The sequence below is a fragment of the Nonomuraea longispora genome, assembly GCF_004348345.1.
GTDB classification, from domain to species: domain Bacteria; phylum Actinomycetota; class Actinomycetes; order Streptosporangiales; family Streptosporangiaceae; genus Nonomuraea; species Nonomuraea longispora.
In genome coordinates, this window is the sequence record NZ_SMJZ01000018.1 from 1 (window position 1) to 56,819 (window position 56,819).

Below are 56,819 nucleotides of genomic sequence, written 5' to 3' on the forward strand. Positions count from 1 at the left end.
GGGCGGGGTGGCGGTCGACGCCACCTGCCCGCCGCCCTCATCGCCGCCCTTATCTCCGCCCTTCTCTCCGGGCCCGGCGTCCGACCCCGACCTGCGCAGCAGCCGCATCATGACGGTCTTGGCCGTCGGCCGCCGCTGCGGGTCCTTGGCCAGGCACTGCTCGACCACCTCGCGCAGCGGCCCGTCGAGCGCGCCGAGGTCGGGCTGCTCGTGCAGCACGCGCTGCATCACGGTGTGCGTGCCGTCGGCCCCGAACGGCGCCCGCCCGCAGGAGGCGAAGACCATCGTGGCCGCCCAGGAGAACATGTCGGACGCGGGCCCCACCGGCCGGCCCAGGATCTGCTCCGGGCTCATGTACGCCGGCGTGCCGATCTGCGTGCTGCTCGTCATCTGCACCGGGTCCAGCGTGCGCGCGATGCCGAAGTCGATCACACGGGGCCCGTCGGAGGCCATGATGACGTTGCCCGGCTTGAAGTCGCGGTGCACGACCTGGCCCTCGTGGATGGCGGCCAGCGCCGTGGCCGTGCTGATGGCCAGGCGGTCGAGCGCCGGGCCGCCCCGCGGGCCCTCGTCGCGGACGACGCGGTCCAGTGAGAGCCCCTCGACGTATTCGCTCATGATGTACGGCCGCCCGTGCTCGACGCCGGTGCTCAGCACGTCGGCGGTGCAGAACGACGCCACCCGCTGGGCGACCTGCGCCTCGCGCAGGAACCGTTCGGCGTTCTCCTCGTCGCCCGACTGGTCGGGCCGCAGCCATTTGATGGCCACGTATGCGTTCATGGGCGTCCTGGCGAGGTAGACGATGCCTTGTCCGCCTTCGCCCAACCTGCCGAGCAGCGGAAGGCCGCTCAGACGCTCGGGATCGCCGGGCACCAGGGGCATGAAGGATGGCATGCGGTAATTGTGTCCCTACGCAGGGGATCAACAGAACCTTACTCACCAGTATGGTTGGGCTGGACTTCTCAGTCGTCGGGGACCGCGGTGGCCGACCACGCCGCGACAGCCAGCGTCGCCCCCGTCAGCAGCAGCACCCCCGAGACCCCGCTCACCGCGGCCGCGGCCCCGGACACCGCCGGGATCAGCGTCTGGGCCAGCCGGTTGCCCGCGATCCGCAGGGACAGCACCGTGCCCTGGGTGCCGGACGGTGTCAGCCGGGTGACCCACACCATCGTCATGGGCTGGCCGAGACCGGCGGCGAAGCCGTACACGGCGGTGAGCCCGATGAGGACGGCGACGGGCACGGGAAGGGGCAGGCCGCACAACGCCAGCGCCGACACCGCGCACGCCGCCACCGTGAGCTTCCTGCGGCCGAGCAGCCGCACCAGCGAACCCAGGTTGATGCGCGACGCCATCGTCATGATCGAGCGTGCGGCGAGCATCGCGGTCACCCAGCCGGGGGCGATGCCCCTGCTGTGCGCGAGAGCCGGCAGGTACGCGAGCGTCACGTCGATCGACGCCAGGATCAGCCCGCTGACCAGCAACGCCCGGTACATGCCCGGGATGGCGAGCAGCCGCCGCGCCGGCCAGCGGGTCTCGGACGCGGGCGCCCGCGCGGCGCGGTGATGGCTGCCGAACCCGAACGAGGCCGCCAGCGTCACCAGGCTCGCAACCCCGCACGCGGCGGCGATCGGCTCCAGCGGCGGCGAGAGGGTGCCGGGCGCCGGCGGCATCAGCAGCAGCAGCGGTCCCACGCCCTGCCCCAGGGAGGTGATGAAGGTGTAGACGCCGAAGACGGTGTCCATGCCGCGCCGCCGCGCCTGACCCGTCACCGCCGACTGCTCGGCCACCATCGAGAAGATGATGCCGATGCCGAGCAGCGCGGTGGCGGCGATGAGCAGCGCGAGGTGCTCGGAGGCGACGAGGGCGACCGCCGAGGCGCCGGTCAGCGCGGCTCCCCCGATGACCATGCTGGGCCGCTCCCCCACCCGGTCGACGAGCCGGCCCGTGGCCACCGCGAGGATCAGCGGTGGAAGCGCGAACATGGCCGCGAGCACGGCCAGCCACACCGACCCGTACCCGAGCTCGATCACCGCGTACGACAACGACGGCCGCAGCCCGTAGCTGATGACCTGGACCAGGATCGCGTGGACCACGAGCAGGGGCCAGAAGACCCGGCCCGCGGTCATCGCGGATAGGCGGTGCCGTCGATGAGTTTGCGCGCGGTGCGTACGACTCCGGTCCTGGTGACGTCGTGCCCGTCGAGCTCGACCTCGACGTCGAGGTAGCCCGTCGGGTGCTCCACCCGTACCCGCGGGCCGTCGGAGAGCTCCGCGATGCCGCCGACCGCGCTGCCCGGCAGCCGCAGCGCCGCCGCCACGCTCGCCGCGCCCAGCACGCCGATCGAGGTGTGGCACCGGTGCGGGATGAAGGTCCTGGTGCCGCACGCGCCGCCGGACCGCGGCGGGGACACCATGGTCAGCTTCGGCACCGTGGTGTCGCTGACGTCGCCCAGCCCCATGCGGCGGCCCGCCTCCAGGCGCAGCGCCTCCAGACGGCGGCGCAGCGGCGCGTCGTTCTCCAGCTCCTCGGGACTCTCCGCGCCCGTGACGCCGAGCTGGGCCGCGGGCATCACCACGACCGGCATGCCGTTGTCCACGCAGGTGACGGTGACGCCGTCGACGACCTCGCTGACGTGTCCCGTCGGCAGCAGCGCGCCGCAGGTCGAGCCGGCCGTGCCCTGGAAGTCGAGCACGACGGGCGCGGCCGTGCCCGGCACCCCCGCGATCGCGACGTCGCCGTCATAGCGGACCTCGCCGCCGGGCGTGCGGACCGTCGCGGCCACGACGCCGCCGGTGTTCGCCATGGTGATGCGTACGGACGTGGTGTCCTGACCCGCCGCGACCAGGCCACGCTCGATGGCGAACGGCCCGACTCCCGCGAGGATGTTGCCGCAGTTCTGCTGGTCCGAAACCAGCGCCTGGTCGACGAAGACCTGGAGGAACAGGTAGTCGACCGAGCCGTCGTCCCCCGGCGACACCACGGCCACCTTGCTGGTGAGCGGATGGGCGCCGCCCAGGCCGTCGATCTGCCGGTCGTCCGGCGAGCCCATGATCCGCAGCAGCAGTTCGTCGCGCTCCTCCCGGTCGCCCGGCAGGTCGTCCGCGAGGAAGTACAACCCTTTCGACGTGCCCCCGCGCATGATCATGCAGGGGATGCCGGTACGCCCGGTCACCATGGGTCTCCGTTCGACGTCGCGGGCCGGGTGTTCTCCAGTGCCTCGATGACGCTGCGCAGGTGGCTGCGCATGGCCTTCTCCGCCCTGCCCTCGTCACGGGCGCAGATGGCCTCGATGATCTCCAGGTGCTGCGGCAGCGACACGGCCGCCCGGCCCGACTGGAGGGCCAGCCGCACCTGATAGCGCGTCAGGTTGCCGCGGATGCGCTCGATGATGTCACCGGCCGCCGACTGGCCGCTGATCGTCCTGATGAACGCGTGCAGCTCCTTGTTGCAGTTGGAGTATTCGATGAGGTCGCCGGAGGCCTCGTACTGCCGCATCCGCTGCCCGATGGAGCGCAGCTGGGCCGCCTGACCGTCGGTGACCCTGGCGGCCGCCTTGGCCGCGCAGAGCCCCTCGACGACCATGCGGATCTCGGTGAACTCGATGGCCTCCGCGAGGGTGATCGCCCGGACCCGCGCACCCCGGTTCGGGATTCGCTCCACCAGACCCTCGCTCACCAGGTCGGCGAGCGCGTTGCGCACGTGCGACCTGGAGGCGCCGAGTTGGGCGCAGAGATCCGCCTCGATGAGGCGCTGATTCGGTGCCAGATCCCCCGCGAAGATGGCTTCACGAATCCGGTCCACTACTTTCATTGGTCGGACGTCCCCGATCCTGACTCACGTGATCGCTTCGCCCGGCGGGACGGCCCGCCGGGACTGCCAGAGCATGGCCACCGGTTCGTCAGCCGGTGTAGCCGAAGATCTGCCGCCACCGCTTCGCGTCCTCCTCGACGTACTTGAGAGAGGTCTCGGCGTCCGTCCGGTAGAGCCAGCCGGAGTCGGCGGCCGGGAAGGCCTGGTCACCGACCTGCGGGGCGCCGACGTCCGCGCGCACCGGATAGTCGCCCTGCTGTACGGCGATCTTCTGGGCGTCCTTGGACAGCAGCCAGGCGGCGAACACCTTGGCGGCGTTCGGCGACGGAGCCTGCGAGCCCACGCCCGCGTAGAAGGGGTAGCCGGCCGCGCCCTCCTCGGGAACGGCGATCGTCAGCGGCGCCCCGTCGGCGATGGCGCCGACCCCGGTCGCCACCGGCATCGTCGCCACGGACACCTCGCCGCGCGTCAGCGCGTCGGTCTGCCCCGCGGACGAGTCGAAGATGCGCGGCTTGTTGGCGGCGTACTTCTTCAGGTAGTCGCCGCCGATCTTGTCGAACTGGAACCTGGTGAGCGCGGCGGTGCTGCCGCCGGCGCCGACCTGGACGATCCCGAGCTTGCCCCGCCACTTCGGGTCCAGCAGGTCCGCCCAGTTCTTCGGCTCCTGCCCCTTGGGCACGACGGCGTTGTTGAACGCGAACGAGTAGACCCGGTCGAAGCTGGAGAAGTAGAGCCCGTCGTCCTGGATCGCGTCGCCCGCCGCGGTCTTCGCCGCGTTCTGCAGCGGGGTCTTCTGGAACGTTCCGGCCTTGACGAGGGAGACGATGATGTCCTCCCCCGAGATGCGGATCACGTCGGCGCCGAGCTTCTTCGCGCCGACCTCCGAGAGCACACGCTCGGCGAGCTTGTTCGGGGCCAGCCGGATCGTCTCCACCTCGATCCCGGTCGCCTCCGTGAAGGCGTCGGTGACGGCCTTCTCCGAGTGCTCGCTGCCGCCGGTGTAGAAGACCAGGGAGCCTTCCTCCTTGGCGGCCGAGAACAGCTGCTCGTCGGCGATCAGCTCGCCGCCGACCTCCAGCTTCGCGGCCTCGCCGGCGCCGCCGCCGGACCCACCGCATCCGGCCAGCGCCAGGACCGCGGCGACGGCTGTCGCAAGGGCTCTGCGACCCGTACGGCCAGCATTCATGATGTCTCCCTACGAGAGTTGGGCTATCTCTGCTCGCTGGCGCCGAAACGCCTGGACAAGATGGACAGGGCGAGGATCACCAGGCAGTAGAGCAGGCTCGTGGCGGCCGCCCGCTGCAGGATCCCGTTGTCGAAGTCGTCGAAGATCACGATGGACAACAACCGCGTGTCCGACGTGAAGAGGAACAGCGGCACCGTCAGCTCCCGCATCGACAACATCAGCAGCAGCAGGAAGGTCGAGGTGAGACCCACCCGCAGCAGCGGCGCCGTGATGGTGGCGATCGCGCGGGTGCGGGAGGCGCCGTGCATCACGGCGGAGTCCTCCAGGTCGCGGTCGACCTGGCCGATCGACGAGGCGACGCCGCGGAACCCCTGCGGCATCTGCGCCGCGACGAACGCGATCACCATGACGGCGAGCGTCCCGTACACCGGGATCGGCATGATCAGCCACGTCCACAGCAGGCCCAGGCCGAGCACGATCGCCGGGATCGCCAGCGGCAGCATGGACACGTACTCCAGCGACTGGCGGCCCGGCAGCTTGGTGCGCTGCACCACGTACGCCACCGCGAACGCCAGCAGGGTGCCGAGCAGCGCCGCCGCGAGCGACACCACGACGCTGTTGACCGTGGCCCGCTGCGCGATGCTCGAGTCCAGCACGTCGGCGAACGCCTCGACGGTGAACGCGTCCGGCTTGCCGAACGCCCCGAGCACCGTGCCGATGTACGGCGAGTCGTGCAGCGCGACGAACAGCAGCGCGAGCACGGGAAGCACGGTCGACAGGACGAAGTAGCCGAGCCCGGCCAGCAGCGCGGGCAGCCGCCACCCGCCGAGGTCGATCCGGCGCGGCTTCATGCCCTTGCCGGAGACGGTGGTGAAGGCACGCCTGGCCAGCATGCGCCGCTGCAGCGCGGTGACGACCAGCACGACCACCACCAGGGCGATCGCCACCGCGGCCGCCTCGTTGCCGCGCGAAGGCGTCGAGTTCATCAGCCGGTAGATGTAGGTGGGCAGCGTCTCCACACCGGCGGCCCCGCCGATGATCTGCGACACGGGGAAGTTCTCGACGGTCAGCACGAAGATCAACACGGCCGCGCCGAGGAACGCCGGGGTGACCAGCGGCAGGGTGACCCGGCGCAGCACCTGGCCGAAGGGCGCCCCGTGCACGTTGGCGGCCTCCTCCAGGTCGGGGTTCATCAGGCTGAGCGCGCCGTGGACGAGCAGGAACGCGTAGGGCGCGTAGTAGAGCGCGAGCACCACGATCAGGCCGGCGATGTTGTTGATGTCGACGAACGGCGGCAGCCCGAGGTCGCGCAGCGTGATGTTGGCCAGCCCGGCGTTCTCGCTGCCCAGCACCGACCACGCCAGCGCGCCCACGTACGACGGCAGCAACATCGGCAGCAGGCCCACCAGGTAGAGGAACCCGCGCCAGTACACGTTGGTGCGGGCGGTGACGAAGGCCAGGAAACCGCCGATGAGCAGCGCCAGCACGGAAGCGCCCGCGCCCACGGCGAGCGAGTTGAGCGCCGCCTTCACCGAGCCCGCGCTCGTCACGTTGACGAAGTTGTCGAAGGTGAGCCCGGTGAGGCCGAAGTTGCCGGGCCGCGGGGTGTCCGACGCGAACGCCGACAGCACCACCAGGGCAACCGGCGCGAGGATCAGCAGGGCGAGCACGGCGAACAGCACCCCGGGCAGCGTGATCTCACGCAGCAGGCGCCGGGCGCGTCCGCGCAGCGCGGGCGGCCGGTTCCGTACGGGCTTCTCGGCGGTCTGCGACGTCATCACGCGGCCACTTCCGCGGGCAGCACCCGCATCGCGCCGGCCGGCAGCGACACGGTGACCGCGTCGTTCATGCCGAACGGCCGTCCGGCGGACTTGAGCTGTACGGCGTCCAGTTCCAGCCCGTCGCCGACCCGGACGCGGTAGGCGACGGTAGAGCCCTGGAACGCGAAGCTGACGATCGTCCCCGGCAGCGTGTTGACGCCGCCCTGGCCGCCCGCGCCGAGCAGCACGTCCTCGGCCCGGACGCACAGCCGCAGGGTCTCGGCCGGCTCGTACGGCTCGACCTTGAGCTTCTGCCCGGTGGCGGCCAGCTCGACGCAGGTGGCGTCCCGCGGCGTGACGGGGATGACGTTGTCGACGCCGAGGAACTCCGCGATGGCGGCGCTCTTCGGGTTGGCGTAGATCTCGTGCGGCTCGCCGATCTGCACGATGCGGCCCGCCTGCATGAGGGCGATCCGGTCGGCCAGGGCCAGCGCCTCGTCCTGGTCGTGGGTGACGTACAGAGAGGTCAGCCGCAGCCGCAACTGCAGCTCGCGCAGCTCCATCCTGAGCCGGTGGCGCAGCCGGGCGTCCAGATTGGACAGCGGCTCGTCGAGCAGCAGCACCGACGGCTGCATGGCGAGGCTGCGGGCCAGGGCGACCCGCTGCATCTGGCCGCCGGACAGCAGGCTGGCCCCGCGGTCGGCGAGGTGGTCGAGGCCGACGAGTTCGAGCGTCTCGTGCACGGCCTGGTTGATCTCCGCCTTCTTCCTGCCCTTCATCCTGAGTGGGAAGGCCACGTTCTCGAAGACGGTCATGTGCGGCCAGATGGCGTACGACTGGAACACCATGCCGACGTTGCGCTTGTTCGGCGCGCGGTTGATGCCCCTGCCGCTGTCGAAGACCGTCTGGTCGCCGATGGTGATGACGGCCGACGCCGGCGTCTCCAGGCCCGCGATGCAGCGCATGGTACTGGTCTTCCCGCAGCCCGACTGGCCGAGGAGGACCAGAGATTCCCCCTCGTTCACCGTCAGGTCGAGGTCGGACACCGCGACCGCGTCGCCGTATTTCAGGGTGAGCCCGTGGACGTCGACCTTCATGGTGAGCCCTTCTCGTCGGCCGCCCGGAAGCCGTGCAGGTCGTACGAGAGCCCGCCCGCGAGGTACTGCTCGCGCGCCTTGGCCTCCTTCGCCTCACGGGCCCGGCCGGCCGCCACCACCTCGTCGATCCGCTGGGCGGGTACGACGGCCGCGCCGTCCCCGTCCATGAGCACGGCGTCTCCCGGGCGGATCAGCGTGCCCCCGACGACAGCGGGCAGGTCGATCGTGCCCCGGTGCGCCTTGGCCGCGCCGCGCACCCGGATCCACCGGGCCCAGATCGGCAGGCCGAGCTCGCGCAGCGTGTCCGCGTCGCGCACCGAGGCGTTGATCAGCAGGCCCGCCGCGCCCTGGGCCTTGAACTGGGTGGCGAGCAGGTCGCCGACCACTGCCACGGGCACCGGGTTGTCCATCGTCAGCACGACGACGTCGCCGGGGCGGGTGCGGGCGGCGGCCTCGTGCACGGCGCGGTTGTCGGCCGGGCCGCACACAGCGATCCGCGCGGGTCCCGCGACGGCGGTGCCCGGGATCAGCTGGACGAAGTCCTCGTCGATCAGGCCCTGACGGCCGGACGCCTCGTACACGGTGGCCACGCCGAGGCGGGCCAGTTCGTCGAACCTGCCCTCGCGCCCGCTCACAGCGACCCCACCACGTTCGGGACGATCCGCTGGAACGCCTCGGCGTGCCGGATCGCCTTGTCGCCGGTGACCTTGCGGGCGTGGTTGGCCCGGTGCCCGGCGCGTTCGGTGTAGTACTGCTTCAGGTACGATTGCGCGCTCATCGCGTCCATGGCCTTGGACTTCGCCTCGAACACCTCGGTGATGTCGACGAACACCGTCGGGACGAACCCGCACAGGTCCGGCTGGTGCGGCTCGAAGACCAGGAACTCCGACGGCGGCGCGGTGCGGAACCCGGCCTCGACGACCGCGCCGGAGGTGAGCAGCCGGGCCTGCGAGACGACCTGGTAGGCCACGGGATGGTCGGGGTTGAACGGGTCCTTCTCCGGGTGGGTGAGGACGACGTGGGGGGCGTGGTCGCGCATCAGCTCGGCGAGCCTGTCGATGGCCTCGTCGCCCGCGCGCAGTGGGTAGTCGCCCAGGTCGAAGCACTCGTAGCTCGCGCCCACGGCCTGCGCGGCCTCGGTGGCCTCGGCGTGCCGGATCCGCTTGACGTTCTCGACCGTCTGGCCGGGTTCCTTCCACAACTCGCCGGACTCGCCGCGCTCCCCGTACGAGAGCGTCACCACGCGGGCTTCGCCGCCGGCCAGGGTGTGCTTGGCGATGGCGCCCGCCGCGCGCCAGACGAAGTCCGCGCTGTGCGCTCCGACGACCAGCATTCTTCGTACGGTCATGTCTTGGGTTGCCCTTTCGTCGTGGTGGGAGGGGTCCGGTCATTCGTCCAGCAGGGAGGCGAGCCAGGCGCGGGAGGCGTCCATGACCCAGGAGGGCGTGCCGAGCTCCGCGAGGTAGCCTGCGGCGTCCTCGACCTCGTGGACCCGCCGGGCGGCGTGCGCCTTGCTGCCCTGGACCAGCCGGTCGATGAGCTGGTCGACGTCGCCGGACAGCTCGGCCACGATCTGGGCCCGCAGCCACTCCCGCTCGCCCGCGGCGCCGGCGGCGGTCTCGCACTCCAGCATCAGCGCGGCCATGCCCTTCATGAAGACGCTGCGCAGCAGTTTCCTGGCGGCGGCGGCGCCCGCTCCGCCGGGGATGCTCTCGACGGGCACCGCGGCGGGCCGCACGAGGGCGGCGAACGCGTCGGCGCCGGTGCCGCTGGCCATCAGCGGGGTGCGGGCGCCCTGGCGGGGCACCGGCGCCAGCACCGCGACGTCGGCGAACCGCACGTCCTGGGCGGCGGCCAGCTCGGCCAGGGTCCGTTTCAGTGCGGGAGACCCGGTGTTGAAGTCCGCATACACTGCGTGTTTCGGACAAGAAGGAAGCGCCTCCTGAGCGAGCGATTCGGCGGCCCTGGCGCCCACGAGGCTGATGACGAGATCGGCGCCGTCGACCGCCTGCTCGGCCGAGGGCACCTGCTCCACGTCGTCGCCGGCCTGCACGTACGGGTCGAAGCCCCGTACACGGAGGCCGGCCGCACGCAGGTCACGTGCGTAGATCCGGCCGGCCTCGCCCAGCCCCAAGATCGCGGTCATTGTCACGCCGGCTCCCGACCATCCTGTTGATGAAACAGTAACCAGAATTGTTGACAATATAATAGCCAATGTCAACCCTATTTCGGTCTCATGACCGGTTGATTTCCGGACCGCCGCGCGGGCATGCCGCCGGCCAGGGCCCTGCTCGTACGGGGCCCTGGGTCGCGTCGTGGAGCGGCCGTCAGGGCCCGGCGATCCTGAGGTCCCGCGGGACGATCTCCTCGTACGACGGGAACCGGTCGATCAGGCCGGTCTCGCGGTGGAAGGCGACGGCGGTGTCGTAGGAGGCCCGGGCGAAACCGATCTCCTTCGGGATCTCCTCCCTGATGATCTCGGAGAGCGCGGCGAGCGCCTCCGGATCGGTGCCCTTGAGATATTCGGCCAGCAGCGGCTCCACCTGCGCCGGCTGCTCGTGGATCAGGCGCTGCGCCCGTCCGACGGCCCGCTGGAAGGCCGCGACCTCCTCCGCCTTCTCCTCCAGGGTCGCCTGGGTGGTGAACACGACGCCGTGGGCCACGCTCGACAACTGCGGCACGTCACCGCGGGCCGGCGAGATGTAGTTCCTGCCGATCCCCGCCGCCTCCGCCTGCTGGGCGATGGGCTGGAAGAAGGCGAGCGCGTCCACCCGGCCCGACTTCAGCGCGCCGAGCGCGGCCGAGGTGACGCCGCCCAGGTTGACGAGCTCCGCGTCGGTGTCGGTACGCAGGCCGACGCGGGCGAACAGGTACGTGACCAGCGCCTCCGTGCCGCTGCCCGGCCCGGTGATGCCGATCTTCTTGCCGCGCAGCGCGCGGATCCGGTCGTCCAGCGGCTCCGACTCCCCCGGCCAGCCCGGTTTCCCGCTCACCACGATGTCGACGTAGTACTTGTCGACCAGGTTGGCCGCCAGGCGGGTGCTCTGGTCGACGCCCGACAGGTTGAGCGCGTCGGTCATCACGCCCGCGCCCAGGTCGATGCTGCCCGACTTGAGCGCGGCGGCGACCTTCGCGCCCGTGCCCAGCCGCGGCCGCTCGCCGAGGGTGACGCCCTGCTCCTTGAAGTAACCGTTCTTCTCCGCGACGAACAGCGGGAAGAACGCGACGGAGTTGCTGATCTGGCCGACGTTCAGCACGTCCGCCGGGGCGGTGGAACCGCGCTCGGCGCAGCCGGTCACCGCCACCACGAGGGCGACCAGGGCCGCCGCCAGCGATCGCGGCCGGCGCGCCCCGAAAGGGTGTCCTGTCACGAACGGGGTCATGTGCGCGCCTCCAACGGCTTCCATCTGCCGACCCACCGGTCGAACAGCCCCACGACGAGGTTGAGCAGCGCCGCGATCACGCTCAGCACCACCAGGGTGGCGAACACCCCGGCGGTGTCGAACTGCGCGGCCGCGTCGTTGATGAGGTAGCCCAGCCCTCGGTTCGAGGCCACCAGTTCCCCGATCACCGCGCCGATCAGCGCGTACGGCACCGCGACCTTGAGGCCGGTGAGCATGCCGGTCATCGACGACGGCAGGATCACCTTCAGCGCGATGTCCCGCTTGGTGCCGCCCATCAGGCGTACGGCGTCGACCAGCCCTCGATCGACCTCGCGCACGCCCGCCGCCGTGTTGAGGAACACCAGGAAGAACACCGTGGCCGCGGCCAGCAGCACCTTCATGTTCGTGCCGATGCCGAACCAGACGATGAACAGCGGGGCCAGCGCCACCTTCGGGATGGAGTACAGCGCCATGACGAAGGGGTCGAGCACCCGGTACACCCGGGGCGCCGAGGCGAGCAGGAACCCGGCGAGCGCTCCGGCGGCCGAGCCCAGCACGAAGCCGAGCACGATCTCCTCCAGGGTCACCCAGGTGTTGGCCCACAGGACGCCGTCCTGGTGCCATTCGATGAGCCGGGTCCAGATCGCGCTCGGCTTGCTGGTGAACGTGATGTCGAACCACCGCTCGGCCGACCACTCCCAGACGGCCAGCAGCACCACGACCAGCGCGAGGCGGCTGAGCGCCACGGTGACCGTGCCGCCGCGCCGCTCCCACCAGGTACGTTCGATCGGGACGGTCTCCGCCGCGGGCGCCGCCGCGCTGTCAGGCGGTGCGCTGCTCATGAGCGGGCTCCCTCTGCCAGCGCGGCCGTCATCTCCCTGTGCAGGGCGACGAAGCCGGGGTCGACGCGCATCTCGTCGGCGGCGCGCGGCCTGGGGATGTCGATCTTCCGGTCGAGCACCACGCGGCCGAGCCGCCCGAGCACCACGACCCGGTCGCCCAGCAGCAGGGCCTCCTCGATGTCGTGGGTGACGAAGACGACGGTCTGCCCGCTGCCCTCCCACAACCGCAGCAGCTCCGCCTGCAGGTCGGTGCGCAACTGCGCGTCGAGCGCGCCGAACGGCTCGTCGAGCAGCAGCGTCTCCGGATCCCCGACCAGCATCCTGGCCAGGCTGACCCGGCGCCGCATGCCACCGGACAACTCGCGCGGGTAGTGCCGCTCGAAGCCCCACAGCCCGACCCGTTCGATCAGCTCAGCGGCGCGCTCGCGGCGGCGCGGCGCGGGCACCCCCTTGATCTCCATGGGCATCTCGATGTTGCGCCGCACGTCGCGCCACGGCATGAGCGTGTCGCTCTGGGTGAGGTAGCCGATCTCGGGACGTGGACGCACGATCGGCTCGCCCCGGTAGGTGACCGTTCCCGAGGAGGGCGGGATGAGCCCGGCGAGGAGGTTGAGCATCGTCGACTTGCCGCATCCGCTGCGGCCGAGGACGGTGACGAAGCCCGCCTCCTCGATCTCCAGCGTGAAGTCGCGCAGCGCCACGATGCCCAGGTCGTCCTTGACGAACTGCTTGGACAGCGACTCCAGCCGCAGGATGGCGCTCATGTGCCGGCCTTGGCCAGCCATCGGGAGTTGCGTACCGCCATGGTGTGCACGTCCCCTTCGGTGAAGCCCTCGGCGAGCAGCCGGTCGGCCAGCAGCGCCAGACCGTCCTCCACCGGCGGATTGAACGGCTGGCCGAGGTCACTGGAGAGCACGGAATGGCGGGGGCCCGCCTCGGCGACCGCGCCCAGCCACGCCTCCCAGGTGACCTTGCCGGTGTAGGGGGTGGTGAAGCAGCGTTCGAGCAGCGCGCCCTTGGCGGCCAGCCGGCGCTGCGTGTCGGGGGCCACCCGCTGCGAGGTGAACTCCGGGTGCGTGACCACGATCCTGCGCACGCCCTCCGCGACGGCCGCGTCCACCACCATCTCGATCTCCGCCGCGCTGAGATGGCCGGTCGCCAGGGTGAGGTCGTGCTTGGCGATCACCCGTAACACCTGACGGGCGCGGTCGAGCACGGCGCCGTCCGCGGCCACGACGTCGACCGGGTCGGCCGCCATGCCCTCGGCTCGGAGCTCCTCCTGCAGCCGCGCCCACATCGGGGGCCTGGCGCCCTCGGGGTCGGCAGCGGTGCAGGCCCGCTGGTTGGCGCTGTCCACGGTGGGCAACCAGACGACCTGGGCGCCGCCGCGCGCGGCCACCTCGACCGCGATGGGGTTCAGGCCGCCGACCGATCCGTTCATGGTGATCGCCCCGACCGCGCCGAAGCCGGGGACGGCCGCGCGCACCACCGCGGCGCGCTCTGTCGTGGGGACGTAGTGGGATTTCAGTACGTAACCGGCCAGCCCCACCTCGGCGAACCGTGGGGCGAGGGTCAGGTCGTCGATGCGCCGCGGCATGACGTCGGGCGCCACATGGATGTGGATGTCGTACGCGCCGGCGACGATCTCGCGGGCGCGGCGGGATGGTGTCGGGTGGTCGGCCACAACCGCCTCTTACTGTCGACCCGATGCTGCCGTGATTGTTAACAATCTGTGCGACAAACGTCAAGGGGTCGGCGCGACCACTACCGCGGCGGCTGGTGATTCGCCGCCTTCAACGCCTCGATCACGCTGCCCAGATGGCGGCGGACCGCCCGTTCGGCCGCTCGGGCGTCACCGGAGCAGATCGCCTCGATGATGGCCAGGTGCTCCGGCAGCGAGACCGCCGGGCGGCCCGGCTGGAGCGCCAGCCGGAACTGGTGGCGTACGCTCTGGGCGCGCAGCCGCTCCAGCACCCGCTCCGCGGTCCCCTGGCCGCTGAGGGCGCGGATGCGCTGGTGCAGCAGTTGGTTCGCCTCGGAGTAGCCGAGCACGTCGCCCATCGCGACGGCCGCCTCCATCCGGGCGCCGATCCCGCGCAGCTCCGCCGCGTCGTCGGCCTTCGCCCGCTCGGCCGCCTTGGCCGCGCACAGGCCCTCGACCGCCATCCGCACCTCGGAGATCTCGATCGCCTCCTCCAGGGAGACGGTCCGCACCCGCGCGCCGCGGTTCTGCACGCGCTCCACGAGCCCCTCGTTGGCGAGCTGGAGCAGCGCCGTGCGCACGGCGCTGCGGCCGGCGCCGAAGCGCGCGCTCAGGTCGGCCTCCACCAGGCGCTGGTCGGGCACGTATTCACCCCTGACGATGGCGTCGCGGATCTCTCCGAGCACGGCGTCCGCGTCGCCCTCCCCCCGCCGGGCGGGCGCGGGCCCCGCCGGGGCATCGGCGCGGGCCCCGGACGCACCCAGGTCAGCCGACAAGTCAGCACCCCTCCGTACATCGCTCATCTGCTGAGATGTCAGCGATATTGTCACCAATCGTGCAAAAGAAGCGTAGCGACCGGTCAGGCAAGGGAAATATCACCTTTCCAGTGGACGAAAGAGGCACCCTGCCGTCGCGGTGATCGATGCGGGCGGTGGCCCATGTCCCACGCCCACACCGCGATCCCCACCCGGCTGCGTCCGCCCAGATTGCGGTGGGGGCACTTAGTGCGATCGCGGGCGAAAGGCAGCCGATGATCCGCGATTAGGCCCTCCTGCATCGAAGAAACTCGGGTTACATTCACGGTGCTTTGCCCTCTCTTACCCCCCTGAGCAGACCGAAGGGAGAGGCATGAGACCGAGAACCGTGATCGCGGCCATCGCCGCTGCGGCGATCCTCCTGCCGTCCGCCACCACGAACGCCGCCGCGACCGTCACCGTGCCGGCCTCCGGGACGTCCGGAGGCGCGGCCCCGCCGCCCGACGACCAGTTCCAGAAGGTGACGCTGAACGACCATCCGGGCGAACCCATGGACCTGGCTGTGTTACCCGACTCGAGGGTGCTGCACACCACCAGGAAGGGCGAGGTCTGGCTGCACGACCCGAAGACCGGACTCAACACCCTGGCCGCGCGGCTCGACGTCTACCAGCACGATGAGGAAGGGCTGCAGAGCATCGCCCTCAGCCCCGGCTTCGGCCAGGGTTCGAAGAAGGACGACTGGGTCTACCTCTACTACTCCCCGCCGCTCGGCACTCCGACCGACGACCCGGCCACGCCGGACGTCAACGAGGGCGACGCCCCTCTCACCGGCACGCCGGACGACTTCGCGCCCTTCAAGGGGCTGATCCGGTTGTCGCGCTTCCGCCTCACCGGCGACACGATCGACCTGCGCACCGAGCAGCGCGTCCTCGACGTGCCGGTGGACCGCGGCATCTGCTGCCACGTGGGCGGCGACATCGTGTTCGACGCCCAGGGCAACCTCTACCTGTCGACCGGCGACGACACCAACCCGTTCGCCTCCGACGGCTTCACCCCGATCGACGAACGGCCCGACCGCAACCCGGCCTTCGACGCCCAGCGCAGCTCCGGCAACACCAACGACCTGCGGGGCAAGATCCTGCGCATCAAGGTACGCGCGGACGGGTCCTACTCGATCCCGCGCGGCAACCTCTTCAGGCCCGGCACGCCACGCACCCGGCCGGAGATCTACGCGATGGGCCTGCGCAACCCCTTCAGGATCGAGCTCGACCGCTCCACCGGCGACCTGTACGTGGGCGACTACTCCCCCGACGAGCAGGAGGCCGACCCCCGGCGCGGCCCGGCCGGCACGGGCAAGTGGACGACGATCCGCAGAGCCGCCAACTACGGCTGGCCGTACTGCGCGACAGCGCGGCTCCCGTACGTCGACTACGACTTCGCGACCGGCGCGTCCGGCGCGGCGTTCGACTGCGCCGCGCCCGTCAACGAGTCGCCGCACAACACCGGCAGGCGCGAGCTGCCGCCGGTCACGCAGCCGCAGGTGTGGTACTCGTACGGGCCCTCGGCGGAGTTCCCGCAGCTCGGCACGGGCGGCATCGGCCCGATGGCGGGCCCGGCCTACGACTACGACCCGCGTGACACGCGCGGCCGCACGGCGGTGGGCTGGCCGAAGTACTACGACGGCGTCCCGCTGTTCTACGAGTGGACCCGCGACTACGTGAAGGCGTTCCACCGTGACGGGCGGATCGAGGACGTGCTGCCCTCGCTCGTCTTCGACAACCCGATGGACATGGAGTTCGGCCCCGACGGCGCCCTCTACGTGCTCGAATACGGCGACGGCTACTTCCAGGAGAACGAGGACGCCCAGCTGGCGCGCTACGACCACATCGGCAACACCGGCAACCACACGCCCGTCCCCGCGGCCACGGCGTCGGTGACGGCCGGTCACGCGCCGCTCGCGGTCTCCTTCACCGCCGACGGAACCACCGACGCCGACGGCGACCGGCTCAGCTACGCGTGGGACTTCGACGCCGACGGGCGGGTCGATTCCCGCCGCCCCGAAGGGTCGTTCACGTACGAGGAGAACGGCCTGTACCAGGCCACGCTGAAGGTCACCGACCGGCACGGCAGGTCGGCGGCGACGTCGGTGCGGATCGTGGTCGGCAACGCCACGCCGGTCGTGGAGCTGGTCAGGCCGGTGGACGGGGACCCGTTCACGTTCGGCGACGTCGTGGAGTTCGAGGTGCGGGTCACCGACGACCAGGAGGTCGACTGCGCCGACGTGACCGTGGACTACATCCTCGGCCACGACGACCACGGCCATCCGCAGACGACGGCCCGCGGCTGCACCGGCTCCATCCAGACGACCGAGCCGAGCGGACACGACCCGGAGACCGACGAGCTGACCGGCGTCTTCGTCGCCACCTACACCGACCCCGGCGGCGACCTGCCCCCGCTGACCGGAACCGACAGGGTCGTGCTCCAGCCCACGCGATAGGAGATCCCCCATGTGTTACGGCTACGGCCCCAGCAGGCGCTCGCTGCTCGCGGCGGGACTCGGCCTCGGGACGGCGGCCATCGCCGGCGCCTCGCCCGCCGCCGCCACGCCGCCCCACCATCACCACCGCAAGCACCGCATCCCGCCGGGCCAGATCAGCATGCAGCTCTGGACGGTACGCGACGACCTCGCCCAGGACTACGACACCACCCTCGCCTACCTGGCCGAGATCGGTTATCCCAAGGTCGAGCTGGCGCTCGGCTATTTCGGGCGTACGGCCGCGCAACTGCGCGCGTTCCTCGACGGGCTCGGCATCCGCTCCACCTCCAGCCACGACGACATCAGCCCCGACGACGCCGCGCTCGACACCAAGATCGAGAACGCCCTGACGCTCGGCCAGTCGTTCATGGTCGTGCCCTACCTGAACTCCGACAGCGAGGACCAGTGGAAGGCCTGGGCCGAGCGCATGAACGTGGAGGCGGCCGCCGCGCGCAAGGCGGGACTGCGCTACGGCTACCACAACCACGCCCACGAGTTCACCATCGACCTCGGGGGCGGCAGGACGCCCTGGGACGTGCTCACCTCCGAGCTCGACCCGCGCCTGGTCCATCTGGAGATCGACCTCTACTGGGCGGTCACGGGCGGCGTCGGGCGCGGCGAGCGTGATCCGGTGCGGTTCACGCTCGACGTGATCCGCCGGGCGCCCCAGCGGGTGCTGCAGTTCCACGTCAAGGACCGGCATCTCGACGGCGACATGGCCGACCTCGGCACCGGGACGATCGACTTCCGGCGCATCTTCGACAAGCACCGGGTGATCGAGTACATCGTGGAGAACGACACGCCGGACGTGACGCCCCGGCGTACGGCGGAGGTCGGGTACCGCTACCTGAGGAAACTGCGGTTCTAGGGACGCCTGGCCCTCACCCGGCGCCGGGTGGGGGCAAGGGCGGAAACGCACCGGAAACAGCCGCTGGTGCACAACTGAGGAGCCCGGAAAGTCCGGCACGCCGCGGATCGTCCCCCACGGTGCGTTCCCTTCCGAAGGATTTCGAGTTGTGAATCGTACGACAGCGACCTGTATGACCTTGGGAGTCCTGCTGACGGGCTTCGTCGCCCTCGCCTCACCGACCACGGCGGCGAGCACCTGGACCGAGCCCTCTGCCGTCAACTGGGCGGCCTGCCCTGAGATCTCGGATGACGAGCTGGGCAGAAAGTTGTCCGAGGAACAGCTCGCCAAGGCCAGGCAGCTGCTCGACCGCATGGAGTGCGGCACCATCAGCGTTCCCCGCGACTACGACGAGCCGCGCGGCGAGCAGATCACCGTTGCCCTGACCAGGCTGAAGGCCACCGACCAGAAGCGCCGGCTCGGCACCATGGCGCTCAACCCCGGGGGACCGGGCGGCAGCGGGTATCTGATGCCCATGGAGCTCGTCGCCACGGGCGTCGAGATGGACGACCGCTACGACCTGATCGGGTTCGATCCTCGGGGTGTGGGCCGCAGCACCAAGGCCGACTGCTCCGGCGACGGCCAGGGCGGACGGCCGCAGCCGGGCCCGATCACCGAAGAGCAGGCCAGGAAGGTCTACGACCGGACGGTCAAGAAGAACAAGGCGTGCGCCCAGTCGAACCCCGAGCTCATCGGGCAGCTCACCACCGGGAACACGGCCCACGACGTCGACAGGATCCGCGCCGCGCTGGGCGAGAAGAAGATCAGCTTCTACGGCGTCTCCTGGGGCGGATGGCTCGGGACGGTCCTGCGCAGCCTCCACGGCGGCAAGATCGACCGGATGTGGCTCGACAGCCCGGCACCGCCCTACTCAAGGACCGACATCGCCACGGAGTTGCGCGCCAAGGCCACCGACCGCAACTTCCAGCGCATGGCCGCCTGGATCGCCGAGCGGAACGACGAGTACGGGCTCGGCACGACCCGCCGGCAGGTGGCGTCGGCGGTGGAGAAGATGCGGAGGTCGTATGACGAGGAGCCTCTTGCCTTCACCGATATCGACCTCACCGTGGACGGTGCCCTGATCTCCCAGGCCGCGGGCAGCCCGAGCTTCAACTGGTCCCAGATGGCCCAGGTGCTGAGCGAACTGCGGGACGCCGAAGGGCCGAGCGCCCCGCCGACGGTCAGGAAGGTGTTCGGCAGCCCGCCGGCCGGCGCCCCCTCCGGCACCGACACGACGGCGAATCTCGCCTACCACTGCAACGAGGACCTGGGCTCGCGCTCATTCGAGGCGGCCTGGGCCGCCTACCAGAAGCGCCTGAAGCGCTACCCGGTGACCGGCAGGGCCACCCCCGCCACACCGGCGTGCGCGGGATGGCCGCTGCCGGTCGACAAGACCTCGCTCAAGCGCCACGGCGGCTCCTTGGTGCTGTCGGGTCACCGGTACGAGAACCTGTCGCCGTGGGAGGGCGTGCTCGCCACGCACAAGACCATCGGTGGCACCCTGGTCCGGATGAACGACGACGTGCACGGCTCCGCCATCCGGGTGCCCGGTTGCGTCGCGAAGGTGCTCGCGTACTTCGAGACCGGCCGGACCACCGACGCGTGCCCCACGCGCCCGGAACCTGCCTGACCGGCGGGTTCTCCCGGGTCGCCGACCTGCAAAAACGTCAAGAACGACCCAAAGATTGAGATATATCTGTCGAAACAGCGCATAATGCATTAATGACGTCCCACCGATCCGCACCTCGGCGACGCCTTCCCGGGAGCCCGTTCAATGTCCCCGAAGTCGCCCTCCCTCCGCTCGAGAGCTTCGTCCTCCAGGACAAGGTCAGCCACGACACCTACGGCCTCGGGTCAGTCATCGGGGTCGAGGAAGGCGTCGCCGTCCTGGTCGACTTCGGCGCCGTGACCCGTCGCATCGTCGCGCCGTACCCCAAGCTCTTCAAGCTCTGAGGCCCGGGCCGCGCGCGGCCCGGCTCCATGGTCACGGGCGACCGTCGGACTCGGTATTTTGTCACTCCCGTAACCCCTCTTGCACGGAGAGACACAACGTGGCCCCTGCCAAGCTCGCCCTCGGCACCGTTCTGACCGCCGCGGTCATGTCCACCGGCCTGTCCCCCCACGCCTCCCCCGCCGCCGCGCAGACCGCGGCCCAGCCGCCGGTCAGCGCCCGGCTCACCGGGCTGTCGCTGTTCGAGGGCTCGGTGAAGATCAAGGGACAGGCCCAGAAGACCGGTTACTACTGCGCGCCCGCGTCCAGCTCGATCGTCCTCCAGGCCTTCGGCGTCCAGCGCAGCCAGGACCGACTCGCCAAGGAGATGAAGACCGACCCGGAGGCGGGCGCCACCAAACGCCGGAACACCCTGTCCGTGCTCAACAAGCACCTCAAGCCGAAGGGCCACACGTTCCGCCTGACCTACGCCAAGAACAAGCCCAGCGCGCTGATGCTCAGCGTGTCGCACGCGGTGGGCGTGCTCAAGAAACCCACGATCCTCGCGGTGCTCGGCAACAAGCTGCCGTGGAGCAAGGCGAGCAGAAACTACGGCCACGCGATCGTGGCCTACGGCTACGACAAGGCGAAGGGCACGATCACCGTCTGGGACCCGAACGCGGCCAAGGGCGCGCTCGGGTCCCACGTGATCTCGGCCAAGGCCCTCGCCGCCGTCGTCAACGATCTGCCCGAGGGCGACCTGGGCGGCGTCTACACCCTGTCCAAGCCGCTCCTCCCCCCGTAGGCGGAGCGGGCGCGGCGGCGGCAGGTCAGTCGCCCTGCCGCCGCTGGTTCGGCGTGACGTTGATCTGGCCGCTGTCGGAGACGATGATCTGGATGCGCCCGTCCTTGACGGCCTGCCACATGACCGCGCCCTGCGGGCCGAGCACGTCCTTCAGCGCCTTGATGGCCTCCAGCTCCGTACGCGCCTTCTCGTTCTTCGCCTTCTGCGCCGTGTTCTCCTCCTGCGCCTGCTGGACGGCGGCCATCGCCTCGCGCACCTTCAGCGGCGGCTGCGGCTGCTGCAGCGTGACCGAGAACTTCTCGAAGAACGCCGTGCCGCCCTGCTCGCGCAGGAACTGCACCATGTACTCGGCGACCTTCGCCTCCCACTGCTGCTTGGCCTGCGGATCGCGGTACGTCAGCTCGCGCCAGGCGAACTCCTTGCTGGCGGCGTCGAGGGCCCGGTCGAGCGGCTGGCCGATGTAGACGCTGAGCAGCTTGTCCCAGCCCTCGTCGGTGTCGGCCTCGTACTTCAGCCCGATCTGCTCGTGGAACTGCCGCAACGTCTTGCAGTCGCTGGTGAGCGAGAACGTGACGACGCCGGACACCCGCATCTCCAGCGGGTCCTTCGTCCACATCGTCAGCGGCCCGGCCTCGGCCCCCGGCTTCGTGTTCGCCCCTTCCGGATCGTTGGGGTCGGCGGCGAACTCGAACGTACGCTGGCCGGCCGGATAGACGTAACCCTGGTCACCCGGTCCTGACACGTCGCGCACGCCCGGGTCGACGCAGTTCTGGAACGTGGTGTCGGAGAAGGCGCCGGCGTCGTAGACGATGCCCTTCTGGTCGGGCTCGGGGGTGGTGATCGAGCAGCCGGTGACCAGAAAGGCGGCGATTAAGGCTGTCATGACGGTCGTGTGTCTCATGCACGATCACGGTAGTACGCACCGCGACGACGCTGTGTGACGCTTCGGCGACCGTCCACGCATCGGCGCCCTCCCCGACGCCGGTCAGCCGGCGTCGGCCGGCTTGGCGGTGGCCCCGTCGGCGACCATGAAGCCGTAGTCACCGGGGGCGACATTGGTGAGGTGCTCACGGCCGAGCACCAGGATGCTCGGCTCGTACGGCGCCCTGATCACTTCGAGCTCCTCCGACGTGTACGGGCTGACGATCGTGGCCAGCGCCGTGCCCTTGGGCACCCGCTCTCCCAGCCGCGCGGCGCCGAAGTCCGACAGCACGGTGCCGCCGACGGTGGGCCTGAGCGTCGTCAGCGTGTCGACGACCACCTGGCCCTCCGGCGGCGCCACCGCGTCGCCCGGCAGCATGCCGATGGCGCGCAGGACGTTCAGCGTGCCGTCGACGCCCCGCTTCAGATAGTGCTCGACGCGCTGGCCGCCGCCCCCGAGCTCGCTGACCATGCAGCGCACGCCCTTCTCCAGCGCCCAGCCGGTGGCCGAGCCGATGTAGGGGTGGCCGCGGTAGAGCACGGTCGTGCCGTACGCCCGCGACATCTCGGCGCCGGCGTCGTGGAGGTAGGCGTACTCGACGGTGGCGAAGTTGCCGCCCGAGTGGAAGTCGATGAAGTAGTCGGCGCCCTCCAGGATCTCCGAGAGCGCGGCGGCCAGTTGCTCGGTGATGCTGCCGCCCCGGTCGCCGGGGAAGATGCGGTTGAGGTTGACGCCGTCGAGCGGCGTGTTGCGGGTCAGCGCCTGGTGCGCGTACGGGTTGGCCACGGGCACCGCGACGACGGTGCCGCTGAGCTGGGCGGGGTCGATGGCGTCCAGGAGGCGGCGGACCGTCTCCGATCCCATCGGCTCGTCGCCGTGGATGCCGCCGAACATCACCATGCGGGGGCCGTCGGAGGCGCCTCGCAGGGTGTGCACGGTCAGCTCCAGGCGGTGGCCACTGGCCAGGGTGGTCACCGGGATCCGTTCGACGGTCATGCGGAGGTTCCTTCCTTCACTTTCTCAACGGGTTCTTCTGGGGAGGGGGTCAGGGAGGAGAAGACGCCGGAGCGGGCCAGCAGCACGGCGACGGTCGCGGCGATGGCGAGGGCGGCGACGATGAGCAGGGTGGAGAGCGCGGCCAGCGTGGGGTCCTGAAATTTCTGCATGTAGATGAACATCCAGACCGGCAGCGTGTTCTGGTCGGGCGAGAGCAGGAAGACCGTCATGTCGACCTCGTCGAAACTCACCACGAACGCGAACAGCGCGGCCGCGATCAGCGCGGGCCTGATCTGCGGCAGCGTGGCCAGCCGGAAGGCCCGAAGCGGCGCCGCGCCCAGATCCTTGGCCGCCGCGTCGAGGGTGGCGTCGGCCCGCATCAGCGCCGCCGTCACCACGATGACGACGAACGGCAACACGATCACGGTGTGCGTCACCACCAGGCCGGCGACCCCGCCGAACAGGCCCAGCCGGTGCAGGTAGATGAACCCGGCGAAGCCGAAGGCCACCTTGGGCACCACGGTGGGTGAGAGTACGAACGACTGCAGCGGTCCGCGCCCCGGCATGCGGTGCCGGACCAGCGCCACCGCGACGGCCGTGCCGATGACCATGGCGAGGACGGTGGCCGCGATCGCCACCTCCAGGCTCAGCAGCGTCGCCGCGCCCAGGCCTTCCTGCTCGAAGAGGTTGGCGTACCACTTGGCCGAGAATCCCGGCGGCGGCCACGTGCCGTACGAGACGGACGAGAACGAGTTGATCACGATGATGACCAGCGGCAGCAGCACGTACGCGTAGACCGCCACGAGCCACCCGCTCCAGCCGCGCGCGCCGGTGGAGGCCGCGCCCGCCGCCGTCACCCCGCCCTGCTCGGCCCGCCCGGTACGCCGTTGCAGCCAGCCGAAGACGCCCAGCGCGACGACGGCCAGCGCCAGCAGCGCGTACGACGAGACCGCCGCGAGCGGCCAGTCGACGTTGTTGACGTTGTCGTAGATCTCGGTGGCCAGCACGTTCACCCGTCCGCCTCCGAGCAGGCTGGGCGTGGCGAACGAGCTGATCGACAAGGCGAACACCAGTTGCGCCCCGCCGATCAGGCCGGGCATGGTCAGCGGCAGCGTGACCTTGACGAAGCGCAGGAACGCGCCCGCGCCGAGGTCGCCGGCCGCCTCCCCGAACGCCGGGTCGAGCTGCCCGAGCGACTGGATGATCGGGAACACCATGAACGGCAGCAGGATGTGCACCAGCGCGATCACCACGGAGGAGCGCTCGTAGAGCAGCTCGACCGGCCCGAGCCCGGCCGGTTCGAGCAGGCTGTTGAGCACCCCGCTGTCGCCCAGGATCAGCTCCCAGCCGTAGGTGCGGGACACGACGCTGGTCAGCAGCGGCGCGAAGATGATGAACAGCCCGACGTAACGCCAACGCGGCTGCCGCACCCGGTGCAGGGCGTACGCCGTGGGATAGCCGACGACGGCGGCGGCGACCGTGGTGATCAGGCCGAGCACCACGGTCTCCCCGACGATCTGCCAGTGGTAGCCGCCCGTCAGGAACGTCTGCCAGGTGACCGCGGTGTGCGCGATGTCGGTGCCGTCGGGCAGGTACTGGTGGAAGCTGTATTCGAGCAGGGTGAGCATGGCCCCTGCGAACACACCGACCAGCAGGACGACGCTGGGCGCCGCCAGCAGGAGGGCCGTGCGATGTCTGCGCATGTCGCCGGGCCTCTCAGATACGCGAGGCGACGTCGGTTTCCCAGCGTTTCTGCCACTCGGCGTTGTTGCGTCCCACGATGCCGTAGTCGATCTGCTGGAAGCCGTCGCTGGTCGCCTTGCTGAAGGCGGGCAGGCCGGCCAGGTTCCCGGGCAGCTCGGCCTTGGTGTTGGCGGGCACCTCGACGCTGGTCTCGGCCCAGCGGGCGCACCACTTGGGCGAGAGCATCTCGTTGATGATGTCGTGGACGGCTTCGAGCTGGCTCTGCGGCTGGCCCGCGACGGCCTGGAGGTTGACCGGCAGCGGGATCGCGCCCTCCTTGGGCACGACGTACGTCAGCGGAGCGCCGGAGTTGATCCACTGCTGTCCGGTGCCGGCGAAGTAGGCGGTCAGCGGCGCGGTGCCGTTGCTGAGCACGTTGAGATACTGCGGGTTGGACTCGACGAGCAGCCGGATCTGCTTGGCCTCGCGCTTCCACAGCTCCCAGCCGGGCTCCATGTTGTCCAGGCCGCCGCCGTTGAGCTTGGCGGCCATGTAGACGGCGTACCAGGGGAAGGAGAAGAGCGCGACCTTGCCCTGGTGGGCGTGGTTCCACAGGTCGGCCCACGAGCCGGGGGCCTGCGTGATCTCCTGCTTGTTGTAGAGCAGGCCGAGCTGGTCGATGCCGATGCCGATCCCGATGCCGTGGTCGTAGCGGAACCGCTCGTCGATGTCGGCGGCGTTGCTCATCGCCGAGTAGTCGAGCTCGGTGAACATCTTGTCGTCGGCGCCCTGGACGGAGGTCTGGGCGTTGAAGAAGCCGAAGTTGACCAGCGGCCGGTCGGGGGCGGCCTTCTTCTGGGCCAGCATCTTGGTGTAGCCGACGGAGTTCGACTGTTCGTAGATCTTGATCTCGACGTTCTTGTGGGAGGCCATGTACTCCTTGGCGAACTCCTTGGGCATCTTGCCGAGGTCGCCACCGAGGAAGGCGAACATGGTCAGGGTGAGCTTGCCGCCCTTCGACGCGGACGGCGCGGCGGATTGGGGGGACACCTCGCCGCAGGCGGTGGCGAGGGCGAGGCCCGCCGCACCGGCCGCGGTGCCGAGGAACCGGCGTCGCGAAATATCGGACATACCCGTCATCGAGCTAACTCCCTCAGTGGTCGAGGACGACACCGGCATCCACGTCCCAGCCGGTCTCGACCTCGTCGCCGACCGTCAGGGTGGATCCGGCTTCTTCGCGCCGTTCGGAGATCACCAGCACTCCGGAGGCCAGACGTACGTGGTAACGCGTGCTCGCGCCCTGGAAGATCACGTCCTCCAGGCGGCCGTGGTAGCGATTGGCGCAGTCCAGGTCCTTGCCGACGGCGACGTGCTCGGGCCGCACGGACACCGCGCGGCCGGGACGCGCGACCTTGACGCCGATGCCCTCCGCCTCCAGCAGGCCGCCGTCGTACGTGCCCTCGTACAGGTTCGTGTCGCCCAGGAAGGTGGCGGTGAACTTCGTGGCCGGCGATCGGTAGAGCTCGGCCGGCGGGCCGATCTGCTCGATGCGGCCCTCGTTCATCACCGCCATCCGGTCCGACATCGTCAGCGCCTCCACCTGGTCGTGCGTGACGTAGACGAACGTGGTGCCCGAGTCGTGCTGGATCCGTTTGAGCGCCTGCTGCATCTGGACCCGCAGCCGCAGGTCGAGCGCGCCGAGCGGCTCGTCGAGCAGCAGCACGGCCGGCTCGTTGGCCAGCGCGCGGGCGATGGCCACCCGCTGCTGCTGGCCGCCGGACAACTGGGCGGGGTAGCGGGCGTCGTAGCCGGCCAGGTCCACCAGGTCCAGCATCGAGCCGACGATCTCGCTCACCTGCCTGGCCGGCTTGCGCCGCAGCTTCGGCCCGAAGGCGATGTTGTCGGCCACGGTCAGGTGCGGGAACAGGGCCAGGCGCTGGAAGACCATGTTCGTGGGACGCCGGTGCGCGGGACGGCCCCGCATCGGCTCGCCCCTGATCAGCACCTCGCCCGAGGTGGGCTCCTCCAGCCCCGCCAGGATGCGCAACGTCGTGCTCTTGCCGCAGCCCGAGGGGCCCAGCATGGAGAAGAACTCCCCTGTGGCCACGGTGAAGTCGACCTGCTCGACGCCCCTGGCGCCGTTGTCGTAGACCTTACGGATGCCGCGGAGCTCGGCATCGGGCCCGCCGCCGGTCGCCGCCGCGGTCATGTCGCGCTCCTCATTTCCGCGAACGCCTCCTCGGCCGCCTTCAGCAGGGCCGCCACGTCGGCCTCGGTGTGCGCTGTGGACAGCGCCGCGTGCAGCAGCGGCTTGGCCGGGAGCAGGATGCGGTGCTCGCGCGCGATTCGGTGCAGGATCGCGTAACGGGCCGCGTCGCTGACCATCGCCGTGCGGTAGCCGGTGACCGGCTCGGACAGGAAGTACGGCTGGAAGTGGCCGCCCGCGCCCGCGACCACGGCCGGGACGCCGTACGCGCGGGACAGTTCGGCGAAGCCGTCGCGCAGCACGCCGCCGAGCCGGTCGAGCCGGGCCTGGGCCGAGCCGTCGGCCAGCAGCGGCAGCGCCGCCGCCGCCGCGGCCACCGCCGAGCCGTGCCCGTTGTAGGTGCCGACCCAGCCGACCGGGCCGCCGCTCGACGGGTCGGTGCAGGCCATCAGGTCCGCGCGGCCCTCGACCGCGGCCAGCGGGTACCCGTTGGACAGGGCCTTGCCGTACGTGGTGAGGTCGGGGGTGATGCCGTAGACCTGGCGGGCGCCGCCGGGCGCCAGGCGGAACCCGGTGAGCAGCTCGTCGAAGACGAGCACGATCCCCAGCTCGGCGGTGAGGTCGCGGAGCAGCCTCAGGTAGTCGCCGGTCGGCGGGATGAAGCCGATGTCGATGAGCACGGGCTCGACGACCACGGCGGCCAGGTCGGAGGCGTGCTCGCGCAGCAGCCGCTCGGTGGCGTCCGCGTCGTTCCACGGCAGCACCACCGTGCCCTGCGCCGAGCGCGACAGGCCCGCGGAGCTGGGCGGCGCGGCCGGCCGGTCGGCGGGCCCGATCTGGTCGGGGGCGGGCCAGGTCGACACCCACAGCGGGTCGAACCAGCCGTGGTAGGCCCCCTCGACCTTGGCCACCCGCTCCCGGCCGGTGTGGTGGCGGGCGATCGAGAGCGCGTGCATCAGCGCCTCGGTGCCGGTGTTGGCGAACCTGACCCGGCCGAAGTCCGGGATCATGCCGGCGAGCGTCTCCACCGCGGTCACCGCGGCCTCGGTCTCCACGCCGGTGGTCAGCCCGCGGCTCACCGCGTCGGCGACGGCCGCGTCCACGCCGGGGTGGGCGTGGCCGAGCATCACCGAGGCGTTGCCCATGGTGCAGTCGAGGTAACGCTCACCCTCGACGTCCCACAGGTACGCGCCCTCGGCACGCTGGAAATAGACGGGGTGCGGCGCCTGGAAGCGGGTGTTGGAATGCACCCCGCCGGGGACGTACCGGCTCGCGCGCTCGTACAGGCTCTGCGACGTGCTCAATGGTTACTCCTGATCTCCAGGGAGAGCCGTTCGACCTCGGCCAGCAGCGCGGGCACGCACGCGTTGGCGTTCTCGCGCGTGAAGCGCGCCGCGGGGCCGGCGACCGAGATGCCGCCCACCGCGTGCCCCGACCGGTCGAGGATCGCGGCGGCGCGACAGCGCAGGCCGACCGCGTAACTCTCCTCATCGACGGCGAATCCCTCCGTGCGGGCGGTGGCGAGTTCGGCCTCCACCTCGCGCAGCGCCTGCTCGGCCCGGTCGCCGACGGCGGTGCGCAGCACCGCGAGCCGCCGCCGCGCGGGCAACATCGCCAGTACGGCCTTGCCCATCGCGGAGGTGTGCGGGTTGAGCACGTCACCGACGCGCGCCACGGCCCGCAGCGAGTGCTCGGGCTCCTTCCGCGCCACCAGCACGATCTCGTCGCCCACCAGCAGGCCGGCGCTCGCGCTCTCGCCGGTCTGCTCGGCCAGGGCCTCCACGGAGGCCTTCAGCCGGTCGGCGGCGTGCATCTGGTCGAGCGTCCGTACGGACAGGTGCAGCAGTCTCGGCCCGGCGGCGTAGCCGGACCTGTCCAGTTGCACCAGGAACCCACGCTCGACGAGCAGCGCGACCAGCCGCGACGCGGTGGAGGGCGGAACTCCCGCCGCCGCGGCGATCTCGCCCAGTTGCAGGGGGGCGCGGTCGTGGGTGACCGCGACGTCCAGGACGTCGAGCAACCGGGCGAGATAGCTGGTGCGGGACTCGCTTCCACTCAGTGGAACTGTCTTTGCGTTCATTGGGAGGCCAACCTAGGAACGTCCCTATACGGACGTCAAGAGCAGGCCGAAAACCGTTGTCCGACCGTTTTGCCCCATTCCTCCCGTATCGTCCCTTGATTCCGGACAGAACGAAAGCCCTGCCGTGGAGACGGACTCAGCGAGGTGAACCGTGGCGGAGGGGGCGAACATGGTGACCGGAAGGCCTTACAGATAGGGCCTGGTAGTAAGGAAAGACAGGGCCGTCATCACCTTCCGTGACGTTTACCCATGGTTACATTCACGACACGTATGCTGACAAAGAGTCAACCCGTCATTCGGGACGAATGTTCACATCTGTTGCTTGAAGTACATCTGCCCCATCGGCATAGTGGACGGACCACAGGCGTACCAGTCGTGACGGGATTCTCGGGGGCCGGTACCAGGTCGCGACTGCCAGCGGCGCATCATCACGCGCGGAATTGGACAAGATGGATGAGCTCGCCCCCACCTCTCCGTACCAAGCTGCTCAGGATTCTGCTGCTCCCGCTCGTATCCATGGTGGCTCTGTGGGGGTTCATCGCCTACTCCAGCGTGGAGGAGATCGTCGAAGTCTCCCAGACGCAGGACCGCTGGGAGGCCATCGGGTCGCCCTTGTTACAACTGATCGTCGAGCTGCAACGGGAACGCCAGCTCTCGGCTGAGGCGCCGAAGAGCACGGCCACGTACGCGCCCCTTTCCGAGCAGCGGCACGTCACCGACGAGAAGGTCGAACGCCTGCGCGAGGTCATCGGCGCCGTCGACGTCGAGTCGTCGGGTGCCGAGACCCCCGCCCAGGTGCAGGCGCTCGTGCGGGCGCTCGACGGGCTCCAGTCCCTGCGGGCCTCCGCCGACGGCGGCGTGCTGGCCCCGCCGCTGACGATCATCCAGGCCTACGACAACCTGATCAGCGTCGCCAACGGGCAGTTCAACGACCGCGACGCACTGAGCAGCGTCTCCTCCTACCGGGCGGTGCGCGGCATGGCCGCCTACAACGCCACCGCCGAATACCTCGGCCGCGAGCACGCCGTGCTCACCAGCACCATCGTGCAGCGCAAGATGACCCCCACCGACCGTGCCGCGTTCGTCGCCGCCATGACCAGCCGCCGGCTCGTCTTCGCCAACGCCGAACGCGACGCCGGCCCCGAGCTGCGGGCCGACTACGACAAGCTGGTCGACAGCGCCGCGTACAAACGGCTGGTCGAGGTCGAGGACGAACTGTTCAGCTGGGACACCAACGGGGCGCCGCCGGTGGAGCCGGCCCAGTGGAAGAGCGACGCCGACGCCGTGTTCAACACGATCAACCGCGACACGCAGGAGGAACTGGCCCGCGCCGCCGCCGAGGCAGAGGGGCAGAAGACCGGCGCCTACTGGCGGATCGGGCTCGTCCTGCTGCTGGGCCTGGCGGCGGTGCTCGCGTCGCTGGCGCTGTCGTACCGGTTCGGGCAGTCGCTGATCGACGAGCTCAAGCGGCTGCAGGCCTCGGCGGTCGAACTGGCCGAGCAGCGGCTGCCCCGGCTGGTCGCCCGGCTGCGCCGCGGCGAGGACGTCGACCCGGCCACCGAGGCGCCCGGTCTCGCCCCCGCGGAGACGGCCGAGGTCGACCGGGTGGTCAACGCGTTCTCCGCCGTACGCCGCACCGCGGTCGAGGCCGCGGTGGGCCAGGCGACCCTGCGCAAGGGCGTCAGCCAGGTCTTCCTCAACCTGGCCTGGCGCAACCAGGCGCTGCTGCACCGCCAGCTCTCGCTGCTCGACACCATGGAGCGCCGCGTGGAGGAGCCGGAGGTCCTGGAGGACCTGTTCAAGCTCGACCACCTCACCACCCGCATGCGGCGGCACGCCGAGAACCTCATCATCCTGGCCGACTCCGCCCCCGCACGCCGCTGGCGCGACCCCGTGCCGCTGTTCGACGTCGTACGCGCGGCCGTGTTGGAGGTCGAGGACTACACCCGCGTCACCGTCGCGCCCATGCCCGACGCCCCGATGCTCGTCGGCGCGGCCGTCACCGACGTCATCCACCTGGTCGCCGAGCTGGTGGAGAACGCCACCGTCTTCTCACCGCCCGACACGACCGTGCAGATCCGCAGCATGACGGCGGCCAACGGCTTCGCGATCGAGGTGGAGGACCGCGGGCTGGGGCTGAACGCGACCGTGCTCCAGGAGTACAACGCCCGGCTGGCCCAGCCGCCCGAGTTCGACCTCGCCGACAGCGACAGGCTCGGCCTGTTCGTGGTGTCCAGGCTCGCGGCCCGGCACGGGGTCAAGGTCTCGCTGCGCCCCTCACCGTACGACGGGACCACCGCGATCGTGCTGCTGCCCACCATCCTGCTCGCAGGCGCCGCCACACCCTCCGTCACCCCAGGTGACCGGGCGGGCAGGCCCGCGCGGGCGCTCGGCACGGCGCCGTCCGGCACGCTCTCCGGTGTCGTCTCCGCCGCCCCCGAACGGCCGGACGCGCTCAACGGCGAGCACGCCGACCCGGTGGAGCCGGCGCCGGCCACCTGGTTCGAGGCCGTGCCCGCGCCGAGGAACGGCGAACCGGGCCGGCCGGGGGCCCGTCCGGCGCCACGGCAGTTGCCCCCCACCGCGTCCCAGCCGCCAGGACCCTCCGCCGAATGGAGCGTCACGGTGCCGGCTCAGGACGCCGACGAAGACCTCGACGGGCTGCCGATGCGGATACCGCAGGCAAGCATGGCTCCCCAGCTGCGTTCCACCGGAGGCCCCGCGCGGCGCCCGGTACCGGCGCGCTCGCCTGAGGAACTCGCACAACTCATGTCGTCCATGCAGCAAGGCTGGCGGCAAGGACGCCGCCAGGCCGGGCACGGAGCCGACATGTGGAACCGAAAGGACGACCATCCCGATGCCCGACCCCAGAAGTGAACTGAGCTGGCTCCTCGACGACCTCACCCAGCGAGTGCCCGGCATCCGGCACGCCATCGTGCTGTCCTCCGACGGGCTGGCCATGGGAGGTTCCCAGGAGCTGACCCGGGAGGACGCCGAGCACCTGTCCGCCATCTCCGCCGGCAGCCACAGCCTCGCCATGGGCGCGGGACGGCACTTCGGCCTGGGCGGCGTACGGCAGACCATCATCGAGATGGAGGGTGGTTTCCTGTTCGTCACCGCCGCCGGTCAGGGCGCGCGGCTGGCCGTGCTCGCCGCGGGCGACGCCGAGCTGGGCATGGTCACGTACGAGATGGCGCTCATGGTCAAAAGGGTCGGCGAGCACCTCTCCGCGCAGCCGAGAGGAGCGGCACCGGCGCCCGCCTGGAACGGTTCACGACCGTGACAGGGCAGGATCCCGGGCCGCTGATCCGGCTGTACGGCCTGACCGGGGGAAGGGCCCGCCCGCAGGGCGAGACATTCGACCTGGTGGCCATCGTCACGACGGTCGGCGGCCCGCACACCCTCGCGGACCTGATCCCGGAGTATCGCGCCGTGTTGTCGGTGTGCCGCAGGCCCACGCCGGTGGCGGACGTCGCGGCGCACCTCCGGCTGCCGCTCAACGTCACCCGGGTCATCCTGGGTGACCTGCGGCGGGAGGGTTTCGTCACCATCGAGCGCCCGCGCCCGGTCGCGCAGACGATCGACGAACACATCTACAGGGAAGTGCTGGATGGACTACGCAGCCTGTGAGCCGGGGGCGACCGCGGTCACCTCGGCTCTGGCCATCAAGATCCTCATCGCGGGCGGGTTCGGCGTCGGCAAGACGACCATGGTGGGCACGATCAGCGAGATCCGGCCGCTGCACACCGAGGAGCTGCTGAGCGAGCGCGGCGTCGACGTGGACGACGTCTCGGGCGTGGAGTCCAAGAGCACCACGACCGTGGCGCTCGACTTCGGCCGCATCACCATCCGCGAGGGGTTGTGGCTGTACCTGTTCGGCACCCCGGGACAGGACCGGTTCTGGTTCATGTGGGACGAGCTGGCCCTCGGCGCCCTCGGCGCGGTCGTGCTCGCCGACACCCGCCGCCTGCAGGACTCGTTCCCCGCCGTGGACTACTTCGAGCAGCGCGGCATCCCGTTCGTGGTCGGCGTGAACTGCTTCGACGGCGCCCGCCGCCACGACCCGGCCAAGGTCAGACGGGCGCTCGGGCTGAACGCGCACGTCCCGATCGTGCTCTGCGACGTGCGCGACCGCGCGTCGGTCAGGGACGTGCTCACCACGCTGGTGACGTACGCGGTGGAGGGCGCCGGCCGCGCGATGCCGTGAACGGCGGAGGGGCGGGGTCAGAGCAGCTCGACGTGGTCGCGGTAGGGGTCGAGCCGGTCGTCGGAGACGTCGAGCTCGGTGACCATCAGGTCGATCCCGTCCCAGGGCAGACAGCGGGCGGCGGCTCCGGTGCCGAGCTTCTGCGAGTCGACCGCCATGACGACGTGCTCGGACAGCTCGGCCATGAGCCGCTTGATCTCGCACTCCTCCGCGCTGAACTCGCTGGTGCCGAAGTGCGGGTCGATGGCGGCGGCGGACAGGAACGCCCGCGCGAACGAGAACTGCTTCAGCGTCAGTGAGGCCAGGGGGCCGACGAGGCTGCCCGCGTTGGGGTCCTTCTGGCCTCCGGTCAGGTAGGCGTGCACCCGCGGGTTCCTCGTCAGGGTCAGGAACGTCTCGATCCCGTCGGTGACGACGGAGAGGTTCTCGGCGGGCGGCATCGAGCCTGCCAGCACGGCCAGCGTCGACGAGGCGTCCATGCAGATGCCGACCCCGCCGGAGGGCACCAGGCTGGTCAGCTTGCGCGCGATCTCCTCCTTGGCCCGCCAGGCCCGGCTCTTGCGCGCCTCGAAGGGTTGCGCGGAGCTGACGGCGCCGCCGCGCACGCGGCGGACCAGGCCTTCGTCCTCCAGGGCCTGCAGATCCCGCCGGATGGTCATGGTGCTGACCTCGAAGCGGGCGGCCAGGTCTTCGATGCGCAGACTGCCGCTGGACGACAGCAGCTCGGCCAGCGCCTGGCGTCTGCTCTCCAGGTCCACGCTGCTCCTGACGCCCATGCCGTCTTTGTTCTCCTTCGCTGTTCAGTCTTGTCAACTGTCACACACGCAGTCTCGCCCGGAGACGCCATGGACCTGCTGGCGAGTGAACGATAGATGATGCGGCCGCCTGGTTCAAGGCTACGTAATGCTGCCTTCTCCTGCTCGTTGAGGCGCAGGTGACGCTCCATGCGAGAGGTATCGAATAGGTAACACACCCTTGACACTGAGATGTCGCCTCGTGTGATGTTCACGCAAGGAAACAACAAGGGATCTCGCTCGGAACCCGTCGGGCGAGCGCCGGCCACCCTGACCTGGATCGGCTTCTCGCACCGGCACCTTCCCGTACGCGTCCGGACCCGTTCCGGACCGCCGCCGCCCTCCGGGCAGGCCCCGACCGAACACCGAGCCGTCAGGCCGGGACTGGAGAGCAGTCGTGGAAGATGTCGCACTGGAGTGCCGGGACCTGGACAAGGCATTCGGCGGCGTGCCCGTGCTGAAGGGCGTCTCACTTGCTCTCGAGGCAGGTTCCGTCACCGCTCTCGCCGGGGAGAACGGCGCGGGCAAGTCGACGCTGATGAAGATCGCGTCCGGCCAGGTCAAGCCGGACGGAGGCCGGGTCCTGATCGGGGGCGAGCCGCTGCCCCACGGCGACCCGCAGGCGGCCCACCGGAACGGGGTGGCGATCATCCCCCAGGAGCTCGCGCCGATCATGGACATGACGGTGTACGAGAACCTGTTCATCGGCAGGGAACTGCGCACGCGGACGGGGCTGCTCGACCGGCGGGGGATGGCGCGCAGGGCCCGCGAACTCCTCGACGTCTTCGGCGTGGAGATCGACCCGCAGGCGACCATGCGGCGGCTGCCGGTCGGCCTGCGGCAGCTCGTCGAGATCGTCAAGAGCACGAGCGGCGGCGCGCGGATCCTGCTGCTGGACGAGCCCAGCTCGGCCATCTCGGAACGCGAGGTCGAACGGCTCTACGCCGTCATCGGCAGGCTGCGTGAGCAGGGCGTCGCCATGCTCTACACCACCCACAAGATGGAGGAGATCCGCGCCCTGGCGGACAGGGTGGTCGTGCTGCGCGACGGAGGGCTGGTCCTCGACCGGCCGATCGGCGACATCACCGACGACGAGATCGTGCACGCGATGATCGGGCGCGAGCTCCAGGGCTTCTTCCCCGACCTGCACGCCCCGGGTGACGAGATCGCCCTCCAGGTCAGCGGGCTGCACGTCAGCGGCTACCCGCGGCCGGTGGACCTGACCGTGCGCCGCGGCGAGATCCTCGGTCTGGCGGGGCTCGTGGGGGCCGGCCGTACCGAACTCCTGGAAGCGATCTTCGGCGTGCGCAGAAGCACCGCGGGGACCGTCACCGTCGCCGGCAGACCCGTCAGGCGCAACGCCCCCGCCGCCGCCATCACCGGCGGCATGGCCCTCGTCCCCGAGGACCGCAAGGGAGCCGGGGCCGTGCTGACCATGAACGTGCTGGACAACGGCTCCCTCCCCCGCCTTTCCCGCTTCACCGTCGCGGGCTGGTTGCGGCAGCGCAGCCGCGGCCGGCAGGTCGGCGCGGCGATGGAGTCGGTCAAGCTGCGCAGCCGCGGACTGTCGCAGCAGGTCGGCACGCTGTCCGGCGGCAACCAGCAGAAGGTGGTCCTGGCGCGCTGGCTGACCGGCAGCGTCAACGTGCTGCTGCTCGACGAGCCCACCCGCGGCGTCGACGTCGGCGCGCGCAGCGAGATCTACCGCATCATCACCGAACTCGCGGCGTCGGGCATGGCCGTGGTCATGGCCTCCTCCGACATGCCCGAGATCCTCAGCCTGGCCCACCGGGCGCTCGTCATGCGCGGAGGAGCGGTCGCGGGCGAGCTCGCCCGCGAGGATCTGTCCTCGCCCCACGTCCAGGACCTGATCTTCAGGTACGCCGCCGGACTGAACCCGGACAGCGCCCCCGCGCCCCGACACACCGAGAAGGAGGGCCGATGACCACGCAGGAGTCAGCCCAGGAGCCCACGAACCCGGGCGGAGCGGCCGCGCGGCTCCTGCCCTGGCGCTTGTCCGGACCATGGATCCGCGACCAGCTGATCCGCCACTCGATGGTGGTGGTGATGCTCCTGATCATCGCCTATTTCAGCTACCGGAGCGCCCGGTTCGGAACGCTGGACAACCTCCAGACGATCGCCATCGCCGCGGCGCCCTTCGCGCTCATCGCGCTGGGCCAGACACTGGTCATCCTCACCGGCGGCATCGACCTGTCCGTGGGCAGCGTCATCGCGCTCAGCGCCATGACAGCGGCCTACACGGTGAAGGACCATCCGGAACGGCTCTGGTTGTCCCTGGTGGTCGCCATGCTCGTCGGGCTCGCGGCGGGAGCGGTCAACGGCTTCCTGGTCTCGAAGGTGAACGTGCCGCCGTTCATCGCGACGCTCGGCATGCTGACCACGGCGTCCGGCCTGGCGTACGTCGTGGGCCAGGGAGCGCCGATCAACGGCCTTCCGCAGAACTTCGGCGAGATCGCCAACAACCAGATCTTCGGCCTGCAGATCCCCGTCGTGGTGATGATCGTCGGCATCGTCGCGCTCGCCCTCATCATGAAACGGACCTCGTACGGGATGCGCGTCTACGCCGTGGGCGGCAACCCCGTCGCGGCGCAGATCGCCGGTGTGAAGACCACCCGGATCCTGTTCAGCGTCTACGCGCTCAGCGGGCTGCTGGCCGGGTTGTCCGGCGTGATGCTCGCATCCAGGGTCATCTCCGGCCCGCCCAACCTCGGCGAGGGCTACGAGCTCGACGCCATCGCCGCCGTCGTCATCGGTGGCGCGAGCCTGCTCGGCGGCCGGGGCAGCATCCTCGGCACGGCGCTCGGCCTGTTCCTGATCCAGACACTGAACAACGGCCTCGACATCCTCGTCGTCCCCGCCTACTGGCAGAGCGTGATCAAGGGAGCGCTCATCGTCGCCGCCGTCACCGTGGACGTCTGGTCCGCCAAACGCAGGGGCTGACGCCCCACCTCCCCCACAGACCTGCACGAAACGCACCAATGGAGTCTCCATGCGCATGAAAAGCTTGCGTGCCGTCGCCCTCGCCGCCGCGGGCGCGACCCTGCTGGCCACCTCCGCCTGCGGCGCGGGCGACCCCAATGCCGGCGCGTCCGGCGAGGGAAAGCTCCGCGTCGGCATCAGCGTCTACGACATGTCATCCTTCATCACCGCGGGGAAGGCCGGCATCGACGCCTACGCCAAGGCCAACGACATCGAGGTCCTCTGGAACTCGGCCAACCTGGACGTCAGCACCCAGGCCAGCCAGGTCGACCAGTACGTCAACGCCGGCGTGGACGCCATCATGGTCGTCCCCGTCCAGGCCGACTCGCTCGGCCCGCAGGTCGCCGCGGCCAAGGCGAAGGACATCCCGTTCCTCGCCGTGAACGCCGGACTCGACAGCAAGGACCTGGCAGGCACCGTCCTGCCCGACGACGTCAAGGCCGGCGAGCAGGAGATGCAGATGATGGCGGACGAGCTCGACGGCAAGGGCAACATTGTCGTCCTCCAGGGCCCGCTGGGCCAGTCGGGCGAGATCGACCGTACCAAGGGCATCCAGAACGTCCTGGCCAAGTACCCCGACATCAAGATCCTCGCCAAGGACACCGCCAACTGGAAGCGCGACGAGGCCGTCAACAAGATGAAGAACTGGATCTCCAGCTTCGGCGACAGGATAGACGGCGTCGTCGCGGAGAACGACGACATGGGGCTCGGCGCCCTTCAGGCCACCCGCGAGGCCGGCGCCAGAATCCCGATCGTCGGCGTCGACGGCATCGAGGACGGGCTCAACGCCGTCAAGAGCGGCGACTTCATCGGCACCAACCTGCAGCACGGCACCGTCGAGCTGGCCACGGGCCTGGCCGTGGCCGCCAAGATCGCCAAGGGCGAGGAGGTCGACAAGACCCCCGTCTACCTGATGCCCAAGGTCACGAAGGACAACGTGGACACCTACATGGAGCACGTGGTCACCAGGAAGGACCAGTTCCTCCAGCAGCTGCCCGCGTTGATCGAGGCGAATCTCAAGACCGGCGACATCGCCAACGAGGAGGCGGCCGAGTAGGCCGGCCCGAGCAACGAGGAGATCCTCCATGACGACGATGCGGGCAGCGGTCCTGCGTGGCATCCGGCACCTGGCGATCGAGGAGCGGCCCGTCCCCCAGCCCGGACCCGGAGAGGTGCTGGTGCGGGTCGACGCGGTGGGGCCGGGGACACGCCGCTCGGCGAGACGGGGATCGAGCCCACCGTGCTCGCCGCCTCCGGCCGGGTCGACGTCGACAGCCTCGTCACCGGCCACTTCCCCCTCGCGGAGGCGGAGGCGGCGCTGCTCGCCGCCGAACGCGACCCGCTCGCCGTCAAATCAACCCCCAGCGATGACACGCAGCCGCGCTCGCCCCCCGCGACCGAAGGGACAACCTCAATGACCCGTCTGTACGACGACCCCGCCACCTTCACCGACGACATGCTCGCGGGGTTCCTCGACGTGCACCGCGACACCGTGACCGGCGTGCCGGGCGGCGTCGTACGCGTCACCGAGACGCCGCCCGGCAAGGTCGCGGTCGTCGTCGGCGGCGGCTCCGGGCACTACCCCGCCTTCTGCGGCGTGGTCGGGCACGGGTTCGCCGACGGTGCCGTCGTCGGCAACATCTTCACCTCGCCGTCGGCGCAGGACGCGTACTCGGTGGGCAGAGCCGCCGCCGGCACCGCCGGTCTGCTCTTCTCCACCGGCAACTACGCCGGCGACGTCATGAACTTCACCCTCGCCCAGCAGCGGCTGAAGGAGCAGGGCATCGACACCCGCGTGGTGTTCGTGACCGACGACATCGCCAGCGCGCCCGCGTCGGAGGCCGGCGAACGCCGCGGGATCGCCGGGGACTTCGTCGTGTTCAAGGTCGCGGGGGCCGCCGCCGAAGAGGGCTACGACCTCGACGCGGTCGAACGGGTCGCCCGCCACGCCAACGACAGGACCCGCACGCTCGGGGTGGCCTTCGCCGGGTGCACCATGCCCGGCGGCACCGAGCCGCTGTTCGCCGTACCCTCCGGGCGCATGGGCGTGGGCCTCGGCATCCACGGCGAACCCGGCGTCGGCGAGGACGCGCTGCCGCCCGCCGCCGAGTTGGCCCGGCGGCTGGTGTCCGGCGTGCTGGCGGAGAAGCCCGCCGGTTCCGGCGACCGGGTGACCGCGATACTCAACGGCCTCGGCACCACGAAGTACGAGGAGCTCTTCGTCGTCTGGCGCACCGTGGCCGCGCTGCTCGCCGGACAGGGGCTCGAGGTCGTCGCGCCGGAGGTGGGCGAGCTCGTCACCAGCCTCGACATGGCCGGGTGCTCCCTGACCCTGGTCTTCCTCGACGAAGAGCTGGAACGGTTGTGGTGCGCGCCCGCCGACACCCCGGCCTTCCGCAGGGGCCGTGTGGAACCGCGCACGGAGGTCCTTCGCGGGGTGGCGGCGCCCGGTGACGCCGGGTCACGCGATCGGCTCGGCGGACGCCCTGACCACCTGGCCGGGACCGCGCACCCGGACCAGCCGTCCGTGGCCGCGCCCGGCTCACCCGCCTCCCGCGCCTGCGCCCAGGTCGCCGTCTCGGCGCTCGAGGCGATGGCCGCCGCCATGGCCGGGGCCGAGGCCAGGCTGGGCCGCATCGACGCCGTGGCCGGCGACGGCGATCACGGGCGCGGGATGGTCAAGGGCTCGTCCGCCGCGTTCGCCGCCGCCCGTGAGGCGGCCGGAGCGGGAGCCGGAGCGCGGTCGGTCCTGGTCGCGGCGGGCGAGGCGTGGGCCGCGAAGGCCGGCGGCACGTCGGGCGTGCTCTGGGGCGCCGTGTTGTGCGCCGTCGGCCGGAGCCTGGGCGACGACCGGGAGAAGATCACCGGCTCCGGCGTCGCGGACGCCGTCGCGGCAGGGCTGAAGGCGCTGCTCGAACTCGGCAGGGCACAGCCCGGTGACAAGACGATGGTCGACGCTTTCGTGCCGTTCTGCGAGGCGCTGACCGAACGCGTCGGATCCGGGGCGGAGCTGGCCGCCGCCTGGCGGGAATCCGCGCTGGTGTGCGAGTCGGCGGCCGGGGCGACCGCCGGCCTGCGTCCCCGGGTGGGCCGGGCGCGTCCCCTCGCCGAACGCAGCGTGGGGACCCCGGACGCGGGCGCGACGTCGCTCGCCCTGTGCGCCCTCGCCGTCGCGGACGTACTGGAACGCGCCCGCTGAGTCGTACGAAGAGGAAGGGATGGGGGGCCATGCCTCACCAATGGCGCATCATCGTCGGTTCCGACGATGCCGGCCTGGAGTACAAGAACGTCCTGAAGGCCGACCTGGAGGAGGACGCCAGGGTGGCCGAGGTCGTCGACATCGGGGTCGGGGCCGACGACACGACACCGTACCCGCACATCGCCGTCACGGCGGCCCGGATGGTCGCCGCCGGCGAGGCCGACCGCGCGCTGCTGGTGTGCGGCACCGGGCTGGGGGTCGCGATCAGCGCCAACAAGGTGCCCGGCATCCGCGCGGTGACAGCGCACGACAGCTTCTCCGTCGAACGGTCCGTGCTGAGCAACAACGCCCAGATCCTCTGCTTCGGGCAGCGGGTCGTCGGCCTCGAACTGGCCCGCCGCCTGGCGAGCGACTGGCTCGGCTACCGCTTCGACGCCAACTCCAGCTCGGCCGCCAAGGTCAGGACCCTGCTGAACTACGAGTCGGGACACGACCTGGCCGACCAGGCCGAGACGTTGCGGCTGGGCGAGGAACTGGTGCACTCGTCCCTCGTCACCGGCGACGAACAGGACAAGCAGACCGTACAGATCAACAGCGAGGAGCAGTGCTCATGACGGCAGCGGAGAACACCCTCGACCTCACGTTCGGGCTGGAGGGCAGGGTGGCGCTGGTGACCGGCGGCGCGTCGGGCATCGGCGCGGCCATCGCCGCCACGTACGCGGCCAAGGGGGCCCGGGTCGCCGTCGTCGACATCGACCACGAGGCCGCCGGGTCGAGGGCGAAGGAACTCGGGGCGGGTCACGCCGGGTTCGCGTGCGACGTGGCCGACCCGGACGCGGTCAGGGCGGCGACCGGCGCGGTCGTGGACGCCTACGGCCGCATCGACATCCTGGTGAACTGCGCCGGTGTCGCGATCCTGGCTCCGGCCGAGGAGCTCGACGTCAGCGCGTTCGACCGGACGATCGACATCAACCTCAAGGGCACCTTTCTGATGTGCCAGGAGGTGGGCCGGCACATGCTGGCCGCCGGCCGCGGCAAGATCATCAACCTGGCGTCGCAGGCCGCCACCGTGGCCCTCGACCAGCATGCCGCGTACTGCGCCAGCAAGTTCGGCGTGGTCGGCCTGTCGAAGGTGCTCGCCTCCGAGTGGGCGGGGCGCGGAGTGACGGTCAACACCATCTCCCCCACCGTGGTGCTCACCGACCTGGGGCGCAAGGCGTGGGAGGGGCCGAAGGGCGAGGCGTTGAAGGCGCAGATCCCCGCGGGCCGCTTCGCCCTTCCCGAGGAGATCGCCGCCACGGCGCTGTTCCTCGCCTCGGACGGCTCCGACATGATCAACGGCGCGGACATCCTCGTGGACGGCGGCTACACGATCCGCTGACCGCGCTTTTCCGGAACGAGACCGGCGTCACCGCACCCGCCGTGCCACACCACCCCGAGGGGTACGGCCCTGCGCCCCACCCCATGACTTCGTGGTGGCGCATGGGGTCGCGCGGCCGTTCTGACGGCCTCACCGGCGATCAGGCAGGTGGGGAGAGTTGCCCGCGCACCCAGGCGACATCGGGGTTGACGTGTGCCTGGCCCGTCACCACGACGGTCGGCACCGTCTCGTTGCCGTTGTTGGCCGCCCTCACCGCCGCCGCACCGTCCGGGTCACGCCAGATGTCGACCCAGTGCATCCGGTGGGCGTTGCGGCCCAATCGGATCCGCAGGCGCAGGCAGTATCTGCACCCCGGCCTCCAGTAGACGATCGGCCGGCCGTCGACCGCGCTGCGGCGCTGCGCCTCCACCGCGGCGATCGACCGCGGGAAGAGCAGCGACGAGTGCATGACGGCGAGGAGCCCGAACACCAGCAGCAGAGCGACGGCCGCGCCGGGAGCACCGCTGGACACTTGGGTGATCGCCGCCAGCAGGCCGCAGACCGCGAACACCGTCGGCATGGCCCAAGCGCGCCTCATGGGACGCAGGCTACCGCCATCGTGCGGGTGGACGGGTCGCCGAGTAAAGTGCACATGATGCGCAGTTGTCAGCTACGAGAGGCGGCCATGGCACCGGCGATCGACGATCCGCACAACGCGCGCAGCCGGCGCACCCGCGACGCCCTGCTGGCGGCGACCAGGGAGATCCTGGAGCGTGACGGGTTCGACGCCCTGACGATGGCCGAGGTCGCCGCCCGCGCGGGTGTCTCCCGGCGCGCGGTCTATCTGCACTTCCGCTCTCGTACCGACCTGGTGACCGCGTTGTTCGGGCATGTGGCCGGGCGGGAAGGGCTGGCGGAGTCGCTGGCCGAGGTGTGGAAGGCTCCCGACGCGGCGGAGGGGCTGCGGGCGTGGGTACGCCACCTGGTCCGCTGCCACCCGCGCCTGACCGCGATGAACCACGCGCTGAGCCGGGTCGACCCCCACGACGCCGGCGCCGCCCGGCACAAGGAGACGGTCGCGATCGCCCAGATGGACAACTGCCGCCGCATCGCCGCCCGCCTCGCCGACGAGAACCGGCTGGCGCCCCCGTGGACCGTCGACACGGCGGCCGACATGCTCTGGAGCCTGATCTCGACCGACCTGTTCGACCGCATCATGGCCGGTCGGGGCTGGCCGGAGGAGCGGGTTCTGGAGCATCTGCTCGTGCTCTACGAGTCGACGTTCGTGCGCTGAGCAGTTCATCGACATCACCGGGCCGGGCCGCTACCAGGTGCGGCGCGCGGTGGAGACGGCGGCGAAGCTCCAAGCGGTCCGCGTCCCGTCGTGATCACGGTAACGCCGGACTGCGGGCGACGGGCGGCCGTGGGTGCGCCGCCCGCCGCCCGTACGTCACTCGCGGCGTCTGCCGTACATGCCGACCGACAGCGAGACGCCCAGGGCGGCCAGGGCGACCTGGATGCCCAGCTCGATCCAGTCGATGCCGCCGGTGTCGGCGACCCCGAGGGCCGCCGCGATGGCCGTGCCGATCAGCGCGGCGACGACGCCGATCACGATGGTCAGCCAGATGGGGATGCGTTGCCGCCCTGGGATGACCAGCCGCCCCAGAGCGCCGATCACGATGCCGATGATGAGACCGGAAATGATGCCGGTGATCTCCACGCTGAACTCCCGAGACTCGGTGGTCCGCCTGCCTGCTCAACGATCCTGCGGCGACGGCGGTTCCTCCAGCCGCGCAGATTGTGCGCGCGTGGCCAGATCGAACAGGGTCGTCAGCTCTCTGGCGTAGCCGGGCAGGTCGAGGTCAGGCGCGCTCTGCAGCAGGAAGGGCAGGCTGTCGATGCTCCGCTGGATGGTCGCGGCCATGACGAAGGTGTCGAAGTCGCGGAACTCGCCGTTGTCCTGGCCCTTGCGCAGGATGGCCTCGACGTGGCCGACGACGTTGCGGTCGTTGGCGGCATCGTAGGAGCGGCTGCCGCCCTCGATGTCGCGGAAATTCAGGAAGATCGCCATCAGGGCCTGCATCTGGACGCGGTGTTCGGCGATGAACTCGATCGCACCGGTGATGTACGCGCGCAGTTCGCCGCGTGCGTCAGGGTGGCCGGTCATGCGTTCGGCGATGAACGGGCCGAGCCGCCCGTAGACCTCGGCCACAACGGCGCTCATGAGTTCGGCCTTGCCCGCGAAGTGGTAGGAGATCAGCCGGGTGCTGCTCAGGCCGGCGCGTTCGGCGATCCGGGCGAACGTGGCCTGGCCGTAACCGAGTTCGGCGATCGTGTCGATGGTGGCAGTGATGATCTGCGCGCGGCGGGCGGTCGCCGTGAAGGTGTGAGGGGCATCGGTTCCTGCTGGCACAGGTAATTGTATCCGGATTGATCGGCCGCCGACAATCACGCTCCGCGCGGCCCAGTGACGTTGCGTGTCCCCAGCTTCTCGTGCGCCTGCCGATCGAAGGGCCGCCGACGGACGAGGAGGAGGAGGTTCCAGGCGTCGGCCACGGCGTCCGGCCTGTCGCCCCTGCGGCCCGGTGCGGGCACCTCGACGATCACAGGGTTCTCCATTACCTTCTGCGCGGGCGCAGCCGCAACCAGTGAGCACCGATCCCGGCGTTCGCCCCCGACGCACGCGTCAACGGTCTGGAGGGAGGAGGTCAACAGGTGGAAACGTGGGGACGGCCAAGCCGGCGATCGTTCCGGGGGCAGCGCTAGCCGATCACGGTCCCGGTGGAGTCCGCGTTGACCGTTCGCCGGCGGGAGAACGCCCCGAGATCGACGGTGAGACCGGTGTGCTCACCGCGGTACTGCACCGGGTGGCTGTCGTGGTCGTGCCCGTTCTCCACGGCAGCGACGATCGCCGCCATGAAACGCCCGGCGACGGGTGCGTTCTTGAACTGGTTGCCGCTGGTGCCGATCGCGACGTAGAAACCGTCGAGCGAGGTGCGGTCGTAAAGGGGAGTCCAGTCCGTCGAGACGTCGTACACACCGGCGATGCCGCTTGGCCGAGCCGGCACACTCAGGTTGGGAAAGCGCCGTGCGGCGCGTGTCACCTGCGCGTCGAAAAGCGCCACTGTCGGGCGGAGGTTCGCCTCGTCCGGATCGTCCAGCCACTGCATCGGGTCGCATTCCGGCTCGGTGCCACCGACATAGAGCCCGTTGCCGGGTGCGCCGCGCAGATAGGTGCCCAGGTCCAGGTCCGCGATCACTGGTCCAGGCCGGTCGCCGTGGTTGAAGTTGGGGGGTGCGGCCACGAAGTGCACCTCTTGTCGCATCGGACGGGTCGTGATGGCGAAGTCGTCACCGACGCCTGCCATCTGGTTGAAGGCCGACGACCACGGTCCCGCCGCATTGACCACGATGGGCGCGTCCACCTGTTCGCCGTTCGCCAGGGCGACGCCGGCGACCCGGCCTCCGGTTCGTCGTACGGCGGTGACCTGACTGTCGTACACGAACCGCGCACCCGCATGGCCGGCGGCGTCAGCGAGGTTGACCGCGGCCAGCGTGGGATCGTCCACCCAGCCTGCGTCCGGGGTCCACAGGGCGCCGAGTTGCTCCGTGGGATCTGCCCAGAACCCGTCGTCGTCGAGCCTCTTGGGTGGCCAGAACCGGCCCACGTCGAGTCCTGGGATCCGCTCTGCCAGCAGGGACGCATCCCACGTCTCGTAAGGGATGCCGGCCCGATCGAACAGCGGCACCACCCTCTCCTTCGGCGCCGCGTCGACATCGAGGAACACCATGCCCGTCCGCCAGAACCGGGCCATTCCCGCCCGGTCCACGAACCCGAGGTGGTCCGGCCAGCTCTCCCAGCAGTGCCGGGCCTCCCACGCCGCGGCGACGCCAGGAAAGGTCGAGTAGTTGAACCGGACGACCGCGCTCGATGCGCTCGTCGAGCCCTGTCCCGGCCCTCCGAGACGATCGACGACGACGACCCGGAAGCCGGCGCGAGCAAGTTCGAGAGCCGTCGACGAGCCGATCACGCCGGCGCCGACGACCACGACGTCCGCGGTGATAGTCACCATGCCATCCTTGCCCGATGCGGCGCCCGGCCGTCACCGTCACCTGTCGAGGAAGGGAACCCATGGCCGCGCCACCGGATCAGCGCGCCGCACCCAGCCGTCACCGCAGTGGCCGACCGGCCATATCGGCGACGTGGTCGGGGATGGCGGTCGCGGTGCGGAGCTTGGGGTCGGACAACGGCTCGCCCCAGGTCTGCGTGAGGGGTAGCACCCCGGCCCAGATAGGACGGTCGTAGTCGCCGGCCTCGCCGTTCGGCGGACCTTGCCGTACCTTCACCGAGGCCTCCTCCAGTGGAAGGGCGATCACTATCGTTGCGGCCAGTTGCTTGCGGGTGGGGGCGTCCAACGTCGCGCTGCGCCCCGGCACGAGCTGGTCGGCCGCGGCGCGCAGCCCCGCAACCTGCTCGCGCTGGTCGGTCACGAGCCGCCCCCGGCCGTAGATCATCGCGGAGCGGAAGTTGACGGAGTGGTGGAACAACGAGTTCGCCAGGACGAGCTCGTCGACGTCCGTCACCGACACGCAGAGCTCAGCGCCGTCCCTCGCGGCGGTGAGCACCTGGTTGGCGACGGATCCGTGCAGGTAGAGGGTGTCGTTGATCCGACCGTAGACCATCGGCACCACTCGCGGGGACCCCTCCACGACTGCGCCGACGAAGCACATCAGACCGTCGTCCAGGATCGCCTCAAGGTCGGCGCGGTCTGTCCGACCGCGCTCGGGAAACCGGCGCAACCGTGTACGGCCAGTTGCGGACAATGAGCGCGCTGCCTCATCCATAGCAACCTCACACACTAGGTTTTAAATGTAGCATTGCACATGGATGACCACCGGGAAAGGGTCTGTTCTCCATCGCTTCAAGGAGTACGCAGCGGACCGTGTAGCCGAGGCCCCGCTGAGGGGACCGGCTCGTCAGGAGCCGGCGGCCTTCTCGGCGGGCCAGGCACGTCGGGAGCGCAGGATGTGGTGCTCGACGAGTTCCTCGGTGCGCCGGCGGTCTCGGTCTTTGATCGCTTCCATGATCTCGAGGTGCTCGTGGGCCGAGCCGGCGAGGCCACCGCTGGCGGCGAGCTTGCTCACGTCGAAGATCCGGGTCTGGTTCCTGAGCTTCTCCACGATGCTCACGAGCCGAGGGTTGCCGGAAAGAGCGAGCAGGCCGAGATGGAACTCCTGGTCTTTCTCCAAGTAGGTCTCGTAGTCGCCGCTGCCGGCCAGGTCCGGCAACCGGGCGGCGAGCTCGAGCAGTCGAGGCAGGTCGTCGTCGTTGCGCGACTCGGCGATCTCTCCGCTCGTCGGCACCTCAAGGAGCACTCGAAGCCTGAGAATGTGGTCGAGATCCTGAGGGGTGAGGTCGGCGACGCGATAGCCGCGGCTGCGGACCGCGACGACCAGGCCCTCGCTCACGAGATCCAACATGGCTTCCCGCACCGGTGTCGCGGACACGCCCAACTGGCCGGAAAGAGCGGAGACCGAATACAGCACTCCCGGCGCGATCTTGCCTGTGAAGATCGCCCGTCGGATCGCGCGCGCCGCCTGTTCGCGGAAGCTCGTCGACGAGATGTTGCCGAGTTCGTTGGCCACCGTCAATCCCGCTCCATGTGTGCGTTATATGTTGTACAGCATACTTCACATAGTGGTTCCGGCCGGTCGGTCAACAGGTGGCTGGCGAGGGCAGTGACGGTAACGCCACACCTGGATGCCGCCGAGCAGCCACACCGGATACTGCAGGCACATCGCCCATCGGTATGTCTCGGCGGGCGGGGATGCCGAGCCGGCGTCGATGACGATGCCTATGGCGAGGACGACAAGTACGGACGCGCCGAAGCCACCGAAGTTGACGATCCCCGTCGCCCGGCCGAGTTGTGACCCAGAGACGGACGTACGGACCACGTCGAAACCGATCATCGACGCCGGGGCGCAGATCCCGACGGCCACAGCAAGCACACCGAGCAGCGCGAGCGGCGCGTCTCCGGGCCAGAGCAGCGCGGCAGTCCACGTCAGGGCGGCCCCGGCCAGAACGGCCATGACGATCGTCGGCCTCAGCCGGCTGTGCCGGGCGACATAAGCGCCGATCAGCGGCCCGCCGGCGACGACCACGGCGGTTGGCAGACCGACCATGACGGCAGCGGTCTCCCGCGCGACGTGCTCTGACTGGATGAGGTACGGATAGCCCCAGAGCAGGCAGAACACGTTGAAGGGAAACAGAAGCGCGAAATGCGACCAGAATCCCAGCTTCGTGCCTGGGTTGCGCCACGTCACCTGTACGTCGCGGATGATCGTGGGCAGGCTGTCCGGAGCGCATTTCCCTGACCGACGGGGTGTGTCCCTGACGACCACGAGGGCGAGGACTCCCACGACGACCCCGAACGATGCGCTGACCAGGAGCGTCGCCGTCCAGCCGAACGCGAGCAGCGACCGGGAGAGTGGTGCCGCGGCGGCGAGCGCGCCGAGTCCGCCGACAGCCGCCGTGGTCGTGACCATCACCATCGAGCGTCTCGGTGGGAACCAGGCGGTGACGAGACGGAGCACGCTGATGAGGATCATGGCGTCACCGGTTCCGACGAGCATTCGTGCGACGAGAGCACCGATGTACTCACCCGTGACGGCGAACCCCAGTTGGGCGCAGGTCATCACGGTGGCTCCGGCGACGAGCAGGCACCGGGGGCCGAATCGGTCGACCAGCATGCCGACGGGGATCTGCATCGCCGCATAGACGAGCAACTGACCTACGACCAGGCCGCCGAGCTGTGTCGCGGTGATGTCGAACCGATCCACGGCGGCGGGGCCGGCCGCGGAAAGCGCCGACCGATAGAAGGCGGCGACCACGTAGACGGAAACCGCCGCAATCCACACGGCATACCCCGTGCGGGGCGGTGGAGGTGGCGATCGATGCCCGGCCGCCGCGCCGGCCTTGCCCCTGGGCGCCGCACGATGGCCGCACTGATCGCTCAAAGTCGATTCCACTCATCCACCTATAATACTTTACCTACTACATGTGATATTTTAAATAGAAGATGGCCACAGCATGGAGGATGAGATGAGCGTTCGTGTGTGCGTCTCCGGCGCCACCGGATGGACCGGCCGCGCCGTCGCCGCAGCGGTCATCGAAGCTCCTGACCTGGAGCTGGTATCCGCCGTGAGCCGCTCCGCGGCCGGCAGCGACCTCGGCGCGGCGTGGGGGCAGGACACGATCGGCGTCCCCGTGCACGGCCGGCTGGCCGAGGCGCTCGACGACGTCGACGTGGTCGTCGACTACACCTCGCACGAGACGATCCGCGCCCACACCATCCAGGCCATAGAGCACGGCGTGCACGTGGTCGTCGGATCGTCGGGACTGAGCGCGCGCGACCTCGAGGAAATCGACGAGGTCGCGCGCATGGCCCGCGTCGGGGTGTTCGCCGGGGGCAACTTCTCGCTCGGCGCCACGGTTCTGACCCAGGCGGCGCTGCTGGCCGCACAGTATCTGCGGACCTGGGAGATCGTCGACTACGCGTCGCAGAACAAGCCGGATGCGCCGAGCGGGACGGCCAGGGAACTCGCCGAGCGGCTCGCCGAGCACGGCCCGCCCACGGTCGACCGTCCTGTCGCTGACACCGGAGGCCATGTCGAAGCACGTGGCGCGACCGTGGCCGGCACCCAGGTTCACTCCCTGCGGTTGCCGAGTTACGAGCTGGCCACCGAGGTGATCTTCGGCGGGGCCGATGAGCGTCTGGTGATCCGGCACGAGAGCGGGCACAGCGCGGAGAAGTTCGTCGCGGGCACGCTGCATGCGATCAGGAGCGTGCCGGGTGTCATCGGCGTCGTTCGCGGCCTGGATCCTGATGCACTGGCCCAGCAGGCGTGACGCATAGCCGGCGCCGCGGCGCAGCCGGGACTGCCGGGCTGTCGACAGCGTGGTCCGCTCAGGCGCGCGATGTCTCGATCCCCGCGCCGGACATCACACCGTTCGATCCGCGTCGCCGACCTCCCGTGACCGGGGTTCGACCGTCCCCGCGAGCAACCTGACCGGGTCGCCGACACTGACCGGACCGGGCCGGATGACCTGGGCGTGCACGCCGAACGGCAAGGGCTCCGTCGTCGCCAGGTCGCCTCGGTAAGCTGCCAGGTGACGGAGCGTCTTGAGGTCCATGACGCCCGTGTCGGCGTGCCGGGTCGTCGCGGCGCAACGGCCCACATGCCCGGCGATCCGCAGGACCGCCTCGCCCACCTGAAGGTCACGGCCGACCCATTGGTCCTCCTCGTGCGCGTCGAGGCCGGAGAACCCGAAGGTCATGCGGAAACGTCGGTGATCGATCGGCTCGGCCAGCCCGGCCACCTCACGCAGCCGCTCGAGCGAGGCCAGTGACAGCACGGAGACGACGCCCTGCCTGCGGTCGAAGGACAGCCACCCGGGTGGCGTGGCCATCAGGCGCAAGGAGACGCCGCAGTGCTCGGACAGCGCCGCCGAGAACTCGCCTTCGACCGGACGTGCGCGCAGCTCCGTGTCGAAGAAGCGCACTCGCGTCGCAGCACCCAGCCGCACCGTGTCCGCCACCGAACGGCCGTCGGGGAACCGCAGGGCGAGCCGGCCGGCCACTGGGTCATGATCGGGCACGACCGCCGCAAGGGGGCCGACACGCTTCATGCTGATCATCACGTTCCGGTCGTCGACGACGAAGAACGCCCTGTCGCCGGGCACGCCGTCGGCCGTCAGCCGCACCTCGCTGCGCGGGAGCAGACGGAGGCCCTTGACCGGCGCCACCGAGATCCAGTCGACCGCCATTCGCCGGCCCATGCCACCTCCACAATCGTCACGTGAGCCAGGTCCCCGTCGGCCGGGGTATGGACTCGATGAGCTTCTTCGTGTACTGGTCGGCCGGGCGTGCCAGCACCTCGTCGACGGGACCTGACTCGACGATGTCGCCCCGGTACAACACGTAGACGCGATCGACGATCTGACGGACCATCGCCAGGTCGTGGGTGATGAAGAGGTAACCGATGCCGCGGTCGCGGTGCAGCCTGGTGAGCAGGTTGAGGACCTGTGCCTGTGCTGACATGTCAAGTGCGGAAAGAGGTTCGTCGAAGACGAGGAGCTTCGGGCGGACCGCCAGCGCACGTGCGATGGCGACTCGCTGCCGCTGCCCACCGGACAGGATAACCGGTTTGCGTTGTGCCAGCTCCGCGGGCAGACCGACGGACTCGAGCAGCTCGGCGACCCGGGCCGAGGGGTCGGTCGCCGACGGGTCGTGCAGCCTGACCACCTCCTTCAGGGCCGACCCGATGGTGCGCATGGGATTGAGCGACGAGTAAGGATCCTGGAACACCATCTGCACGGTGTGGCTCAGTCTGCGTCGGTCGCGGGCATCCAGGCGAGACCCGGCGCTCACGGCGACTCCGTCGACGACGAGCTCGCCGGACGTGATGCGCTCCAAGCCGACCAGCGATCGAGCGAGGGTCGTCTTGCCGGATCCCGACTCGCCGACCAGCCCGACGCTCTCGCCGTACCCGATCTCGAACGAGACGCCGGCAAGGGCCGGCGCCTGGTCACGGCGGCCGTCGAACACTTTGCGCACGTCACGACCGCGAACAAGAGGTCCGCCCGATGGCGGCCGGGCCGGTGGGAGTGGCTCGGCGAGCCTCATGCGGGAGCGCGGGTGCGCCATCTCGCCGTGGATCTCGCGTACGCGGGTGCACGCGGACAGGTGGCGCGGCGCCACCTCGGTCAGTGGCGGCGTGCCGTTCCGGCAGGTCGGCGTCGACCAGGCGCAGCGCGGCTCGAACGCGCATCGGCCGGCGACGTCGTCGGGCACCGGCACCGCGCCCGGTATGCCGGTCAGCTCCGCCACGCGGCGGTCCACCGGTGGTTCGGAGATCAGCAGGCCGTGGGTGTAGGGATGCATCGGTGTGCTCTCGAGCTCGGCGGCCGCCGCGGCCTCGACCAGGTGACCCGCGTAAAGGACGTAGACCCGGTCGCACATGGCGAAGGCGACGCGCAGGTCGTGGGTGATCAGGACAAGCCCCATGCCTCGAGCGGCCTGGAGCTTCTTCAGCAGCAGGAGGATGTCTCTCTGCGTCGTGACGTCCAGAGCCGTCGACGGCTCGTCCGCGATGAGCACCTGTGGCTCGGACGCGATCGCCGCGGCGATCGCAACGCGCTGACGCATGCCGCCGGAAAGCTGGAAGGGATAGCGATCCGCCACGGCTTCGTCCGTAATGCCCACCTCGGCGAGCCGCTCGATCGACTCGGCGCGACGCTGCCGCCTGGATGTGCCCCGGCCGGCGTCGGGCAGCGACTCCTCGATGACGCGACCGCACTTCCTGACGGGATTGAGCATCGTGAACGGGTCCTGCATGACGAAACCCAGCTCCGAGCCGCGGATCCGGCGCCATTGTCGTTCGGTCAGTTCGAGCAGGCTGCGTCCGCCGTAACGGATCTCGCCACGCGACACGAACACGGAAGGCGGGAGCAGCCCGACGACGGCTCGGGCGGTCATCGACTTCCCGCTGCCCGATTCGCCGACGATGCCCACCGTCTCGCCGGCCGCCAGGGAGAGATCCAGCGAGGACACGATGGTCGTCGCAGTGCCGCGTCCGGCTGCCTCGATGCGCAGCCGCCGTATTTCCAGCGCGGGCTCGTCCACGGATTCCACCTCGTTCATCGGCTGAGGCCTCGCTCGGACAGGCGTTGGTACACCCAGTCACCCAGCAGGTTCACGCACGTCGCGGTGAGGATGAGCAGGCACCCTGGCGCCACGACCGAAGCCGGGTTCTCGAACAGGTTCGTACGGTTCTCCGCGATCATGAGGCCCCAGTCAGGTTGGCCGGCATCCGCGCCGAAGCCGAGGAAGGACAGGCCCGACAGTGAGACGAGCGCCATCGCGAACGCGAGGAAGGAGTTCGCCACGGTCACCGCGGACACATTCGGCCAGACATGGAAGAGAGTGAGACGCCACCACGGGACACCGAGTGTCCTGGCCGCCTCGACGTACGGGCGGGGGATCTGCTCGAGCGCGGCGCCGCGGATGACGCGCGCGTCGAACGGGACGAGCAGGACTCCGAGCACGGCGACGGCCACCCAGTAGCCTCCGCCGAGCGCGCCGATCACGACCACCGCGACGAGCAGGCCGGGGAGCGCGAGCATCAGGTCGACCCAGCGCATGACGACACTGTCGACCCACCCTCCACGGCATCCGGCGATCAAGCCGAGGGCGTTGCCGAAGACCATCGACACCAGCGTGACGATCAGTGGTCCGAGGAGGGCGGCCCGCGCGCCGACGATGACCCGCGACAGGATGTCGCGCCCAAGCGCGTCCGTCCCGAGCCAGTGGCTCTCGGTGGGCGGACCGAGCCCGATGGTGAGATTCGCGCCCATCGCATCGTACGGCGCCATGGACGGCCCGAGGGCGAGCGCGCATATGACCGCGAGAAACGCGAAGCAGAGGCCGGCCGTCACGTCCGACCGGTTGGCGGTGCCATGCCGGCCGGATGCCGTCCTCTCGCTGACTCCGTTCATGCCGCCCGCCCTCCAAGTCGCACGCGGGGATCCACGGCCATGGAGAAGAGATCGGCGACCAGGTTCGCGGCGATGACGATGACGGCGACCAGCATCACCACTCCCTGGACCATCGGCACGTCCTTGGCGGCGACGGCCTGCACGAGCAGGCTTCCGATCCCTTGCAGCGAGAACGCGACCTCGACGAGGACGGCGCCGACGACGAACTGGATGAAGGTGAGCGCGCTGATCGTCGTGATGGGGATCAGCGCGTTCCGCCCCACGTAGCGGAAGAGCACGGTGGTGATCGACAGGCCACGTGCGCGCGCGAACACGACGTGATCCTGGTCGAGCACCCCGAGCATCGCGGTGCGGGTGTGCTTGACCAGGAAGGCCGTGCTGGAGGTGGCGAGTGCGAGCGCCGGCAGCGTGAGGTGCCACAACGTGTCGAGGAAATCGGTGCCCTGCCCGAAGGCGGGGAACACCGGCACGAGGATGGCGAAGGCGTACAGCAGCAGGAGCGCGGTCGCGAACGCCGGAGCACTGAGCCCGACGAGCGTCGACGCCACGATGGCGCGGTCGAGGATGCTGTTCCTTCGCAACGCGGCGAACAGGCCGAGCAGGACGCCGGCCACGGTGGTCAGGACGAAGGCGTAGCCGCCGAGGAAGAGAGAGACGCGCAGCCGTGCGCCCAGTTCATCGGTCACGGGCAGCGCCGTCTGGATGGACTGGCCGAAGTCGAGCGTGACGGCGTCCTTCACCCAGATCCAGTACTGCGTCAGGAGTGGCTCGTCGAGGTGGTGCTCGGCCCTGAGGCGCTGCAGTTGCTCGGGCGGGATCGATCCCTTGCCGCCGGCGAGGATCTGCTCGGCGCTTCCCGGTGAGAGGTACACCAGCGAGAACACCGCAAGAGAGATGACAGCCAGCAGCAGGCATGCCGCCACGAGACGCTTGAACAGAAGGAAGGCCGTGCTCCGCACACTCATCGTCGCTACGCCTTCGCCTTGATGGACAGCGCCCATGGCTGGACCGAGTACATCTCGTCGAACCCTGGCCAGACGAACTGCTCGGAAAGGGCGACGTACCCCTCGAGCGAGTAGAGCGGCACGTAGGGGACGTCCTCCGACACCTGGTGCAGCAGGTCGCGGTAGATAGACAGGCGCTTCTCCGGGGTGTCGGTACGCAGGCCCACCCGGACCAAGCGGTCGACCTCTGGTTTCGTGTAGTCGGCGACGTTGGTGCCGCCCTCGGTGGCGGCGGCCGAGTCCAGCAGGATGCCGGGATAGAAGCTCGGGTCGGGCACCGTGCCGCAACCGATCGGCATGGTGAAGACGGGGATGTCCGCACGGGGTCCGTAGAGCTGCTTGAGCCACTGACTGTTCGGCACCCTCTTGACAGCGATCCTGATCCCGATCTTGGCGAGGCTCGCTGCGAGCGCCTGGTTGGCGATGCTGGTCTCGGTCAGGTTGGACGACGTGTTGATGGTGGCGCTGAAACCGCCGGGGTACGCCGAGCGGGCGAGCTCCGAGCGCGCCTTGTCCAGGTCGTACTCGTAGGTGGGGAGCGACTCGTAGAGCTTGTCCGCTTCCGCGGCGGGCACGGCGCCGTCCCACATGGGCCGGGGAATGAGTTGGGAGGTGGGAGTGACGTCGTCGCCGAGGGCTTTCACGATGCCTTCCCTGTCGACTGCGTGCGCGACCGCCCGCCGGACGTGGATGTCGCTCCACGGCTCCAGCTTCGTGTTCATGCTCATGACCATGGACGAACAGGTCGGTCCGCTGCTGACCAGCTTCGTCCCCGATATCGACTCGTACGAGCGCGCGTCGGCGGGGAACGCGACGTCGATCTCGCCGGCGCGGAACGCGAAGGCGGCGCTCGTGTCGTCGGCCAGGAATTCGATCTTGATCTGGCCGAATGCCGGTCGGCCGTTCCAGTAGTCGTCGTTACGGACCAGCTCGACGCCACGGGTGGCGGCGAGGTCCGCGAACTTCCAGGGGCCTGTGCCCATGACCAGCACACCGGGCTTCCCGTGGGAGTCCCCGTGCTTCTCGGCGAACGCCTTCTGGAACACGGGAGCCAACGTCGGCGTGTATTTCCAGCTGGCGTCGGGATGCTTCAGCGTCACGCGCACGGTGTCGCCATCGTCGGCGGTGATGTCCCGCACGCTCGCGAAGAACGACGCCAGCTGTGACTTCGCCCGGCGCGCGTGGTTCATCGAGAACGCGACGTCGTCCGCGGTGAGTGCGGAGCCGTCCCAGAACGTGATCCCTGGCCGCAGTGTGTAGAGGTAGGTCGTCGCATCGGGATGCGCCACCGATTTCGCGAGGTGTGGTTCGAGCTTGCCGTCGGGGGCGACCCGCATGAGGCGCTCCACGCCGAGCGACGTCACGGTGAAGCCCACCGAGCTCGTGCTAGCGGTGTCGTCGAGGGTGCTCACCGTACCGGTGAGTCCCACGGTCAGCACGTCGGTGTCTGCTTGGGATGCGTTGTTCGCGCAGCTCACCGAGCATGCTGACGTCAGCGCCAGGCATGCCGTGATCATCCTGAGGCTCATGCTGCTCTCGACCTCTCTCCTTGCGCTCGGCGCGACAGAGACGTGAATGGAGGACGTGGGGGGTGCCGACGGGCGGGGGCCACGGTCGGGTGGATGCAGGGCCACGCTCCGCACCGTTGACCCGAGGCCTGAGCCTTGGGGGTGCGTCGCGATAGTAATATCTTACATTGAAGGTGCTACATATGGTATGACCGAGATTAGCGTGGAGTCAACCAGCTCGCCGGTCAGGCGTTCGCCGGCCGGCAAGGAAGAGGTGTGCACCTTGGTCAAGAAGGCACAGGCCCGGCTCGTCGACGTCGCACCGGAGCTCCACGAGTTCCTTCTGAACGGAACACTTCCGCCGCCGGAGTTCCCCGCGTCCGCCATCACGTGCGAGACGGTCCAGGTCACGATGCGGGACGGGGTGCGACTCGCGACCGACGTCTACCTTCCGCCGGTCCACCGAGCGCCGGTCCTGGTCAGCCGCGGCCCGATTCCCCGAGATGTCGAGGCGTTCGGCGTGACGGCGGCGTTGACGGCATTCGCGCGGCGCGGCTACGCCGTGGTGTCACAGGACTGCCGGGGAACCGGCGAGAGCGAGCCGGCCGACTGGGACTACCTGGTGCACGAGCGGGAAGACGGCCCGGACCTCATTGACTGGATCTGCGAGCAGGAGTGGTACGGCGGGTTCATCGCGTCGTGCGGCGGGTCCTACACCGGTCTCACGCAGTGGTGCATGTCGGCTAACCCCGCGATGTCGGCGATCGCGCCGGCGGTCAGCGGACTCGGGATCGCCGTCAACACCGTACATCTGTACATGTTCGTCAACTCTTATGCGCGGGTCGTCGGCAACGGCGCGGACAAGGTGCCCGTTTCCCTCTTCGACATGGAGCGGGTGTTCGAGCAAGAGACACTGGCAGGCGGCTACTTCAACGAGCCGTTGCAACTGCCGCTGCCGGAGTGGCTGGTGCAGGAGTACCCCGTCGTCACGGGCATGCACCCGGCCGAGGCACGACAGTGGTTGTGGGAGCGCTACTGCGGTCTTTCGAGCGCGCGACGCGCCGAGTTCGTTCGTCGAGCGAGGGGCGTCGACCACGTGACGATGACGGACATGGAGGCCATGTCGGACATCTTCGGCCACCGCATCTCTCACGCCAGGCACATCATGCCGCACGCCGACCCCGCGGAGATGTGCCGGCTCGTCACCGCTCCGCCGCTGATGCTCACCGCGTGGTACGACTGGGGCGTCAACGACGCCCTCGCCACGTTCCGGATGCTGCGCCGCGAAGGACGCCCCGAGGTCGCCGACGGCGCACGCATCATCATCACCCCGAGGGCACACAACCGGCCTGGATACCGGCTGGGCACGGACGAGCATCCCGAACTGGTGCGCCCGTCGAACATGCTGGACCAGGTCGGCTTCCTCGACCACTGGTTCACCTCCGTACGCAACGGCACGACGGAGTCCTGGCCGAGGGTGACCTACTACCTGATGGGCGCCAACGAGTGGCGGACGGCGTCCGACTGGCCGGTGCCGGAGGCGACGGAACGTGCCTTCTATCTCGGCGGTGAAGGGGTGCTCTCGACGAG

54 protein-coding genes (1 of these 54 running past the window's edge) are annotated in these 56,819 nt (G+C 70.0%); 18 read left to right on the plus strand and 36 right to left on the minus strand.

Going from position 1 to position 56,819, the window contains the following annotated elements:
* The 15 genes from E1267_RS07515 to E1267_RS07585 all read right to left on the minus strand — a co-directional run.
* A partial coding sequence (locus E1267_RS07515; protein ID WP_132331155.1) for a serine/threonine-protein kinase occupies positions 1 to 894 on the minus strand: 894 nt, incomplete at its 3' end.
* A gap of 68 nt (positions 895 to 962) precedes the next feature.
* The gene (locus E1267_RS07520) at positions 963 to 2,126 is read right to left on the minus strand and encodes an MFS transporter (protein WP_132331157.1); all 1,164 of its coding nucleotides are present in this window, start codon (positions 2,124 to 2,126) and stop codon (positions 963 to 965) included.
* Complete coding sequence (locus tag E1267_RS07525) at positions 2,123 to 3,175, minus strand: 4-oxalomesaconate tautomerase (protein ID WP_132331159.1); 1,053 nt, start codon at positions 3,173 to 3,175, stop codon at positions 2,123 to 2,125. The genes E1267_RS07520 and E1267_RS07525 overlap by 4 nt, the downstream gene beginning before the upstream one ends.
* Positions 3,169 to 3,810: a GntR family transcriptional regulator gene (locus E1267_RS07530; RefSeq protein ID WP_181957759.1), complete on the minus strand. Its 642-nt coding sequence runs from the start codon at positions 3,808 to 3,810 to the stop codon at positions 3,169 to 3,171. The genes E1267_RS07525 and E1267_RS07530 overlap by 7 nt, the downstream gene beginning before the upstream one ends.
* An 88-nt stretch (positions 3,811 to 3,898) precedes the next feature.
* Complete coding sequence (locus tag E1267_RS07535; RefSeq protein ID WP_132331163.1) at positions 3,899 to 4,996, minus strand: ABC transporter substrate-binding protein; 1,098 nt, start codon at positions 4,994 to 4,996, stop codon at positions 3,899 to 3,901.
* Between the two features lie 23 nt (positions 4,997 to 5,019).
* Positions 5,020 to 6,774 carry an ABC transporter permease gene (locus E1267_RS07540; RefSeq protein ID WP_132331165.1) on the minus strand — a complete coding sequence of 585 codons (1,755 nt, stop codon included), beginning with the start codon at positions 6,772 to 6,774 and terminating at the stop codon, positions 5,020 to 5,022.
* A complete protein-coding gene (locus E1267_RS07545) occupies positions 6,774 to 7,853 on the minus strand; it encodes an ABC transporter ATP-binding protein (protein ID WP_132331167.1) in 1,080 nt (359 codons plus the stop codon). Before E1267_RS07545 ends, E1267_RS07540 begins: the two co-directional genes overlap by 1 nt.
* Positions 7,850 to 8,488: an RraA family protein gene (locus E1267_RS07550; protein ID WP_132331169.1), complete on the minus strand. Its 639-nt coding sequence runs from the start codon at positions 8,486 to 8,488 to the stop codon at positions 7,850 to 7,852. Before E1267_RS07550 ends, E1267_RS07545 begins: the two co-directional genes overlap by 4 nt.
* Positions 8,485 to 9,186 carry a PIG-L deacetylase family protein gene (locus E1267_RS07555; protein ID WP_220449373.1) on the minus strand — a complete coding sequence of 234 codons (702 nt, stop codon included), beginning with the start codon at positions 9,184 to 9,186 and terminating at the stop codon, positions 8,485 to 8,487. The genes E1267_RS07550 and E1267_RS07555 overlap by 4 nt, the downstream gene beginning before the upstream one ends.
* A 54-nt stretch (positions 9,187 to 9,240) precedes the next feature.
* Positions 9,241 to 9,999 (minus strand): NAD(P)-dependent oxidoreductase, encoded by a 759-nt coding sequence (locus E1267_RS07560; RefSeq protein ID WP_132331173.1) that lies wholly within the window; start codon positions 9,997 to 9,999, stop codon positions 9,241 to 9,243.
* A gap of 181 nt (positions 10,000 to 10,180) precedes the next feature.
* Positions 10,181 to 11,236 carry an ABC transporter substrate-binding protein gene (locus tag E1267_RS07565; RefSeq protein WP_132331175.1) on the minus strand — a complete coding sequence of 352 codons (1,056 nt, stop codon included), beginning with the start codon at positions 11,234 to 11,236 and terminating at the stop codon, positions 10,181 to 10,183.
* The gene (locus E1267_RS07570) at positions 11,233 to 12,078 is read right to left on the minus strand and encodes an ABC transporter permease (RefSeq protein WP_132331177.1); all 846 of its coding nucleotides are present in this window, start codon (positions 12,076 to 12,078) and stop codon (positions 11,233 to 11,235) included. Before E1267_RS07570 ends, E1267_RS07565 begins: the two co-directional genes overlap by 4 nt.
* Positions 12,075 to 12,842 carry an ABC transporter ATP-binding protein gene (locus tag E1267_RS07575; RefSeq protein ID WP_132331179.1) on the minus strand — a complete coding sequence of 256 codons (768 nt, stop codon included), beginning with the start codon at positions 12,840 to 12,842 and terminating at the stop codon, positions 12,075 to 12,077. The genes E1267_RS07570 and E1267_RS07575 overlap by 4 nt, the downstream gene beginning before the upstream one ends.
* A complete protein-coding gene (locus E1267_RS07580; RefSeq protein WP_132331180.1) occupies positions 12,839 to 13,762 on the minus strand; it encodes a DUF6282 family protein in 924 nt (307 codons plus the stop codon). The genes E1267_RS07575 and E1267_RS07580 overlap by 4 nt, the downstream gene beginning before the upstream one ends.
* Before the next feature lie 80 nt (positions 13,763 to 13,842).
* On the minus strand, positions 13,843 to 14,556 hold the full coding sequence (locus tag E1267_RS07585) for a GntR family transcriptional regulator (RefSeq protein ID WP_246063595.1): 714 nt from the start codon (positions 14,554 to 14,556) through the stop codon (positions 13,843 to 13,845).
* 352 nt (positions 14,557 to 14,908) lie between these two features.
* Between E1267_RS07585 and E1267_RS07590 the strand changes: the two genes are divergently transcribed.
* The 5 genes from E1267_RS07590 (at position 14,909) to E1267_RS07610 (ending at position 20,713) form a co-directional block, all read left to right on the plus strand.
* Positions 14,909 to 17,032: a PQQ-dependent sugar dehydrogenase gene (locus E1267_RS07590; protein WP_132331184.1), complete on the plus strand. Its 2,124-nt coding sequence runs from the start codon at positions 14,909 to 14,911 to the stop codon at positions 17,030 to 17,032.
* A 10-nt stretch (positions 17,033 to 17,042) separates the two neighbouring features.
* Positions 17,043 to 17,939 carry a sugar phosphate isomerase/epimerase family protein gene (locus E1267_RS07595; RefSeq protein ID WP_132331186.1) on the plus strand — a complete coding sequence of 299 codons (897 nt, stop codon included), beginning with the start codon at positions 17,043 to 17,045 and terminating at the stop codon, positions 17,937 to 17,939.
* A gap of 172 nt (positions 17,940 to 18,111) precedes the next feature.
* Positions 18,112 to 19,608, plus strand: a complete 1,497-nt coding sequence (locus E1267_RS07600) for an alpha/beta fold hydrolase (protein ID WP_132331188.1) — start codon at positions 18,112 to 18,114, stop codon at positions 19,606 to 19,608.
* A 92-nt stretch (positions 19,609 to 19,700) separates the two neighbouring features.
* A complete protein-coding gene (locus E1267_RS07605; RefSeq protein ID WP_132331190.1) occupies positions 19,701 to 19,931 on the plus strand; it encodes a hypothetical protein in 231 nt (76 codons plus the stop codon).
* A gap of 98 nt (positions 19,932 to 20,029) precedes the next feature.
* Positions 20,030 to 20,713 (plus strand): C39 family peptidase, encoded by a 684-nt coding sequence (locus tag E1267_RS07610; RefSeq protein WP_132331192.1) that lies wholly within the window; start codon positions 20,030 to 20,032, stop codon positions 20,711 to 20,713.
* A 25-nt stretch (positions 20,714 to 20,738) separates the two neighbouring features.
* Here the strand turns inward: E1267_RS07610 and E1267_RS07615 are convergent, their stop codons facing one another.
* The 7 genes from E1267_RS07615 to E1267_RS07645 all read right to left on the minus strand — a co-directional run bounded on the left by E1267_RS07615 (position 20,739) and on the right by E1267_RS07645 (position 28,600).
* Positions 20,739 to 21,596, minus strand: coding sequence for an SPFH domain-containing protein (locus E1267_RS07615; RefSeq protein ID WP_246063597.1), 858 nt, complete (start codon positions 21,594 to 21,596; stop codon positions 20,739 to 20,741).
* Positions 21,597 to 21,698: 102 nt separating this feature from the next.
* Positions 21,699 to 22,631 (minus strand): succinylglutamate desuccinylase/aspartoacylase family protein, encoded by a 933-nt coding sequence (locus E1267_RS07620; protein WP_132331195.1) that lies wholly within the window; start codon positions 22,629 to 22,631, stop codon positions 21,699 to 21,701.
* Entirely contained in the window at positions 22,628 to 24,334 is a 1,707-nt protein-coding gene (locus E1267_RS07625) for an ABC transporter permease subunit (protein WP_132331197.1), read from the minus strand. The genes E1267_RS07620 and E1267_RS07625 overlap by 4 nt, the downstream gene beginning before the upstream one ends.
* A gap of 13 nt (positions 24,335 to 24,347) precedes the next feature.
* Positions 24,348 to 25,454, minus strand: coding sequence for an ABC transporter substrate-binding protein (locus tag E1267_RS07630; RefSeq protein WP_165959498.1), 1,107 nt, complete (start codon positions 25,452 to 25,454; stop codon positions 24,348 to 24,350).
* A gap of 13 nt (positions 25,455 to 25,467) precedes the next feature.
* Complete coding sequence (locus tag E1267_RS07635; RefSeq protein WP_132331201.1) at positions 25,468 to 26,523, minus strand: ABC transporter ATP-binding protein; 1,056 nt, start codon at positions 26,521 to 26,523, stop codon at positions 25,468 to 25,470.
* On the minus strand, positions 26,520 to 27,824 hold the full coding sequence (locus tag E1267_RS07640; RefSeq protein WP_132331203.1) for an aspartate aminotransferase family protein: 1,305 nt from the start codon (positions 27,822 to 27,824) through the stop codon (positions 26,520 to 26,522). Before E1267_RS07640 ends, E1267_RS07635 begins: the two co-directional genes overlap by 4 nt.
* On the minus strand, positions 27,821 to 28,600 hold the full coding sequence (locus tag E1267_RS07645; protein WP_132331205.1) for an IclR family transcriptional regulator: 780 nt from the start codon (positions 28,598 to 28,600) through the stop codon (positions 27,821 to 27,823). The genes E1267_RS07640 and E1267_RS07645 overlap by 4 nt, the downstream gene beginning before the upstream one ends.
* Positions 28,601 to 29,053: 453 nt before the next feature.
* Between E1267_RS07645 and E1267_RS07650 the strand changes: the two genes are divergently transcribed.
* Genes E1267_RS07650 through E1267_RS07665 form a run of 4 tightly spaced genes read left to right on the plus strand, consistent with a single transcriptional unit; the run spans position 29,054 to position 32,807 of the window.
* Positions 29,054 to 31,477 carry a sensor histidine kinase gene (locus tag E1267_RS07650; protein ID WP_165959499.1) on the plus strand — a complete coding sequence of 808 codons (2,424 nt, stop codon included), beginning with the start codon at positions 29,054 to 29,056 and terminating at the stop codon, positions 31,475 to 31,477.
* The gene (locus E1267_RS07655; protein WP_132331209.1) at positions 31,458 to 31,883 is read left to right on the plus strand and encodes a roadblock/LC7 domain-containing protein; all 426 of its coding nucleotides are present in this window, start codon (positions 31,458 to 31,460) and stop codon (positions 31,881 to 31,883) included. The genes E1267_RS07650 and E1267_RS07655 overlap by 20 nt, the downstream gene beginning before the upstream one ends.
* Positions 31,880 to 32,230 carry a DUF742 domain-containing protein gene (locus tag E1267_RS07660; protein ID WP_201760457.1) on the plus strand — a complete coding sequence of 117 codons (351 nt, stop codon included), beginning with the start codon at positions 31,880 to 31,882 and terminating at the stop codon, positions 32,228 to 32,230. The genes E1267_RS07655 and E1267_RS07660 overlap by 4 nt, the downstream gene beginning before the upstream one ends.
* On the plus strand, positions 32,211 to 32,807 hold the full coding sequence (locus E1267_RS07665) for a GTP-binding protein (protein WP_132331213.1): 597 nt from the start codon (positions 32,211 to 32,213) through the stop codon (positions 32,805 to 32,807). The genes E1267_RS07660 and E1267_RS07665 overlap by 20 nt, the downstream gene beginning before the upstream one ends.
* 17 nt (positions 32,808 to 32,824) lie before the next feature.
* Here E1267_RS07665 and E1267_RS07670 read toward each other — a convergent pair whose 3' ends face one another.
* On the minus strand, positions 32,825 to 33,583 hold the full coding sequence (locus E1267_RS07670) for a DeoR/GlpR family DNA-binding transcription regulator (protein WP_132331215.1): 759 nt from the start codon (positions 33,581 to 33,583) through the stop codon (positions 32,825 to 32,827).
* A gap of 415 nt (positions 33,584 to 33,998) precedes the next feature.
* Here E1267_RS07670 and E1267_RS07675 point away from each other — a divergent pair, with 415 nt between their 5' ends.
* The 6 genes from E1267_RS07675 to E1267_RS07705 all read left to right on the plus strand — a co-directional run bounded on the left by E1267_RS07675 (position 33,999) and on the right by E1267_RS07705 (position 41,181).
* On the plus strand, positions 33,999 to 35,546 hold the full coding sequence (locus E1267_RS07675) for a sugar ABC transporter ATP-binding protein (RefSeq protein WP_132331217.1): 1,548 nt from the start codon (positions 33,999 to 34,001) through the stop codon (positions 35,544 to 35,546).
* A complete protein-coding gene (locus E1267_RS07680) occupies positions 35,543 to 36,562 on the plus strand; it encodes an ABC transporter permease (RefSeq protein WP_132331219.1) in 1,020 nt (339 codons plus the stop codon). The genes E1267_RS07675 and E1267_RS07680 overlap by 4 nt, the downstream gene beginning before the upstream one ends.
* 55 nt (positions 36,563 to 36,617) lie before the next feature.
* Positions 36,618 to 37,658, plus strand: a complete 1,041-nt coding sequence (locus tag E1267_RS07685) for a substrate-binding domain-containing protein (RefSeq protein WP_425465069.1) — start codon at positions 36,618 to 36,620, stop codon at positions 37,656 to 37,658.
* A 183-nt stretch (positions 37,659 to 37,841) separates the two neighbouring features.
* Entirely contained in the window at positions 37,842 to 39,800 is a 1,959-nt protein-coding gene (locus E1267_RS07695) for a dihydroxyacetone kinase family protein (protein WP_281283599.1), read from the plus strand.
* A 29-nt stretch (positions 39,801 to 39,829) separates the two neighbouring features.
* Positions 39,830 to 40,414, plus strand: coding sequence for a ribose-5-phosphate isomerase (locus E1267_RS07700; RefSeq protein WP_132331225.1), 585 nt, complete (start codon positions 39,830 to 39,832; stop codon positions 40,412 to 40,414).
* Positions 40,411 to 41,181 carry a GolD/DthD family dehydrogenase gene (locus tag E1267_RS07705; protein WP_132331227.1) on the plus strand — a complete coding sequence of 257 codons (771 nt, stop codon included), beginning with the start codon at positions 40,411 to 40,413 and terminating at the stop codon, positions 41,179 to 41,181. The genes E1267_RS07700 and E1267_RS07705 overlap by 4 nt, the downstream gene beginning before the upstream one ends.
* A 139-nt stretch (positions 41,182 to 41,320) precedes the next feature.
* Here the strand turns inward: E1267_RS07705 and E1267_RS07710 are convergent, their stop codons facing one another.
* On the minus strand, positions 41,321 to 41,758 hold the full coding sequence (locus E1267_RS07710; RefSeq protein WP_132331229.1) for a glutaredoxin domain-containing protein: 438 nt from the start codon (positions 41,756 to 41,758) through the stop codon (positions 41,321 to 41,323).
* Between the two features lie 87 nt (positions 41,759 to 41,845).
* Between E1267_RS07710 and E1267_RS07715 the strand changes: the two genes are divergently transcribed.
* On the plus strand, positions 41,846 to 42,454 hold the full coding sequence (locus E1267_RS07715; protein WP_165959500.1) for a TetR/AcrR family transcriptional regulator: 609 nt from the start codon (positions 41,846 to 41,848) through the stop codon (positions 42,452 to 42,454).
* Positions 42,455 to 42,610: 156 nt separating this feature from the next.
* Here the strand turns inward: E1267_RS07715 and E1267_RS07720 are convergent, their stop codons facing one another.
* From E1267_RS07720 to E1267_RS07745, 7 genes are all read right to left on the minus strand, one after another.
* A complete protein-coding gene (locus E1267_RS07720; RefSeq protein WP_132331233.1) occupies positions 42,611 to 42,880 on the minus strand; it encodes a GlsB/YeaQ/YmgE family stress response membrane protein in 270 nt (89 codons plus the stop codon).
* A gap of 36 nt (positions 42,881 to 42,916) precedes the next feature.
* A complete protein-coding gene (locus E1267_RS07725; RefSeq protein ID WP_220449374.1) occupies positions 42,917 to 43,612 on the minus strand; it encodes a TetR/AcrR family transcriptional regulator in 696 nt (231 codons plus the stop codon).
* Complete coding sequence (locus tag E1267_RS44130) at positions 43,609 to 43,767, minus strand: hypothetical protein (protein ID WP_165959501.1); 159 nt, start codon at positions 43,765 to 43,767, stop codon at positions 43,609 to 43,611. The genes E1267_RS07725 and E1267_RS44130 overlap by 4 nt, the downstream gene beginning before the upstream one ends.
* Positions 43,768 to 43,922: 155 nt before the next feature.
* A complete protein-coding gene (locus tag E1267_RS07730; protein ID WP_132331235.1) occupies positions 43,923 to 45,233 on the minus strand; it encodes an NAD(P)/FAD-dependent oxidoreductase in 1,311 nt (436 codons plus the stop codon).
* 97 nt (positions 45,234 to 45,330) lie between these two features.
* Positions 45,331 to 46,005, minus strand: coding sequence for a pyridoxamine 5'-phosphate oxidase family protein (locus tag E1267_RS07735; protein WP_132331237.1), 675 nt, complete (start codon positions 46,003 to 46,005; stop codon positions 45,331 to 45,333).
* 132 nt (positions 46,006 to 46,137) lie between these two features.
* Positions 46,138 to 46,806, minus strand: a complete 669-nt coding sequence (locus E1267_RS07740; RefSeq protein ID WP_165959502.1) for a GntR family transcriptional regulator — start codon at positions 46,804 to 46,806, stop codon at positions 46,138 to 46,140.
* 45 nt (positions 46,807 to 46,851) lie between these two features.
* Complete coding sequence (locus tag E1267_RS07745) at positions 46,852 to 48,051, minus strand: MFS transporter (RefSeq protein WP_165959503.1); 1,200 nt, start codon at positions 48,049 to 48,051, stop codon at positions 46,852 to 46,854.
* Between the two features lie 211 nt (positions 48,052 to 48,262).
* Between E1267_RS07745 and dapB the strand changes: the two genes are divergently transcribed.
* A complete protein-coding gene (gene dapB / locus E1267_RS07750; protein ID WP_132331243.1) occupies positions 48,263 to 49,069 on the plus strand; it encodes a 4-hydroxy-tetrahydrodipicolinate reductase in 807 nt (268 codons plus the stop codon).
* A gap of 93 nt (positions 49,070 to 49,162) precedes the next feature.
* Here the strand turns inward: dapB and E1267_RS07755 are convergent, their stop codons facing one another.
* The 5 genes from E1267_RS07755 to E1267_RS07775 are packed head-to-tail and all read right to left on the minus strand — an operon-like array spanning position 49,163 to position 55,160.
* Positions 49,163 to 49,999 (minus strand): MOSC domain-containing protein, encoded by an 837-nt coding sequence (locus E1267_RS07755; protein WP_132331245.1) that lies wholly within the window; start codon positions 49,997 to 49,999, stop codon positions 49,163 to 49,165.
* Positions 50,000 to 50,015: 16 nt separating this feature from the next.
* Positions 50,016 to 51,863: a dipeptide ABC transporter ATP-binding protein gene (locus tag E1267_RS07760; RefSeq protein WP_132331247.1), complete on the minus strand. Its 1,848-nt coding sequence runs from the start codon at positions 51,861 to 51,863 to the stop codon at positions 50,016 to 50,018.
* A complete protein-coding gene (locus E1267_RS07765) occupies positions 51,860 to 52,717 on the minus strand; it encodes an ABC transporter permease (protein ID WP_132331249.1) in 858 nt (285 codons plus the stop codon). Before E1267_RS07765 ends, E1267_RS07760 begins: the two co-directional genes overlap by 4 nt.
* Positions 52,714 to 53,682: an ABC transporter permease gene (locus tag E1267_RS07770; protein WP_220449375.1), complete on the minus strand. Its 969-nt coding sequence runs from the start codon at positions 53,680 to 53,682 to the stop codon at positions 52,714 to 52,716. Before E1267_RS07770 ends, E1267_RS07765 begins: the two co-directional genes overlap by 4 nt.
* A 5-nt stretch (positions 53,683 to 53,687) precedes the next feature.
* Positions 53,688 to 55,160, minus strand: coding sequence for an ABC transporter substrate-binding protein (locus tag E1267_RS07775; protein WP_165959504.1), 1,473 nt, complete (start codon positions 55,158 to 55,160; stop codon positions 53,688 to 53,690).
* A gap of 277 nt (positions 55,161 to 55,437) precedes the next feature.
* Here E1267_RS07775 and E1267_RS07780 point away from each other — a divergent pair, with 277 nt between their 5' ends.
* Positions 55,438 to 56,819, plus strand: the 5' portion of a protein-coding gene (locus E1267_RS07780) for a CocE/NonD family hydrolase (protein ID WP_165959505.1). The gene runs 586 nt beyond the window's last position; 1,382 of the gene's 1,968 nt are visible here — the first part of the coding sequence; the start codon lies at positions 55,438 to 55,440; its stop codon lies off the right edge, out of view.

Bases quoted from the DNA above. Each gene is read 5' to 3' on its own strand.
- E1267_RS07590 (WP_132331184.1), top strand. From the start codon at position 14,909: ATGAGACCGAGAACCGTGATCGCGGCCATCGCCGCTGCGGCGATCCTC.
- E1267_RS07760 (WP_132331247.1), bottom strand. From the start codon at position 51,863: ATGAACGAGGTGGAATCCGTGGACGAGCCCGCGCTGGAAATACGGCGG.
- E1267_RS07615 (WP_246063597.1), bottom strand. From the start codon at position 21,596: ATGACAGCCTTAATCGCCGCCTTTCTGGTCACCGGCTGCTCGATCACC.
- E1267_RS07565 (WP_132331175.1), bottom strand. From the start codon at position 11,236: ATGACCCCGTTCGTGACAGGACACCCTTTCGGGGCGCGCCGGCCGCGA.
- E1267_RS07635 (WP_132331201.1), bottom strand. From the start codon at position 26,523: ATGACCGCGGCGGCGACCGGCGGCGGGCCCGATGCCGAGCTCCGCGGC.
- E1267_RS07710 (WP_132331229.1), bottom strand. From the start codon at position 41,758: ATGAGGCGCGCTTGGGCCATGCCGACGGTGTTCGCGGTCTGCGGCCTG.
- E1267_RS07735 (WP_132331237.1), bottom strand. From the start codon at position 46,005: ATGGATGAGGCAGCGCGCTCATTGTCCGCAACTGGCCGTACACGGTTG.
- E1267_RS07525 (WP_132331159.1), bottom strand. From the start codon at position 3,175: ATGGTGACCGGGCGTACCGGCATCCCCTGCATGATCATGCGCGGGGGC.
- E1267_RS07770 (WP_220449375.1), bottom strand. From the start codon at position 53,682: ATGAGTGTGCGGAGCACGGCCTTCCTTCTGTTCAAGCGTCTCGTGGCG.
- E1267_RS07680 (WP_132331219.1), top strand. From the start codon at position 35,543: ATGACCACGCAGGAGTCAGCCCAGGAGCCCACGAACCCGGGCGGAGCG.
- E1267_RS07715 (WP_165959500.1), top strand. From the start codon at position 41,846: ATGGCACCGGCGATCGACGATCCGCACAACGCGCGCAGCCGGCGCACC.
- E1267_RS07765 (WP_132331249.1), bottom strand. From the start codon at position 52,717: ATGAACGGAGTCAGCGAGAGGACGGCATCCGGCCGGCATGGCACCGCC.
- E1267_RS07595 (WP_132331186.1), top strand. From the start codon at position 17,043: ATGTGTTACGGCTACGGCCCCAGCAGGCGCTCGCTGCTCGCGGCGGGA.
- E1267_RS07600 (WP_132331188.1), top strand. From the start codon at position 18,112: ATGACCTTGGGAGTCCTGCTGACGGGCTTCGTCGCCCTCGCCTCACCG.
- E1267_RS07630 (WP_165959498.1), bottom strand. From the start codon at position 25,454: ATGACGGGTATGTCCGATATTTCGCGACGCCGGTTCCTCGGCACCGCG.
- E1267_RS07605 (WP_132331190.1), top strand. From the start codon at position 19,701: ATGACGTCCCACCGATCCGCACCTCGGCGACGCCTTCCCGGGAGCCCG.
- E1267_RS07645 (WP_132331205.1), bottom strand. From the start codon at position 28,600: ATGAACGCAAAGACAGTTCCACTGAGTGGAAGCGAGTCCCGCACCAGC.
- E1267_RS07555 (WP_220449373.1), bottom strand. From the start codon at position 9,186: ATGCTGGTCGTCGGAGCGCACAGCGCGGACTTCGTCTGGCGCGCGGCG.
- E1267_RS07655 (WP_132331209.1), top strand. From the start codon at position 31,458: ATGCCCGACCCCAGAAGTGAACTGAGCTGGCTCCTCGACGACCTCACC.
- E1267_RS07730 (WP_132331235.1), bottom strand. From the start codon at position 45,233: ATGGTGACTATCACCGCGGACGTCGTGGTCGTCGGCGCCGGCGTGATC.
- E1267_RS07530 (WP_181957759.1), bottom strand. From the start codon at position 3,810: ATGAAAGTAGTGGACCGGATTCGTGAAGCCATCTTCGCGGGGGATCTG.
- E1267_RS07560 (WP_132331173.1), bottom strand. From the start codon at position 9,999: ATGACCGCGATCTTGGGGCTGGGCGAGGCCGGCCGGATCTACGCACGT.
- E1267_RS07665 (WP_132331213.1), top strand. From the start codon at position 32,211: ATGGACTACGCAGCCTGTGAGCCGGGGGCGACCGCGGTCACCTCGGCT.
- dapB (WP_132331243.1), top strand. From the start codon at position 48,263: ATGAGCGTTCGTGTGTGCGTCTCCGGCGCCACCGGATGGACCGGCCGC.
- E1267_RS07670 (WP_132331215.1), bottom strand. From the start codon at position 33,583: ATGGGCGTCAGGAGCAGCGTGGACCTGGAGAGCAGACGCCAGGCGCTG.
- E1267_RS07625 (WP_132331197.1), bottom strand. From the start codon at position 24,334: ATGCGCAGACATCGCACGGCCCTCCTGCTGGCGGCGCCCAGCGTCGTC.
- E1267_RS07520 (WP_132331157.1), bottom strand. From the start codon at position 2,126: ATGACCGCGGGCCGGGTCTTCTGGCCCCTGCTCGTGGTCCACGCGATC.
- E1267_RS07545 (WP_132331167.1), bottom strand. From the start codon at position 7,853: ATGAAGGTCGACGTCCACGGGCTCACCCTGAAATACGGCGACGCGGTC.
- E1267_RS07685 (WP_425465069.1), top strand. From the start codon at position 36,618: ATGAAAAGCTTGCGTGCCGTCGCCCTCGCCGCCGCGGGCGCGACCCTG.
- E1267_RS07755 (WP_132331245.1), bottom strand. From the start codon at position 49,999: ATGGGCCGGCGAATGGCGGTCGACTGGATCTCGGTGGCGCCGGTCAAG.
- E1267_RS07570 (WP_132331177.1), bottom strand. From the start codon at position 12,078: ATGAGCAGCGCACCGCCTGACAGCGCGGCGGCGCCCGCGGCGGAGACC.
- E1267_RS07705 (WP_132331227.1), top strand. From the start codon at position 40,411: ATGACGGCAGCGGAGAACACCCTCGACCTCACGTTCGGGCTGGAGGGC.
- E1267_RS07700 (WP_132331225.1), top strand. From the start codon at position 39,830: ATGCCTCACCAATGGCGCATCATCGTCGGTTCCGACGATGCCGGCCTG.
- E1267_RS07540 (WP_132331165.1), bottom strand. From the start codon at position 6,774: ATGACGTCGCAGACCGCCGAGAAGCCCGTACGGAACCGGCCGCCCGCG.
- E1267_RS07620 (WP_132331195.1), bottom strand. From the start codon at position 22,631: ATGACCGTCGAACGGATCCCGGTGACCACCCTGGCCAGTGGCCACCGC.
- E1267_RS07535 (WP_132331163.1), bottom strand. From the start codon at position 4,996: ATGAATGCTGGCCGTACGGGTCGCAGAGCCCTTGCGACAGCCGTCGCC.
- E1267_RS07575 (WP_132331179.1), bottom strand. From the start codon at position 12,842: ATGAGCGCCATCCTGCGGCTGGAGTCGCTGTCCAAGCAGTTCGTCAAG.
- E1267_RS07650 (WP_165959499.1), top strand. From the start codon at position 29,054: ATGAGCTCGCCCCCACCTCTCCGTACCAAGCTGCTCAGGATTCTGCTG.